Genomic DNA, 40,615 nt, shown 5'->3' on the forward strand with positions numbered 1-40,615 from the left:
CGTGTCCATTTTATTCAGCCCTGTAAGTTGCTTATGATGGATTGCCCAGACCCAACCACATTAACCACCCTTCCCTAATTTCCTTCGGGCGGCTCTCATACGCCATTTTCATTCCGTTGTTCCAGGCTGGGAGGTAGACCCAGTACTCACCTGCCCGCCCGGAAGTTGATTGCGGATCGGTCATCTCAACTACGGGTAGCTTTCCTTTTTCAATCATTCCCCTTACTGCTGCCGGTGTTTTGCCGATCAGTTTTGCAAACTCCTGGTACGGGACAGCATCACTAATACTGACAACTTGTTTGCTCATCTGCTAACCTCGTATCTAGATCTAACCAATGGGTTTCAAAGTTCTTTAATGGGCTTTGATGCACATTGACAACATCTAAAACCACATTAGAGAGTTTCGATAATATTAGAGGATCTTGATAACATGTCAACGCCCATAAGCGAAAAACTAGCGTTAGTTCGTGAGTCAGAGCGACTAAACCGGAAGCAATTCGCTGAAATAACAGGAGTTCCTTACAGTTCTCTAACTTATTATGAGAGCGGAAGAACTACGCCACCCACTGACGTAACGATGAAAATTCTCCAGCACCCCAGATTTAGCAAATACACGTTGTGGTTTATGACAGATCAGGTTGCTCCCGAAGCCGGTCAGATAGCACCGGCCCTCGCACACTTTGGGCAAGATGTAACAACATCGCAGCACTCAGACCAAAAGATTGGTTAACCATTCACCAGGCGCATCTTTATTACAAAATTTGTTTACTTGTTGCCAAATACAACAAGCACAACAAGTTTGTGAAATCTAAGCGCAAGGGAAAATTAACAGCAGCAAAGAAAACGCAACCTAGCACCATTCATTTGGGGGTCTTATGACAATTAAGAAACTCGATGATGGTCGATATGAAGTGGACGTCAGACCTGCAGGGCGCAACGGAAAGCGCATCCGCAGGAAGTTCGATAAGAAAAGTGAAGCTATCGCTTTTGAAAAACATACGCAGTACAACCACCACAACAAAGATTGGTTGGCTAAACCGACAGATAAGCGGCATCTGTCTGAATTAACAAAAGTCTGGTGGGATCTGAAAGGTAAGCATGAAGAACACGGAAAATCCAATTTGGGTAAGATTGAAATCTTTACCCGGATCACTGATGACCCTTGCGCGTTCCAGATAACCAAAGCGCTTATTAGCCAGTACAGCATGACTCGCAGAGGGCAAGGCATAAAACCGGCCAGTATTAACCGCGACCTTACCTGCCTGAGTGGTATGTTTACTGCGCTAATTGATGCAGAGTTGTTTTTTGGCGAACACCCTTTCAGAGGGATGAAAAAGCTCAAGGAGCAGAAACCAGAAACAGGTTATCTGACGCAGGAAGAAATAACATTGTTACTTGCCAATCTTGACGGGGACAACAAGAAAATCGCGATTCTCTGTTTAAGTACCGGCGCTCGATGGGGTGAAGCCGCGAAACTGAAAGCTGAGAACGTAATACAGAATCGGGTGACGTTCGTTAAAACAAAGACGAACAAACCGCGCACTGTCCCTATCTCTGAGGAAGTTGCTGTAATGATTGCGGGTAAAGGTTATCTGTTCCCTGATGCCTCATATCCGAAATTCAGGCGAACAATGAAAGATGTAAAACCGGATCTACCGGACGGGCAAGCAACTCACGCATTGCGTCACAGTTTTGCTACCCACTTTATGATTAACGGCGGGAGTATCATCACCTTGCAGAGAATACTGGGACATTCACGAATAGAGCAGACAATGGTCTATGCGCACTTTGCCCCGGAGTATCTTCAGGATGCTGTTTCACTCAATCCGCTGCGTGGTGGTGTTGACTCCCAGAGTGTCCACACTGTGTCCACAGTAGGGTAGTTTATTATGGCTTTCAGTGGTCTTGCGTGCCGCGCAAACCCGCATTGCACCGCTGAAAGCCTATGTTACCTACCCTGAAAAACGCCCTTACGCAGGCTTATTTTTTGCCTGCCGTTTAAACTCCCTGAATATCCCAATTCAAATCACTTTTATCAGGCGAAAAAAAACCGGGCATTACGCCCGGCTGATTAGGTGATTAAAGATTAATGTGCAGCTTCTGGCTTGTGCTTTTGCGCACTCTGGAAACCATAAGTCAGCTCATTTTTCTCTTTATCCAGCGCAACGGTCACCTGGCCACCATCCACCAGCGAACCGAACAGCAGTTCGTTAGCCAATGGTTTTTTCAGGTTATCCTGGACAACACGCGTCATTGGACGTGCGCCCATTGCGCGGTCGTAGCCTTTCTCTGCCAGCCAGTCACGTGCTTCCTGGCTCACTTCCAGAGAGACACCTTTCTGATCCAGCTGAACCTGAAGCTCGACGATAAACTTATCAACAACCTGATGAATCACCTCGGTAGAGAGATGATCAAACCAGATAATGTTGTCGAGGCGGTTACGGAATTCCGGCGTAAACACTTTTTTGATTTCGCCCATTGCATCAGTACTATTGTCCTGATGAATCAACCCAATCGATTTACGCTCAGTTTCACGCACACCGGCGTTGGTGGTCATGACCAGCACCACATTGCGGAAATCCGCTTTACGCCCGTTATTGTCGGTCAGCGTGCCGTTATCCATCACCTGCAACAGCAGGTTAAAGACATCCGGGTGTGCTTTTTCGATTTCATCCAGCAGCAGTACCGCATGCGGATGCTTAATAACAGCATCGGTCAGCAAACCGCCCTGGTCGAAACCGACATACCCCGGAGGCGCACCAATCAGGCGGCTGACGGTGTGGCGTTCCATATATTCGGACATATCAAAACGCAGCAGTTCAATGCCGAGTGCTTTGGACAACTGCACCGTGACTTCGGTCTTACCGACGCCAGTTGGTCCGGCAAACAGGAACGAACCGACCGGTTTATGCTCGTGTCCCAGACCGGCACGGCTCATTTTGATCGCTTCAGTCAGCGCCTCAATGGCTTTATCTTGTCCGAATACCAGCATTTTCAGACGGTTGCCCAGGTTTTTCAGCGTGTCGCGATCGCTCTGCGAAACGCTCTTCTCCGGGATCCGCGCAATGCGGGCCACAACGGACTCGATATCCGCCACGTTGACGGTTTTCTTGCGCTTGCTGACCGGCATCAGACGCGCACGCGCGCCCGCCTCATCAATCACGTCAATCGCTTTATCCGGCAGATGACGATCGTTAATGTATTTCACCGCCAGTTCGACCGCTGCACGCACCGCTTTGGCGGTATAGCGGACGTCATGGTGCGCTTCGTATTTCGGCTTCAGACCGTTGATTATCTGCACGGTCTCTTCTACCGATGGCTCAGTGACATCGATTTTCTGGAAACGACGCGCTAACGCACGATCTTTTTCAAAGATATTGCTGAATTCCTGATAGGTTGTGGACCCTATCACACGAATCTTCCCGCTGGAGAGCAACGGCTTGATAAGGTTAGCCGCATCCACCTGGCCGCCCGATGCCGCACCCGCACCGATAATGGTGTGGATCTCATCGATAAACAGAATGCTGTTAGTATCCTGTTCCAGCTGTTTCAACAGCGCCTTAAAGCGTTTTTCAAAATCACCGCGATATTTGGTGCCTGCCAGCAGCGAGCCGATATCCAGGGAGTAAAGAGTACAATCAGCCATAATTTCAGGCACATCACCCTGGACGATACGCCAGGCGAGACCTTCGGCAATGGCGGTTTTACCGACACCAGACTCTCCCACCAGCAGCGGGTTGTTTTTTCTGCGACGGCACAGTACCTGAATGGCGCGCTCCAGCTCTTTGTCCCGGCCAATGAGCGGATCAATTCCGCCCACTCGGGCAAGCTGGTTAAGGTTAGTCGTGAAGTTTTCCATACGGTCCTCCCCGCCAGCTTGCTCTTCGTTATTTGGCTGATTCCCAGAGTCAGAAGACTGGCTGGGTTCGTCTTTGCGCGTGCCATGAGAAATAAAATTCACCACATCAAGACGACTTACTTCATGCTTACGCAGCAGATAAGCCGCCTGAGATTCCTGCTCGCTGAAGATAGCGACCAGCACATTTGCGCCGGTAACTTCATTGCGCCCGGAGGACTGAACATGAAAGACCGCGCGTTGCAGTACACGCTGAAAACTCAACGTTGGCTGCGTGTCGCGTTCTTCCTCACTGGCAGGCAATACAGGTGTGGTCTGTTCAATGAAGGCTTCGAGTTCCTGACGGAGCGCCACCAGATCCACAGAACACGCTTCCAGCGCTTCGCGGGCCGATGGGTTACTGAGCAACGCCAGTAACAAGTGCTCGACGGTCATAAACTCATGTCGGTGCTCGCGCGCTCTGGCGAAAGCCATGTTTAAACTGAGTTCCAGTTCTTGATTGAGCATAGGCACCTCCCCCAATGTTTATGCCTGCATTCAGGCTTTTTCCAGCGTACACAGCAACGGATGCTCGTTCTCCCTCGCATATTTGTTCACCATCGCTACTTTGGTTTCAGCCACTTCGGCAGTGAACACACCGCAGATAGCTTTGCCTTGATAGTGAACTGCAAGCATCAGTTGCGTTGCACGTTCTACATCATAAGAAAAGAATTTTTGTAACACGTCAATAACAAACTCCATCGGAGTGTAATCATCATTGACTAATATCACTTTATACATAGATGGCGGTTTTAGCGCGTCGCGCAATTTATCTTCCGCCAGCAGATCGAAATCCAGCCAGTCGTTCGTCTTACCCATTGTCAGTCGTCATCTTCAGTTACGGTTTCCGGCAGAAAATCTTGCCGCTGACAAGCAGCCTATGCGCACAATCAATCTACCTCAAGTATTAGATAACTATCATCTATTAGTGCCATCCGCGACATCTGTCACATAACCGACAATAGCGTTAACTGCTTCAAATTTTGATGCATTTTTACCCTATTCCGTCTGTATGGCGCTTGACGCCCCGCCTGATTTCTCTAAATTGTAGTTTCGAGAGTTGGCGAGGTTTTGAACAGCCCCCACTCCGCCACCGGTTCATTCCATCTTACTTATATAAGATTTACGAAGGATGTCGAAGTATGGAAACGGGTACTGTTAAGTGGTTCAACAACGCCAAAGGGTTTGGTTTCATTTGCCCCGAAGGCGGCGGCGAAGATATTTTCGCCCATTACTCCACCATTCAGATGGATGGTTACAGAACGCTAAAAGCCGGACAGTCTGTCCAGTTTGATGTCCACCAGGGGCCAAAAGGCAATCATGCCAGTGTCATCGTGCCTGTCATTGAAGCAGAAGCTGTCGCATAGCTCTTCTGTCTCATTGTGTACATCCCGCAGTCAAAATGCCAGCCCTTGCGGCTGGCATTTTTATATCTGTGGCATTATTCCCGCGCCAGAGCATCTACCGGATCCAGACGTGCCGCATTCCGCGCCGGTAGCCAGCCAAACAACACCCCGGTTGCAGTCGAACACAGGAAAGCCGTCAACAGCGCGACGGGTGAAAATCCAATTTCCCAGCCCGGCAGAAATAGCTGTAGCGTAAAGGCGATCAGCATCGACAGGCTAATGCCCAACGCGCCGCCAACCAGACACACCAACACTGCTTCAATTAAGAACTGTTGCAGCACGTCACTGGCGCGAGCGCCAACCGCCATACGAATGCCAATCTCACGCGTTCGTTCGGTTACCGAAACCAGCATAATATTCATCACGCCAATCCCACCGACCACCAGCGAAATCACCGCCACCAGCGTCAGGAAGAGTTGTAATGTACGTGTGGTCTTTTCGGCGGTTTTCAAGATACCGTCCATATTCCAGGTGAAGAAATCCTTCTTACCGTGGCGCAACGTCAACAGTCGGGTCAGTTGCTGTTCGGCCTTGGCACTGTCAAAACCATCCTTCACCCGCACGGTGATCGAGTTCAGCCACGACTGTCCCATTATGCGCCCGGACATAGTGCTGTAAGGCAGCCAGACACGCAGGATCTTGCTACTGCCAAACATCGACTGTTTCTCTTCTGCAACACCAATCACCGTGGCAGGCATATTCCCCACCAGCACGACCTCGCCAACAACTTTCGCTTTGTTGGGGAACAACTGACGACGGGTATTGCTGTCGAGCACCACCACCTGAGCACGCCCCGCCAGTTGCTCGGCGTTAAAGGTGGTCCCTTCGCTAAATGTCATGCCGTAGACGTTGAAATAGTCGCCGCTAACGCCATTAGCACTGGCAGCAACATCGATGTTGCCATAGCGTAACCGCAGGTTCTTCGACACTGCAGGCGTTACTGAACTGACCCAGGGCTGCTTCTGTAGCGCCGTCAAATCGTCATACCTCAACGCCTGTTGATATTGCGGATCGTCGTCGCCGAAGTCTTTGCCAGGATAGATATCAATGGTGTTAGTACCAATAGCGCGAATATCTGCCAGTACCAGTTGTTTAGCCGCATCGCCTACCACCACGATCGACACCACCGAAGCAATACCGATGATGATCCCAAGCATGGTCAGTAGCGTTCGCATTTTATTCGCGGCCATTGCCAGCCAGGCCATGGTAAGCGCTTCACGAAAACCGCTGACAAATTGGCTCCAGCCGGATGCCGTTTTCACCGTTGGCTCCGCGATATCGCGTCCGCCAGAGGGTTTCTGTGGCGGTGGATTGCGCACAATCTCGCCGTCACGAATTTCAATGACCCGTTCGGCCTGCGCGGCGACCTGGCTGTCGTGAGTAACGATAATTACCGTATGCCCGCGATCGCGCAGCTGATGCAAAATCGCCATCACCTCTTCGCCGGAATGGCTATCCAGTGCACCGGTGGGTTCGTCGGCAAGAATAACCTGCCCCCCGTTCATCAGCGCACGCGCGATACTGACCCGCTGCTGCTGACCACCGGAAAGCTGGGAAGGTTGATAGTCAACCCGGTCACCCAACCCCAGCCGCTGGAGTAATTCCTGCGCACGCGCCAGGCGCTGCTTACGTTCAGTGCCAGCGTAGACCGCGGGTACCTCAACGTTTTGTGCGGCGGTTAAATGCGACAGCAGGTGATAGCGCTGGAAGATAAAACCAAAATGCTCACGACGGAGTTGCGCTAGCGCATCGCTATCCAGCGTAGAGACATCGCGTCCGGCAACGCGATACGTACCGCTGGTTGGCTTATCCAGACAGCCGAGAATGTTCATCAGCGTCGATTTACCCGAACCCGACGCCCCGACAATCGCCACCATTTCCCCGGCCTGAATGCTCAAGGATACGTCCTTCAACACCTCAACCTGGCCTTCACCTGACGGATAGCTGCGGCGGATATGGCTCAGCTCAAGCAATGCTGTCATTTTGCAGCTCCAGCGTTGCCCTCACCGGTAATGACTTCATCCCCCTCTTCCAGCCCTTTCACGATCTCCACATCGGTGTCATTACGCGCGCCGATAACCACTTCACGTTCGCGGGTTTCGCCGTTACGCAGCAGCCTGACGTTATAACGATTATTGCCAATAGGATCGCCCAGCGCCGACAGCGGGATGGTCAGGACATTTTTGACATCCGTGAGCTGGATATGGACCTGCGCGGTCATATCCAGACGCAGGATCCCTTTCGGGTTTGGAACTTCGAAGCGGGCATAGTAGAAAATCGCATCATTCACTTTCTCTGGCGTCGGAAGAACATCTTTGAGTTTACCTTCATAGCGTGTTTGCGGATCGCCCAGCACGGTAAACCAGGCCTTTTGCCCTGGATGCAGGTGAATTACATCAGCCTCAGAAACCTGCGCTTTTACCAGCATGGTGCTCATATCCGCCAGCGTCAGAATATTAGGGGCCTGCTGGGCGGCAATAACGGTTTGCCCTTGCAGCGTAGTAATTTGCGTTACTTCGCCAGCCATTGGCGCAACGATGCGGGTGTAATCAAGGTTGGTTTTTGCCGTATCGAGTGAGGCCTGATTACGTTTAATTTGCGCGTCAATTGTGCCAATTTGCGCCTGTTTGACCGCCATTTCGGTGGCCGCCGTGTCGAGATCCTGCTGTGAAACAGCCTGGGTTTTCGCCAGCTGTTGTTGGCGGGAAAGAGTAACCCGCGCCAGCTTCCACTCAGCTTCGGCTTGTAAACGCTGGGCGCGCAATTCCATCAGCGTTGCTTCAACCTCTTTGATTTGGTTTTGCGCCTGTTCAGGATCGATAACGCCGAGCAACTGATCCTTTTTTACTTTATCGCCAATCGCAACCGACAGCGTTTTTAACTGCCCGCTGACCTGCGCCCCGACGTCAACTTTACGCAGCGCATCCAGCTTACCGGTAGCCAACACGCTTTGCTGCAGATCGCCAGGACGAACAATTAATGTTTGATACTGAGGTAAAGGCGCATTAAGCGTTCGCCAAAGTGCAATTACCGCCACAATAAGGATGATGGCGAACAGAAAATAGCGTTTTTTGATTTTTCCCTTGAGCTTCATCAATGTCCCAATTCCCCCAATACGTCCACCAGAGTGGAGTGCTAAACATCAACGTTAAATAAATCGCCGTTGAAAAGCGCAAGAATAACAGAGTTATTGATGAATGGTTAAGATCCGCTGTGCTGAAATTAGTACAAGGGTATCAATCGGATTTATATTATGAGCCAGCTAACTGAAAGCACTTTTCATTCTTCAAAACCAGTTACAAGTTTTAGCCTCTTTTGTAGCCTGATGACCGGACATTGGCGCCCCGGACAATTTTGGCATCAGCGTAGCTTTCGTCGTAAGTTTTTGTTGCGCTCAGCGCTTATGCCGCGATTAACGCGTGAATGGATGACCGAGTTGGCGCAATGGCCTGACCTTGATAGCATACTTGCACGCCAGCCACGATTGCCGGTTCGTTTGCATCGCGCCTATCTCGCGAAAAATCTTGACCACAAAACGAAACTGGATGCCGTGCGTTATCATTACAATGCTATCCGTAGCTTTTTTTCAGCCACTGAATTTAAGAATTATTTAAGTGAAGATGGATTACAACTAGCACAAATTGAGGGAAAAAATAGCGAAGTATTTAGCGTAATAATGACTTCATTCATCATACTGGATAAAGAAGGTGAAAGCACCATTCTGGTACGCAATTGCACTGGCGAGACTTTAGCGGAAATGACGTTTACGCTGTGCAATTATGAAGGGAGCAGTACACTGTTTATTGGCGGGTTACAGGGAGGCAGCCGATTACTGCCACATGAAGAAATTCAAAAAGCGACCAAATCATGCCATGGGATTTTCCCAAAACGTATTGTGATGGAAGCCATTTGCTGTTTTGCGGAACAATTAAATATCGAACAAATTCTGGCTGTAAGCAATGAACAGCATATTTTTCGCAGCCCGCGCTACGACGATAAAAACAAGGTAATCCTTTCCGACTACAACACTTTTTGGGAGTCGGTTGGCGGTGAGTGCGACAGCAACGGGTACTATCATATTCCGCGCACGCTGGCGCGAAAAAGCGAGGCGGATATTGCGAGCAAAAAACGCGCAGAATACCGCCGCCGCTATCAGCTACTGGACAGCATCCATTCGCAGCTGTCGTCGATGTTTCGCCACTAATCCGCTCTGCCGCGTGCCAGCCACAGCACGCGGGAAAACATTTTTCGCAGCAGCGTTGGCACCGCATCAACGCCCCTCCGCCCGGCTTCCATCGCCACCTCGATCGCCAGATCCGGTTTTGACGACCGATGAATCGCCTTGGAGATTATTTTGCGCATATTCATAGGCACGTTCTCCGGAATTTGCGCCACCCGGTGAAAGACGTCAGCAAACCCCTGGCGATACATAAAGTGTTCCATATCCAGCGCGGGGAGCATGGTCAAATGCTCGCGCTCTTCCTCTCTGTCGTCATTCAATAAGCTACGTACCGTGGCGGCGTACTTTTTCCCGGCTTCATCTCCATCGACCAGCACATGCCACTCTATTCCCATCCGGCGGGCGAATTTAACCAGCGGCTTAAGACCGGACTGGGCAAATTCAATGACTTTAATCCCTTCCGCATCAAAGTGGTGTCCGCACTGGCGGGCCAGTTCGTTAATCACCCAGGTTTCCGTTTCACCTTCTACCAGCAGCCAGCAGCGGGCAAACAACGATGACGCACGATTAAAACGAATATGAAATGCGATTCGCCGACCATCTTCTGCACTGATCCCACCCGGCCCCAGCCGCCAGGCAGCGACGCGGGATGATTCACGTACCAGACGAACAACATGTTCAACAGGCGTAAGGGACAGCAGCTCACCGGAGTTGGTGGTCGCCACTCGCTGCAGAGGCAGTAAATTCAACAAGTGCCAGGCCACCGACAGCATGATGGGATGTAAACGCGTTTCTGGATCTTCCACCAGCAATAAAGGTCGGGCGTCTTTATCCAGCCTTAGCGTGCCTTTGGCCTGCAACAAGGTCGAAAACAGGCCCAACAGAATAACCCGGTGCGTACGTCCGCCGGGTTTATCAATCATGCGGTTAATAATGTCCAGATAGCGCCAGCTCCGTTGTTCGTTATTGGAGCGACGGCGCATCAGACGGTAGCGGGACTGGCCAGCCCCCTGCTCGGAAAAATAGTGCTCCAACAGCTGTACCATGGCCGATAAACCCTGACGGATCTGCCCGTCTGTCAGGTTTTGCGGCCGGGTAGCCAGCTCACGCGCCAGAAAATCCAGTTGGCGGGCGGTGACTTCGACATCCGCCGAATCTGGCACCGTACCGTTGCGGATCCGTCGCATAAATCGCGCGTCACGCAGACGCAGTACTGGCATCAGGCGCACGAGGTGTCGCGCCTGATCGTTAATGTCATCGAGAGGTAATGGATGGCCGTCGCCGTCAAGAAAACTGCGCAAGGTCAGAACGCTACCGTCATCCGCACACTCGCCTTCCAGGCGATAAAAAATGCGGTGATAGCCATCCTGGCACGGCGTCCAGCTGGCTTCCAGAGGACGATAGCGGCGCACCCGGTGACGACCTGGTTGGGATTCACGAAACGTCAGGATAATGTGCAGGTGGTGTTCCCGGCCCTGTATATCACCCGGCGGGAACCAGAAATCCTCGCGGACAAAATGATACAGGTCTGACTCCGGCGACAGCAGCAGGGTCAAGGCATCCAGCAGACTGGATTTACCCCACGCGTTCTCCCCAATCAGCACGTTGCTCTGCTCCAGCATCAACGACAGACGGTTAATACCACGAAATCCAACAATCTCAACGCGTTCGAGAATCATATAGCCTCCGGAAATGCTAACTTTTTCCTTCAAGTTATCAGGAGTATAACGGCAAGCGGGCGCTCAGGACACCCGGTATGATCAGGAGGTTAGTAGCAGAAATTGAAAAATATAAGAATATTCTTCTTATGTTTTCCTCGGAATATTATTTCAGAACTCAATCATCACCTTTTCCTAATTGAACTATGCTTCATTCATCCAATATTCATAAAGGAATAACAACATATTGCCTTAAATCAAATTTTTTCATCAATTTAACTGGCGAAGGGATGATGTTTTTTTCTAAAATACCCGCTCTTTCATCATCGTCCCTTTTTAGCGATGAATTACCGGGCAAGGAACTCGAACCCGGAACTTTTAATTGAGGTGGTTATGTTCAGGAAATTAGCAGCTGAATTCTTCGGTACGTTTTGGCTCGTCTTTGGCGGGTGCGGTAGCGCAATACTGGCCGCAGCATTCCCGGAGTTGGGTATTGGATTTGCCGGTGTGGCCCTGGCGTTTGGTCTGACGGTACTGACCATGGCTTTCGCCGTAGGACATATTTCCGGTGGACACTTTAACCCAGCGGTAACCTTCGGTTTATGGGCTGGCGGTCGCTTCCCGGCAAAAGACGTTATTGGTTACGTTATTGCTCAGGTTGTGGGCGGTATTGTTGCAGCTGCGGCACTGTATCTTATTGCCAGCGATAAAGCAGGTTTTGATGCAACGGCCAGTGGTTTTGCTTCGAACGGCTTTGGTGAACATTCACCAGGCGGTTATTCCATGCTTTCTGCCGTCGTCATTGAAATTATTCTGACCGCAGGTTTCTTATTAGTGATCCACGGCGCGACCGATAAACATGCTCCGGCAGGTTTTGCACCTATCGCAATTGGTCTGGCGTTAACACTGATTCACTTGATCAGTATTCCGGTCACCAACACTTCTGTAAACCCGGCACGTAGTACCGCAGTCGCCATCTTCCAGGGCGGTTGGGCACTGCAACAATTGTGGTTCTTCTGGGTTATGCCGATCATCGGTGGGGTACTCGGCGGTCTTATTTACCGCACTCTGCTGGAAAAACGCGATTAATCGCTAACAAAAAGACCTGACTATTGTCAGGTCTTTTTTCTCCACGCTATATTTCCTTTTATTTGCAACTTTACTCCCCTCTTTGCATTGAGTAGTGTGTATACCCGTTATACTTCAAGTTGCAGATGTGTTGACTGCGCTCGCTCCCCCCAGTCACGTACTTATGTACGCTCCCGGGGATTCACTCCCTTGCCGCCTTCCTGCAACTTGAATTATTTAGGTTATAGTGACGCATTTCGTCTTACTTCTCAGCAAGGATCTGATTTTCATGTTTTCAGGGCTGTTAATCATTCTGGTTCCCCTTATTGTGGGCTACCTTATTCCGCTCCGGCACAGGACTGCATTACAACTTATCAATCGCCTGTTAAGCTGGATCGTCTACCTTATTCTCTTTTTTATGGGTATTAGCCTGGCGTTTCTGGATAATCTCGCCAGCAACCTGTTAGCCATTCTTCATTATTCTGCGGTCAGCGTGACAGTCATTATGCTATGTAATATTGCGGCGCTGTTCTGGCTGGAGCGTTCGCTGCCCTGGAGACACAACCACAAGCAAGAAAAGCTCCCCTCGCGAATTGCAATGGCGCTTGAGTCGCTTCAGCTTTGCGGCGTCGTCGTCGTCGGTTTCCTGCTCGGCCTCACTGGGCTTCCCATTCTGCAGCATGCCACCGAAGCCAGCGAATATACGTTAATCTTTTTACTGTTCCTGGTGGGGATTCAACTACGCAACAGCGGCATGACCTTAAAGCAAATTGTGCTGAACCGTCGGGGGATGATCGTGGCCGTCGTCGTCGTCGCCAGTTCGATGCTGGCGGGGGTTATCAATGCCTTGATCCTCGGTCTACCGCTGAAAACCGCGCTGGCGATGGCATCAGGTTTTGGCTGGTATTCCCTATCCGGTATTCTGTTAACCGAATCATTCGGGCCCGTAATTGGTAGTGCCGCCTTCTTTAACGACCTGGCCCGTGAGCTGATCGCCATTATGTTGATTCCAGGAATGGTGGGCCGCAGCCGCTCTACCGCGCTGGGATTATGCGGCGCAACATCAATGGATTTCACCCTGCCCGTTTTACAACGCAGCGGCGGTCTGGAAATGGTCCCGGCAGCCATCGTCCACGGCTTTATTCTGAGTCTGTTAGTGCCTCTGCTGATGGCGTTTTTCTCCGCCTGACGCCGGGACAAATACCTCTCTGGCGGTAGTCAGCTACCGCCAAAATTGCGCTAAATCAATCTCCCTGCAAGTAGTAGCAGAAATCCCTTTTATCCCTTCGCGCACAGGCATAATCTTAAACATGTATATTAAATATAACTTTAAAAGGTGTGACCATGTTTTGTGTGCAATGTGAACAAACCATCCGTACTCCGGCAGGAAACGGCTGCTCTTACGCGCAGGGTATGTGCGGTAAAACGGCTGAAACCTCCGATTTGCAGGATCTGCTGATTGCTTCCCTACAAGGTCTGTCTGCATGGGCTGTTAAAGCACGTGAATACGGCATCATCGACCATGAGGTTGATAACTTTGCGCCGCGTGCGTTCTTCTCCACACTGACGAACGTTAACTTCGATTCCCCGCGTATTGTTGGCTATGCCCGTGAAGCTATCGCCATGCGCGACGCCCTGAAAGCGCAATGCCTGAACATCGACGCGAACGCAGCGGTCACCAACCCGATGGCCGATCTGCAACTGGTCAGCGACGATCTGGGTGACCTGCAACGTCAGGCCGCTGAATTTACCCCGAACAAAGACAAAGCAGCCATCGGCGAGAACATTCTCGGCCTGCGTCTGCTGTGTCTGTACGGCCTGAAAGGTGCGGCAGCTTACATGGAGCACGCACACGTTCTCGGTCAGTACGACAACGAAATCTACGCTCAGTACCACAAAATCATGGCATGGCTGGGTACCTGGCCTGCCGATATGAACGCTCTGCTGGAGTGTTCAATGGAAATCGGCCAGATGAACTTCAAAGTGATGAGCATTCTGGACGCCGGTGAAACCACCAAATACGGTCACCCAACCCCGACTCAGGTCAACGTAAAAGCGACCGAAGGTAAGTGCATCCTGATCTCCGGTCACGACCTGAAAGATCTGTACAACCTGCTGGAGCAGACCGAAGGTACTGGTGTTAACGTTTATACCCACGGTGAAATGCTGCCGGCGCACGGCTACCCGGAACTGCGTAAGTTCAAGCACCTGATCGGTAACTACGGCAGCGGTTGGCAGAACCAGCAGGTAGAGTTTGCCCGCTTCCCAGGTCCGATCGTCATGACCTCTAACTGCATCATCGACCCGACCGTTGGCGCGTACGACGACCGTATCTGGACCCGTAGCATCGTCGGTTGGCCGGGTGTCAGCCACCTCGAAGGCGACAACTTCGGTCCGGTTATCGCTCAGGCACAGCAGATGGCTGGCTTCCCGTACAGCGAAATCCCGCACCTGATCACCGTAGGTTTCGGTCGTCAGACCCTGCTGGGCGCTGCTGATACCCTGATCGACCTGGTGAGCCGCGAAAAACTGCGTCACATCTTCCTGGTCGGCGGTTGTGACGGTGCACGTGGTGAACGTAACTACTTCACCGACTTCGCCACCAGCGTGCCGGATGACTGCCTGATCCTGACCCTTGCTTGCGGTAAATACCGCTTCAACAAACTGGAGTTCGGCGATATCGAAGGTCTGCCGCGTCTGGTGGATGCTGGTCAGTGTAACGATGCTTACTCTGCCATCATCCTGGCAGTAACCCTGGCTGAGAAACTGGGCTGTGGCGTGAACGATCTGCCGCTGTCTCTGGTGCTCTCCTGGTTCGAACAGAAAGCGATTGTTATTCTGCTGACCCTGCTGTCTCTGGGCGTGAAAAACATCGTCACTGGCCCGACTGCGCCTGGTTTCTTCACACCGGATCTGCTGGCAGTTCTAAACGAGAAATTTGGTCTGCGTTCCGTGACCACCGTTGAAGAAGACATGAAGCAACTGCTGAGCGCGTAAGGAGTAAAGAATGACAATGCCAACTCATCAGTGCCCATGGCGGATGCAGGTTCACCACATCCATCAGGAAACGCCGGATGTATGGACAATTTCGTTGCTGTGCCACGATTATTATCCTTACCGCGCCGGGCAGTATGCACTGGTCAGCGTACGTAATTCAGCGGATACGCTGCGTGCTTACACCATTTCTTCAACGCCGGGCGTTAGCGAGTACATCACGTTGACCATCCGCCGGATTGACGATGGCGCAGGTTCACAGTGGCTAACCCGCGACGTGAAGCGCGGCGACTATATCTGGCTGTCGGATGCAATGGGTGAGTTCACCTGTGAAGATAAAGCGGAAGACAAGTTCCTGATGCTGGCCGCCGGCTGTGGTGTCACGCCAATCATGTCAATGCGTCGCTGGTTGGCAAAGTACCGCCCACAAGCGGATGTACAGGTAATCTTTAACGTTCGCTCGCCGCAAGATGTCATTTTTGCCGACGAGTGGCGCGAATATCCGGTGACATTAGTTGCTGAAAACAATGCCACAGAAGGTTTTGTTTCCGGCCGACTGACGACTGAACTGCTGAAAAGCGTACCGGATCTGACCTCGCGTACCGTGATGACCTGTGGCCCGGCACCGTATATGGATCTGGTCGAGAAAGAAGTCAAAGCGCTGGGCGTGACGCGCTTCTTTAAAGAGCAGTTCTTCACACCTGTTGCCGAAGCCGCCACCAGCGGTCTGAAGTTTACCAAGCTACAGCCGGCGAAAGAGTTCTACGCGCCGGTGGGCAGTACGCTGCTGGATGCGCTGGAAAGCAACAAGGTTCCGGTTGTCGCCGCATGCCGTGCAGGCGTTTGCGGCTGCTGCAAAACCAAAGTGGTTGACGGTAACTACACGGTCAGCAGCACCATGACGCTGACCGACGCAGAAATCGCTGAAGGTTATGTGCTGGCTTGTTCCTGTCATCCGCAGGGTGATTTAGTGCTGGCGTAATTGGCCGGTATCTGATGTGCAAAAGGCTGCCTGGCTGTACCGGGTGGCCTTTTTTTATGCTGTCAGGCGTTGCAAAATTCTGATGTTTTCACTCTCCCCGCAAATTATCGACCACACTTACCCTGCGCAGATTAAACATAATCCCCGACTAGTACGTCGAACTTTCTACAAGGATCCCCATGAAAAAAGTGGCTATTGTCGGCGTCGGTCCCACCGGGATTTATACGTTTCATGCCCTGGTTGAGCGCGGTGAACCGCTGGAAATAGAGCTTTACGAGCAAGCTGAAGAGGCGGGCGTTGGCATGCCTTATAACAGCGATAACAACGCAGACCACATGCTGGCAAATATAGCCAGCATTGAGATCCCACCGATTTATATCAACTATCTGACGTGGCTACAAAATCAAAGTGATGACTATCTGGCCCAGTTTCAGATTGAACGCACCTCTTTGCATGAGCGGCAATTTTTACCCCGCGTGATCCTCGGCGGCTATTATCGCGATCGTTTCTTAGCCATTGTCGATAAAGCGCAACAAGCCGGCTTCACGATTCGCGTACATGAAGCAAGCAAAGTCACCGACCTGCAAGCGACCCCGAATGGGGTTTCTTTGTGGATCAACCACGCTTCACAGCCCGTTGAGGTGGATTTCGCCGCTATCGCCACTGGTCATCTGTGGCCTGAAACGGATGCTCAGGCACGCAAATTTTTCCCCAGTCCGTGGACCGGTCTGATGGACGCGCAGATTGGTGCTTGCCGGGTAGGGATTCTGGGCACCTCGTTAAGTGCTATCGACGCCGCGATGGCTGTGGCCAGTCAGCATGGCACCTTCACTACCAATACCGACCATTCACTGCAATTCACACCTAAATCCGACAGTCAAAACCTGAAACTGACCCTGATGTCGCGCAGCGGGGTACTGCCTGAAGCGGATTTTTACTGCCCCCTTCCGTATGAATCGCTGAATATCGCGACGCCAGAAGCGATTGAAGATGCCATTGCCCATGGCCAAAACGGATTACTGGACCGCATCTTTCAGCTTATGGCGCAACAACTGCAAGACGCAGCGCCAGGCTGGTGCCAACAGGTGGCGCTTGCGACGCTTAACGCCGACACGTTCCCCGCAGTCTATTTCGCCGACAGGCTCAGACATGACCCTTTTGACTGGGCGAGACGTAACCTGGTAGAAGTTGAGCGCAACAAGCAAAAACAACATACCGTCACCTGGCGCTATACCTTGCTGCGCCTGCACGAGGTTATCGAGGAGATAGTCCCTCATCTTGATACCCGCGACGAAAAACGTTTCAGGTGCGGACTGGCGCGGGTATTTATTGATAACTATGCGGCAATCCCGTCAGAGTCAGTTCGCCGAATGCTGGCGCTGCACGAAGCCGGGCTGATTGAGATCCTCGCGCTTGGCACAGATTATGAGCGTATGAATGAACAGGAAATGACGGTAATTTCCCACCACGGTCAGCGCAGCGAATTTGATGTGTTTATTGACGCCCGAGGACAACGGGCATTGCAGAGCAAAGATATCCCATTCCCAACGCTACGCGATCAACTGCTGGCCTGTGGCGATGAGATCCCGGATGTCGGCGAAGATTACACGCTGCAAGCGCCGGAAAACGCCCGCAATCGCATCGCTTTTGGCGGGCTGCCGTGGTTGATGCACGATCGTCCGTTTATTCAGGGATTAGTGGTCAGCGCTGAAATAGGCGCCGCGATGGCAAGGGCATTGACGCAGCGAGCGCTGAGACGTCGGCACAAACTATGGAACAGTGACGACATAGATTAGCGACAGATTGAACGACGAGGCGGAGCAATGCTACGCTTTCCCGCCTCGGTATTGACTCTCAGATGGTAACTATCGCCAGGCTGAATTTCCGGCAACGGAGTAACGCCCCGCTCCCAAAAACGCCACGGCCAGCGCGCCGATGAAGAAATAAACCAGACTTTCAATCGCCCATGCACCGGTTTTATCCAGTGTCCAGGTTTCGCCCATCCCGACCATCAGCCATGCCACAACCATCGTAAACGCCAGCCCCAACGCCGCCGGACGCGTCAGGATGCCAAGAATAATCAGGCACGGTGCCACGACCTCTCCCAACAGAACGCCATACGCAATAAAGCCAGGGAAACCTTTCGCGATCAACATACCGCTGATGCCATCAATACCCGCAAAGAGTTTATGCAGCCCATGAAACAGCATCAGCCCACCGACGGCAAAGCGTAACAATAACTTGCCAAAATCTTCGTGAGTCAGCACTCGGTTAACTGAATTTAATAGTTTTATAACCATTTGAATTTATTCCTTGTTTCACCATGTCCAAAACAAACTACGCTTAATACAGGTTAAATGAAACCTGCCGGAAATAAGGGGGAAATGAGAAGCATAACTATTATCTTCATCTAAACTTGTAACCGGTATCACATTAGAGGAGAAGGAAAACCATGAAACAAACGGTTGCCGCTTTTATTGCTAAAACACTCGAACAGGCTGGCGTAAAACGCATTTGGGGTGTAACGGGTGACTCGCTAAATGGTCTGAGTGACAGTCTGAATCGTATGGGAACAATTGACTGGATGCCAACCCGTCATGAAGAGGTTGCAGCCTTCGCTGCGGGCGCTGAAGCGCAGTTGACGGGCGAACTGGCCGTCTGCGCAGGCTCGTGCGGGCCAGGCAACCTGCACCTGATCAACGGGCTATTTGATTGTCACCGTAACCACGTCCCGGTACTGGCAATCGCCGCGCATATTCCCTCCAGTGAAATAGGCAGCGGTTATTTTCAGGAGACCCACCCGCAAGAGTTGTTCCGCGAATGTAGCCACTATTGCGAGCTGGTTTCCAGCCCAGAACAGATCCCACAGGTGCTGGCAATTGCCATGCGTAAGGCGGTGCTCAACCGTGGCGTTTCCGTGGTGGTTTTACCCGGTGACGTGGCGCTAAAACCTGCACCTGAAAGCGCCACCACGCACTGGTATCATGCGCCGCTCCCGGTGGTGACTCCACAAGAAGAAGAGCTGAGAAAACTGGCGCAACTGCTGCGCTACTCCAGCAATATCGCCCTGATGTGCGGCAGCGGCTGTGCCGGTGCACATAAAGAACTGGTTGAGTTTGCGGCTAAAATCAAAGCGCCGATTGTTCACGCCCTGCGTGGTAAAGAGCATGTTGAGTACGATAACCCCTATGACGTGGGAATGACCGGGCTGATTGGCTTTTCATCCGGCTTCCATACCATGATGAATGCCGACACACTTATCCTGCTTGGCACCCAGTTCCCCTATCGCCCGTTCTACCCCACCGATGCCAAAATTATTCAGATTGATATCAATCCGGCGAGCATTGGCGCGCACAGTAAAGTTGATATGGCGCTGGTAGGCGATATTAAATCCACTCTCCGTGCCCTACTGCCGCTGGTGGAGGAAAAAACCGAGCGGCAGTTCCTGGACAAAGCGCTGGAGCACTATCGCGAGGCGCGCAAAGGGCTGGATGATTTAGCCAAACCCAGCGATAAAGCCATTCACCCACAATATCTGGCGCAGCAGATCAGCCACTTTGCCGCTGACGATGCCATCTTTACCTGCGACGTTGGCACGCCAACGGTGTGGGCAGCACGCTATCTGAAAATGAACGGCAAACGTCGCCTGCTCGGATCGTTTAACCACGGGTCGATGGCGAATGCCATGCCGCAGGCACTCGGCGCACAAGCCACAGAACCAGGACGCCAGGTTGTGGCAATGTGCGGTGACGGCGGCTTTAGCATGCTGATGGGAGACTTTCTGTCGGTTGTCCAGATGAAGCTGCCGGTGAAGATTATTGTCTTCAACAACAGCGTGCTGGGATTTGTCGCAATGGAGATGAAAGCGGGCGGTTATCTGACCGACGGCACCGAACTGCACGACACCAACTTCGCGCGGATTGCCGAAGCCTGCGGCATTACAGGCATTCGCGTGGAAAAATCCTCAGAGGTTGATGAAGCGCTACAAAGGGCGATGTCGATTGACGGCCCGGTGCTGGTCGATGTAGTCGTGGCGAAAGAAGAGCTGGCGATCCCGCCGCAGATCAAACTCGAACAGGCCAAAGGTTTTAGCCTGTATATGCTGCGCGCAATCATCAGCGGACGCGGTGATGAAGTGATCGAACTGGCGAAAACGAACTGGCTCAGGTAAAACATCCTTATTAAATCACACACAAAATCATTCATGAGGCATCTAGGCGGCTAGCCCGAAAATCCCCAGGAGCATGGGTATACTATGTGACTGGGGTTTAAGGGTGCGGCCAACGCCGAAGCAGCTTGAAGGATGAAGTGTAATAAGGAGACACCATGATTGATTTACGCAGTGATACCGTCACCCGGCCGAGTCGCGCCATGCTGGAAGAGATGATGGCAGCCCCGGTCGGGGATGACGTGTATGGAGACGACCCTACCGTTAACGCCCTCCAGCAATACGCCGCAGAGCTTTCTGGTAAAGAAGCCGCTATTTTCCTACCCACCGGCACTCAGGCAAACCTGGTGGCGCTGCTCAGCCATTGTCAGCGTGGCGAAGAGTACATTGCCGGTCAGGGCGCACATAACTATCTCTACGAAGCAGGTGGCGCAGCGGTGCTCGGTAGCATTCAACCGCAGCCTATCGACGCCGCACCGGATGGCTCCCTGCCGCTGGACAAAGTGGCTGCAAAAATCAAAGTGGACGATATCCATTTTGCCCGCACCCGCTTGCTCAGCCTGGAAAATACCCACAACGGCAAAGTGCTGCCGCGCGCGTATCTGAAAGACGCCTGGGAATTCACCCGCGAGCGTAATCTTGCCCTGCACGTCGACGGCGCACGTATTTTTAACGCCATCGTCGCCTACGGCTGTGAACTTAAAGATGTCACGCAATACTGTGATTCGTTCACCATTTGCCTCTCCAAAGGCCTCGGCACCCCCGTTGGTTCACTGCTGGTCGGCAGCCACGAGTACATCAAACGCGCTATTCGCTGGCGCAAAATGACCGGCGGCGGAATGCGTCAGGCCGGTATTCTGGCAGCAGCCGGACTGTATGCGCTGAAAAATAACGTGGCGCGTTTGCAGGAAGACCATGACAACGCCGCCTGGATGGCGGAGCAGCTGCGCGAAGCAGGGGCGGACGTCATGCGCCACGACACAAATATGCTGTTTGTTCGCGTTGGCGAAGAGCACGCTGCCGCGCTGGGCGAATATATGAAAGCGCAAGGCGTGCTGATTAACGCCTCCCCAATTGTGCGCCTGGTGATGCACCTGGACGTATCGCGTGAACAACTTGCTGAAGTCGTCGCCCACTGGCGCGCTTTTTTAACCCAATAAGGAGATGGGCGTGCCGCAACGGATTTTGGTTCTTGGCGCCAGTGGCTACATTGGTCAGCATTTGGTACAGGCGCTCAGTCAGCAAGGGCATCAGGTGTTGGCTGCGGCACGTCGCATTGAACGGCTGGAAAAGCAGCAACTGCCCAATGTCAGTTGCCACAAGGTCGATTTGAATTGGCCAGAAAACCTCACCCCGCTGCTGACGGGTGTTGATACGGTTTATTATCTGGTTCATGGTATGGGCGAAGGCGGTGATTTTATCGCCCACGAACGTCAGGTGGCGATGAACGTGCGCGATGCGCTGCGTAATACGCCAGTTAAACAGCTTATTTTCCTGAGCTCATTGCAGGCTCCACGGCATGAACAATCCGATCATCTGCGTGCACGACAGATAACCGCGGACACCTTGCGCGAGTCAGGCGTGCCAATGACGGAATTGCGCGCGGGCATTATCGTGGGAGCGGGTTCCGCTGCCTTTGAAGTCATGCGCGATATGGTTTACAACCTGCCGGTTCTCACCCCTCCACGCTGGGTACGCTCGCGTACCACGCCTATCGCGCTGGAGAATTTAATGTACTATCTGGTGGCATTGTTGGAAAATCCCACACCACATCACCGCGTCCTCGAAGCCGCCGGGCCGCAGGTGTTGAGCTATCAGGAACAGTTCGAGCATTTTATGGCGGTCAGCGGTAAACATCGCCTGCTCATCCCCATCCCCTTTCCTACCCGCTGGATTTCGGTCTGGTTTTTAAACGTTATTACGTCAGTGCCGCCAACCACGGCCAAAGCGCTGATCCAGGGCTTAAAACACGACCTGCTGGCCGATGACACTGAATTACGTGCGCTGATCCCACAAAAACTGATTGCCTTTGATGACGCGGTGCGCAGCACGTTGAAGGAAGAAGAGAAGCTGGTCAACTCCAGCGATTGGGGTTACGACGCACAGGCGTTTGCCCGCTGGCGTCCAGAATATGGCTATTTTGCTAAACAAGCTGGCTTTAGCGTTGAAACCTCCGCCAGCAAAAAGGCTCTGTGGCAGGTTGTGAATCGACTCGGCGGCAAAGAAGGCTATTTCTTTGGCAATATTCTATGGAAGACGCGCGCTGCGTTGGACCTGCTGGTCGGCCATAAGCTGGCAAAAGGTCGTCCCAAACACCCACTATTGCAAGTTGGCGATACCGTTGATAGCTGGAAAGTCATCATCGTTGAGCCGGAGAAACAGCTGACGCTGCTGTTTGGGATGAAAGCGCCGGGACTGGGTCGCCTGAGCTTCACACTGGAAGATAAAGGTGACCACCGACGCATTGATGTACGCGCGTGGTGGCATCCGCACGGTATGCCTGGCCTCTTCTACTGGCTGTTGATGATCCCCGCCCACCTGTTCATTTTCAGGGGGATGGCGAAGCGTATAGCCAAACTTGCAGAACAAATCACAGACTAATGATAAAAAGAGCCTGTATTCTTTCATGTTTCCCATTGCATACAGGCGTAATTCACGGAAGAATGCGCACGACGTTTTTTAAACACAGTGGATTGATATGAAGGTACTGGTTACCGGAGCCACCAGCGGCTTGGGCCGAAACGCGGTTGAGTTTTTATGCAGCAAAGGCGTCAGCGTCAGAGCCACCGGTCGCAACGAAGCGATGGGCAAGCTGCTGGAGAAAATGGGCGCAGAATTTGTGCATGCGGATTTGACCGAGCTGGTTTCTTCGCAGGCAAAAGTGATGCTTGCCGGCATTGACACGCTGTGGCACTGCTCCAGTTTCACCTCTCCATGGGGAACTCAGGAAGCTTTTGATCTGGCCAACGTTCGTGCTACCCGCCGTCTGGGCGAGTGGGCCGTAGCCTGGGGCGTACGTAACTTTATTCATATCTCCTCTCCGTCGCTGTATTTTGATTATCACCATCATCGCGATATCAAAGAAGACTTCCGTCCCCATCGCTTCGCCAATGAATTCGCCCGCAGCAAAGCGGCTGGAGAAGAGGTGATTGCGCTGCTCGCCCAGGCCAATCCGCAGACTCGCTTTACTGTCTTGCGCCCGCAAAGCTTGTTCGGACCTCACGATAAAGTCTTTATTCCCCGCCTCGCCCATATGATGTACCACTACGGCAGTATCCTGTTGCCGCACGGCGGGAGTGCGCTGGTGGATATGACCTATTACGAGAACGCAGTTCACGCGATGTGGCTGGCGAGTCAGGAAGCCTGCGATAAGCTGCCGTCGGGTCGTGCGTACAATATAACCAACGGTGAACATCGCACCCTGCGCAGTATTGTGCAGAAACTTATCGACGAGCTGAATATTGACTGCCGTATCCGCTCCGTGCCCTACCCGATGCTGGACATGATTGCCCGCAGCATGGAGCGCTTAGGCAATAAATCGGCGAAAGAGCCAAAGCTTACGCATTACGGCGTTTCGAAGCTAAATTTTGACTTTACGCTGGATACCAGCCGCGCTCAGGAAGAGTTAGGTTATCAGCCCGTTGTGACGCTGGATGAAGGGATTGAGCGTACCGCGGCCTGGCTGCGCGACCACGGTAAGCTGCCGCGTTAGGCTGATATCCATTGCAGGGTGGCGGCACAAGCGCCACAAATACCTGCCAAATTAACCGTAGGCCTGATAAGCGAAGCGCCATCAGGCATTGGTGTCTGCGTTAACCCTGCCCGTATTTCTCCAGTAACGCTTCGGCAATCGCCTGCGTTTCCGCGTCCGCCACGCCATTCCACAACGTCGGGCGGAAGTGCATCTGGAACGCCATAATCACCCGCTGCTGTTCACGCGGCGTCATCTCGGGTTTTACCTCATAGCCATAGCGTGACAGTAGATCGAACAATGACGCGGTTTCTACCGGCGAATGGGGCGCTCGTCCAGCGAGATAAAATGCCACACGCTGAGCATCCGGCCATGCGCCAATGCCCTGAACGGCCAGTGCTTGCCACGGAAACAGCGGACCGGGATCGTCCTTACGCTGCGGCGCAATGTCTGCATGAGCCACCACGTTTTGCGGTTTTATGTCGTAGCGGGCGATGATATCTTTCGCCAATGGGACTAACGCCTGAATCTGCGCGGGCTCAAACGGCGCAAAATACTTGCTGCCCGCTGATTTTTGCCAGCCGCGGTTTTCCAGCTCAATGCCAATTGAGGTATCGTTAATACGCGTAGCGCCGCGCCAGAAGCTAATCCCCGCATGCCAGGCCAGATCTTTTTCCGGCACCAGTTGCCAGATACGCGGCTTACCATGGTAAAGCGGCGGCACTGCTGGGATCAAATAGTGCGAACTGACGTTTTTATCGGTCAGCGTAGCCAGAGAAGAGTCAAAATCATCGGCCGTGTAATGGATAACCAGCACTTTAATGCGCGGATAAGCAGCCTGTGCCTGTCGGCGGGTATCTAACTGATACCCGTCTTTGTCGACAATCCCTTTTTCGCCAGCACATCCCACCAGCAACAGCGTAAATGCCAGCAGACACAACAGACGTTTCATCGGCGAGTTTTCACCGCGGTACCGCTGACGCTCACCATCAGCATGCTACCGTCTTTGCCTACGGTTTCGTAATCGATATCGATACCGACCACCGCATCAGCACCCAGCGCTTTCGCCTGTTCGCCCAGCTCCTGAAAAGCAATTTCACGCGCTTTACGCAGCTCTTTTTCATACGCGCCGGAGCGACCACCGACAATATCGCGAATGCCGGCGAAGAAATCGCGGAAGATATTCGCGCCTAAAATGGCTTCACCGGTAACAACACCGCAGTATTCCACGATGCTCTGTCCTTCCAGCGTAGGGGTTGTCGAAAACTGCATGGTTAATCTCCTTTTTGCGCTAAGAGCACGATCTCAAAAGCATTATCGAACCGATCCACTATCATTGAAAGGATATATTCTATCAACGTAGAACACTAATCGTAGAAAGCTAATAAGGAAATCATTATGCGCTACTCGAAACTCTCTCTGCTGGTTCCCTGTGCACTTCTTCTCAGCGCCTGTACTACCGTGACGCCGGTCTATAAAGATAACGGCACACGTAGTGGTTCATGCATAGAAGGTGGGCCAGACAGCGTGGCTCAACAATTCTATGATTACCGTATTCAGCATCGAAACAATGACATTACCGCCCTTCGTCCGTACCTGAGCGACAATCTGGCTAAACTGCTGACCGACGCCAGCCGCGATAATGCACACCGCGACCTGTTTAACAGCGATCCGTTCTCCAGTCGCGCTACGTTACCAGACAGCGCCAGTGTCGCCAGCGCATCGACTATTCCGAATAGTGATGCACGCAACATTCCGCTGCGCGTAGAGCTGAAACAGGGCGATCAGAGCTGGCGTGATGAAGTGCTGATGATTCGTGAAGGTCAGTGCTGGGTCGTTGATGATGTACGCTATCTGGGCGGCAGCGTACACGCGCCAGCCGGGACGTTGCGCCAGTCTGTCGAAAACCGCTAACCGCCCCATTCCCCCGCTTAAATCATAACCCCCATAAATTGTCTGGCATTCTGCATAGAATGCCGACAATTATTCTTACCCACTGGTGACCTCGCTATTTTGTGCTATGTTTAGAGAAGAATGCGGTTTGCATTTAACTTTTAACGCATAAATATTGCATAACTATTCTGTCAAAGGTAGTATCTGCGGCTTCAATAGCTATCAGACTGCCAGTATCGAGTGTCAATGAGTATTCAATTAAACGGCATTAACTGCTTCTACGGCGCACATCAGGCGCTGTTCGATATCACGCTGGATTGCCCTCAGGGTGAAACACTGGTGTTACTTGGCCCAAGTGGAGCCGGGAAAAGCTCGCTGCTGCGCGTACTCAACCTGCTTGAGATGCCGCGCTCGGGCACGCTCTCTATTGCGGGCAACCGTTTCGACTTCACGAAGACCCCGTCAGATAAAGCCATTCGGGATCTGCGTCAGAACGTGGGCATGGTCTTTCAGCAATATAATCTCTGGCCGCATCTCACGGTGGTGCAGAACCTGATTGAAGCGCCCTGCCGCGTACTGGGTCTGACAAAAGAGCAAGCGATGGCGCGCGCCGAGAAACTGCTGGAACGTCTGCGCCTCAAGCCTTACAGCGATCGTTACCCATTACATCTTTCCGGTGGCCAGCAACAGCGTGTAGCCATTGCCCGCGCGTTGATGATGGAGCCGCAGGTGCTGCTGTTTGATGAACCGACCGCCGCGCTTGACCCGGAAATTACCGCCCAAATCGTCAGCATCATTCGCGAACTGGCGGAAACCAATATTACTCAGGTGATCGTCACCCACGAAGTGGAAGTTGCACGTAAAACGGCCAGTCGTGTGGTGTATATGGAAAACGGTCACATCGTCGAGTTTGGGGATGCGAGCTGCTTTGCCAACCCGCAAACCGAAGCGTTTAAAAACTATCTTTCTCACTAAGATTCGGGACAATACAATGAAAAAAGTTCTGATTGCCGCGCTAATCGCAGGTTTTAGTCTTTCCGCTACCGCAGCCCAAACCATTCGTTTCGCCACCGAAGCGTCTTATCCTCCGTTTGAATCTATCGATGCGAATAACAAGATCGTAGGTTTTGACGTTGATCTGGCAAACGCGCTGTGTAAAGAGATTGACGCTACTTGTACCTTCACCAATCAGGCCTTCGACAGCCTGATTCCGAGCCTGAAATTCCGTCGTTTTGACGCGGTGATGGCCGGTATGGACATCACGCCTGAGCGTGAAAAACAGGTGCTGTTCACCACCCCTTACTACGACAACTCTGCGCTGTTTGTGGGCCAGCAGGGTAAATACACCAGCATCGACCAGCTGAAAGGTAAAAAAGTCGGCGTTCAAAACGGTACCACGCACCAGAAATTCATCATGGATAAACATCCGGAAGTGACCACTGTGCCGTATGACAGCTACCAGAATGCCAAACTCGATCTGCAAAACGGTCGTATTGACGGCGTCTTTGGTGATACCGCAGTAGTAACCGAGTGGCTGAAAGACAATCCTAAGCTTGCCGCGGTTGGTGACAAAGTCACGGATAAAGATTACTTCGGTACAGGTCTGGGCATCGCGGTACGCCAGGGCAATACCGAGCTGCAGCAGAAATTTAACGCTGCGCTGGAAAAAGTGAAGAAAGATGGGACTTACGAGACCATCTACAACAAATGGTTCCAGAAGTAATATTTGATGAATGAATTTTTTCCTTTAGCAAGCGCCGCCGGGATGACCGTCGGCCTTGCCGTTTGTGCGCTGATCATTGGCCTTGCACTCGCCATGTTTTTTGCCGTCTGGGAGTCAGTAAAATGGCGCCCGGTGGCATGGGCGGGCTCGGCCCTGGTCACCATCCTGCGCGGTCTGCCAGAAATCCTGGTGGTTCTGTTTATCTATTTCGGTTCCTCACAATTGCTGCTGACGCTGGCCGATGGCTTTACGATCAATCTCGGGTTTGTACAAATCCCGGTTCAGATGCAGATCGAAAACTTCGACGTCAGCCCGTTCCTGTGCGGTGTCATTGCACTGTCATTATTGTACGCCGCTTACGCGTCGCAAACGCTGCGTGGCGCGCTGAAGGCCGTGCCACTCGGACAATGGGAATCAGGTCAGGCGTTGGGTTTGTCTAAAGCCGCGATCTTCTTTCGTCTGGTGATGCCGCAGATGTGGCGTCATGCCTTACCGGGACTGGGTAACCAGTGGCTGGTATTGCTGAAAGATACCGCGCTGGTCAGCCTTATCAGCGTGAACGATCTGATGTTGCAAACCAAGAGTATTGCCACCCGCACCCAGGAGCCGTTTACCTGGTACATTGTGGCGGCCGCTATTTACCTGGTGATTACGCTGGTGAGTCAGTACATTCTCAAACGCATTGACCTGCGCGCGACACGTTTTGAGCGGAGACCAGGCTGATGCTTGATTATTTACCTGAATTGTTGAAAGGGCTGCATACCAGCCTGACGCTGACGGTCGCCTCCATCGTGGTTGCTCTGGTGCTGGCGCTAATCTTCACCGTCATCCTGACGCTGAAAACGCCGGTGCTGGTGTGGCTGGTACGCGCGTATATCACGCTGTTTACCGGTACACCGCTGCTGGTGCAAATCTTCCTGATCTACTACGGACCTGGACAGTTTCCGGCATTGCAAGAATATCCGGTACTGTGGCATCTGCTCTCTGAACCCTGGTTATGCGCCTTAATTGCGCTGTCGTTAAACAGTGCGGCCTACACTACGCAACTGTTCTACGGCGCTATTCGTGCAATCCCGGAAGGCCAGTGGCAGTCCTGCGGAGCGTTAGGGATGAGCAAAAAGGATACGCTGGCGATTTTGTTGCCGTATGCCTTTAAACGCGCCCTCTCCTCGTATTCCAACGAAGTGGTGCTGGTATTTAAAAGTACCTCACTGGCTTACACCATCACGCTGATGGAAGTCATGGGTTATAGCCAACTGCTGTACGGTCGTACTTATGACGTTATGGTCTTCGGTGCCGCGGGTGTGATTTACCTGATCGTCAACGGCTTGCTGACGCTGATGATGCGCTTAATCGAACGTAAAGCGCTGGCGTTTGAACACCGGAATTAAGCATATGCCTGATGGCGCTACGCTTATCAGGCCTACGGTTCATGCACCTTTTGTAGGCCGGATAAGGTGCTAGCACCGCCATCCAGCAAATGTGCATAAGTAAAAAACATAAAGACGGACAACAACCTAAATTGTCCGTCTTTTTTCATACCAATAAAAATACTTAATCATTTTTATTGCATATAAATTCATTAAATGGCATTGTTACTCCACGCCGCAGACACGGTAATAATCATAAGATTGACAGACGGGAGTTCCACCATGAAAAAGTTAGTACTGGCCGCATTACTTGCTACTTTCGCCGCTGGCGCCTCAGCAGCTGATAAAATTAGTTTCGGTGTATCAGCCACATATCCGCCATTTGAATCACTGGACGCAAGCAATAAAATTGTCGGTTTTGACATCGACCTGGCAACGGCGCTGTGCAAACAAATGCAGGCAGAATGTACTTTCACCAATCACGCTTTCGACAGCCTGATCCCCGCGCTGAAATTCAAGAAATATGATGCGGTAATTTCCGGAATGGATATCACACCTGAGCGTAGCAAGCAGGTTGCATTTACTCAGCCTTACTATGCCAACTCCGCGCTGGTGATTGCGAAAAAAGACACCTATAAAACCTTTGCCGACCTGAAAGGTAAGCGCATCGGTATGGAAAACGGCACCACCCATCAGAAATACCTGCAGGATAAACATCCTGAGGTGAAAACCGTGGCCTACGACAGCTATCAGAATGCGATTATTGACCTGAAAAATGGCCGTATTGATGGTGTATTTGGTGATACTGCTGTGGTTAACGAATGGCTAAAAACCAACCCACAGTTAGGCGTAGCCACTGACAAAGTTACCGATCCGCAATACTTCGGTACTGGTCTTGGCATCGCGGTTCGCCCGGATAACAAAGCCCTGCTGGAAAAACTGAACAGCGCGCTGGCGGCAATCAAAGCTGACGGCACCTACCAGAAAATCAGCGATCAGTGGTTCCCGCAGTAACATCCCCAATCTGAAAAGCCGCGCTCTGCGGCTTTTTTTATCTCTTCGCCTGCGCTTTCAGTCAGTTCTTACGCCATAAACGCTTTCCTGGCATACACTTGTTAAAACGAAAAAAAGTGAGGCAAACGGATGATAGCGTTCCCTGCCAGTTTACTGATCCTCAATGGAAAAAGTGCTGATAATCTCCCCCTGCGTGATGCCATCGCGAAGCTTCGTGATGAAGGCGTGGAAATCCATGTTCGCGTGACCTGGGAAAAAGGCGATGCCCAACGCTACGTTGATGAAGCTCGTCAGCTAGGCGTTGAAACGGTAATAGCCGGCGGCGGCGACGGCACAATAAACGAAGTTTCGACGGCGCTTATCCAGTCGCAGGGCGGCAATATTCCGGCGCTGGGTATTTTACCGTTGGGAACGGCGAATGACTTTGCCACCAGCGTTGGTATACCCGACGACCTTGATAAGGCGTTAAAGCTGGCTATTGCCGCAAATGCGACTGAGATCGACATGGTACAGGTCAACGATAAAACCTGTTTTATCAACATGGCGACTGGCGGATTTGGCACGCGTATCACCACCGAAACACCGGAAAAACTCAAGGCCGCACTGGGCGGTGTATCGTATTTTATTCACGGATTAATGTGCATGGATACGCTCAAGCCCGACATCTGTGACATTCGTGGGGAAGATTTTCACTGGCAGGGTAAGGCGCTGGTGATTGGTATCGGTAACGGTCGCCAGGCTGGTGGTGGGCAACAGCTTTGCCCAACGGCGCTAATCAACGACGGTCTGCTGCAACTGCGCATTTTTACCGGCGAGGAACTACTGCCAGGGCTGCTTTCGGCATTAACGCAATCCGAAGACAACCCTAATATTATTGACGGCGCATCGTCGTGGTTTGATATCCGCGCCCCGCACGAAATTACCTTTAATCTCGATGGCGAACCGCTCAGCGGACAAGAGTTTCATATTGAAATCTTGCCCGCTGCGCTACGTTGCAGACTCCCGCCGGGTTGTCCACTGTTGCGCTAACCCGACGACAATCCGAGGGATCAGGCAATAGTGACTTTGCTGTCCAGATAAACGTCCTGTACGGCGTTAATCAACTTAACGCCGTCGGCCATGGTTTTCTTGAACGCTTTACGCCCCAGAATCAGCCCCATGCCGCCCGCACGTTTGTTAATCACCGCTGTACGCACTGCATCGCTCAGGTCGGTGTCGCCGCCGGCCGCCCCGCCAGAGTTAATTAATCCGGCGCGCCCCATATAACAGTTCGCCAGTTGATAACGCACCAGGTCAATTGGATTCTCACTGGTCAACTTGGTGTAAACGCGATCGTCGGTGTAGCCAAAATTAACCGCTTTATACCCGCCGTTATTTTCCGCCATTTTTTGCTTAACGATATCCGCTCCGATAGTGGCAGCCAGATGGTTAGCCTGCCCGGTAAGATCGGCGGAAACATGGTAATCCACGCCATCTTTTTTAAACGCGGAGTTACGCAGATACGCCCACAGCACGGTAACCATACCCAACTCATGGGCGCGCTCAAACGCTGCTGAAATCTCCTCAATCTGGCGGCGAGATTCCTCAGAACCGAAATATATGGTTGCCCCTACCGCAACCGCACCCATATTGAACGCCTGCTCTACGCTGGCATACAGCGTCTGGTCAAAGGTATTCGGATAGCTGAGCGTTTCATTGTGGTTAATTTTAACGAGGAACGGGATGCGGTGCGCGTAGCGGCGGGAGACAGAAGCCAGCACACCGTAAGTCGATGCCACGCAGTTGCACCCTGCTTCGATAGCCAACTCCACAATATTCTTCGGATCAAAGTACAGCGGGTTAGCGGCAAACGAAGCCCCAGCAGAATGCTCTACCCCCTGATCCACCGGTAGGATCGACAGATACCCTGTCCCGGCAAGTCGCCCCGTGTTATACAGCGTCTGCATATTACGCAGAACGGCAGGCGGCCGATTGTTATCCACCATTACGCGATCGACGTAATCATGTCCAGGCAGGTAAAGTTGGTCAGAAGGAATGGTCATACAACGATGCTGTAAAAGGCTGTCGGCATCTTTGCCAAGCAACTGCGCAATATCAGTCATAGCTATGCTCCCGTAAGTTCCGGTTTAAAACCGGAATATGGATTGTCCTGACCCGCCTTTTTGCGGGCAGCATTAAGCCTGGTACCGACTGCGCTTTTTTTCCATCTTTAGCGCACTTTTCAGCAACTTCTGCTGGCTCGATTCAGGAAAAAATAATGTTAAGACGGTCAAAGTTTAATCTAAAAGGTATTTTAAAGGTATTATTGAATGGTACTATCAGCGCGTACCTTATCTGTCATGAAGGATTTAAAGATGAAAACTACAGTTAAGCTGTCGTTCATGATGTTTGTAGAGTGGTTTATCTGGGGCGCCTGGTTTGTACCACTGTGGCTGTGGCTGAGTAAAAGTGGCTTTAGTGCCGGAGAGATAGGCTGGTCCTACGCCTGCACCGCCATTGCGGCGATCCTGTCGCCCATTCTGGTCGGTTCAATCACTGATCGCTTTTTCTCCGCGCAAAAAGTACTGGCGGTGTTGATGTTCGTCGGCGCTATTCTGATGTACTTCGCCGCCCAGCAAACCACCTTCAGCGGATTCTTCCCGCTGTTACTGGCCTATTCGTTGACCTATATGCCGACGATTGCGCTGACCAACAGTATTGCTTTTGCCAACGTACCGGATGTTGAACGTGATTTCCCGCGCATCCGCGTGATGGGCACCATTGGCTGGATTGCCTCCGGTTTGGCCTGCGGTTTCTTACCGCAAATGCTTGGCTATAACGACATCTCACCCACCAATATTCCCCTGCTTATCACTGCCGGAAGCTCCGCATTGTTAGGTGTTTTTGCCTTCTTTTTACCGGATACGCCGCCAAAAAGTACCGGCAAAATGGATTTCAAAGTTATGCTGGGTCTGGATGCGCTGATCCTGCTGCGCGATAAGAACTTCCTCGTCTTCTTCTTTTGCTCTTTCCTGTTTGCGATGCCACTGGCGTTCTATTACATCTTCGCCAACGGCTATCTGACAGAAGTCGGAATGAAAAACGCCACCGGCTGGATGACGCTGGGCCAGTTCTCTGAAATCTTCTTCATGCTGGCGCTACCGTTTTTCACCAAACGCTTTGGTATTAAAAAGGTGTTGTTGCTTGGTCTTATTACTGCGGCGATCCGCTACGGATTTTTCGTTTACGGCGGTGCGGAAGAATATTTCACTTACGCCCTGCTGTTTCTCGGCATTCTGCTGCACGGCGTCAGTTACGACTTCTATTACGTCACGGCTTACATCTATGTCGATAAAAAAGCGCCGGTCCAAATGCGCACCGCAGCGCAAGGGCTTATCACCCTCTGCTGTCAGGGATTCGGCAGCCTGCTCGGGTACCGTCTGGGCGGCGTGATGATGGAAAAAATGTTTGCTTATCAGGAGCCCGTTAATGGTCTCACCTTTAACTGGGCTGGCATGTGGGGATTTGGCGCGGTCATGATTGCCATCATTGCCGTGTTGTTCATGATTTTCTTTCGCGAATCAGACAAAGAAATCACCGCCATTAAGGTGGACGATCGCGATATAGCGTTGAAACAAGGGGAAGTAAAATGAAAGCAGAACGTATTCTCGGTGCTCTTTATGGGCAGGCGTTAGGGGATGCGATGGGCATGCCGTCGGAACTGTGGCCAAGAACCCGGGTAAAAGCACACTTCGGTTGGATCGACCGTTTTTTGCCCGGCCCTGCGGAAAATAATGCCGCCTGCTATTTTAACCAGGCGGAGTTCACTGATGACACGTCCATGGCACTGTGTCTGGCAGATGCCCTGCTTGAGTGCGACGGCGAAATTGTGCCTGACGTTATTGGTCGCAATATTCTGGCCTGGGCCGAGCAGTTTGATGCTTTTAATAAAAACGTGCTCGGCCCGACCTCGAAAATTGCGTTAAAAGCCATTCGTGACGGTAAACCGGTCGCCGAACTGGAAAACAACGGCGTGACCAACGGTGCGGCAATGCGCGTTTCCCCGCTGGGATGCCTGCTGCCCGCTCGCAATCTTGATGCCTTTATCGATGATGTGGCATTGGCCTCCAGCCCGACGCATAAATCGGATCTGGCTATCGCGGGTGCTGTTGTCGTCGCGTGGGCGGTATCGCGCGCCATCGACGGAGGGACATGGCCGGAGATTGTCGACGCGCTACCTGCCATTGCCCTGCATGCGCAGCAAAAACGAATCACTACTTTTAGCGCATCGCTTTGTGCACGCCTTGAACTGGCGCTGAAAATCGTGCGTAACGCCGATGGCGTAGAGTCCGCCAGCGAGCAGCTGTATCAGGTTGTAGGTGCCGGAACCAGCACCATTGAGTCCGTGCCTTGCGCCATCGCCATGGTTGAACTGGCGCAGACCGATCCAAACCGCTGCGCCATTCTGTGCGCGAACCTCGGCGGCGATACCGACACCATCGGGGCGATGGCAACCGCCATTTGTGGTGCATTACACGGCGTGAGCGCGATCAACCCAGCATTGAAGCAGGAGTTGGATGCGGTTAATCAGTTGGACTTTACCCGCTACGCCAGTGGGTTAATGCGACTGCGTGAGCAGCGGGAGGCGCTATGAGCAACACGCATCTGCAACAACTTCTCTCGCAGTTACGTACACGGCGGCCAGTAACGGTGGTGGGTGCGGCGGTGATTGATGTCATTGCCGATGCGTATGCCCTCCCCTGGCGCGGCTGTGACATCGAGCTCAAGCAGCAAAGTGTTAACGTTGGCGGCTGCGCACTCAATATCGCCGTCACGCTTAAGCGTTTAGGTATCGATGCCTGCAATGCTCTACCGCTGGGTCAGGGAGTGTGGGCCGACATTATCCGCAACCGGATGGCAAAAGAGGGACTGCACAGCCGGATCGACAATGCCGAAGGCGATAACGGCTGGTGTCTGGCGCTGGTGGAGCCGGATGGCGAGCGTACCTTTATGTCTTTTAGCGGCGTTGAGAATCAGTGGAATGCCGCCTGGCTGGCACAGCTGGATATCCCGCGTCATAGCCTGGTGTATCTTTCGGGTTATCAGCTAGCGTCCCCGTGCGGTGAATTGCTGGTGCAGTGGCTGGAAGGTCTGGAAGAGGTGACACCGTTTATCGATTTTGGCCCGCGCATCGGCGACATTCCTGAGCCTTTACTGGCACGAATTATGGCCTGCCGTCCGCTGGTGTCACTTAATCGTCAGGAGGCGGAAATTGCTGCCGAGCGGTTTGCATTGAGTCAGGATGTGGAAGGTTTTGGCGCAGAATGGGTGCAGCGTTTCACCGCACCGGTGGTCGTGCGTCACGATAAAGACGGCGCATGGTATTTCAGCGCACAGACATCCGGCTGCGTACCGGCATTTGCAACGGCGGTCGTTGATACCATTGGCGCAGGTGACAGCCACGCTGGCGGCATGCTGGCTGGGCTGGCGGCTGGCTGGACGCTGGCCGACTCAGTGCTGTTAGGTAACGCGGTGGCGTCCTGGGTAGTTGGGCATCGCGGCGGCGATTGCGCCCCGTCGCGCGAGGAACTACTCCTCGCACACAAAGACGTATAGATCGCTACGACAGTAACTGATGCTGTATTCAATAGGCCGTTGCTGCTGGTCAAGCGCTACCTGCTTGATCACCAGTACCGGCACTTTGCTATCCATTTGAATGTGCGCCTGGAACTCTGCATCCGGCATTCTGGCGCTAACGCGTGAGCGCGTACGCTGTGGGAAAATATGCTGGCTACGAAAATAGTCATACAGCGAAACACCAATGGCATCCACGTCATGAATTAGATGTGCGGGTACCCAGGACTCTTCAATAGAAACGGCATCTTCATCAACGTAGCGAATACGCTTGAGCAGGAAGACCTCACTCCCCACGGCGACAGCCAACTGCTGGGCCACCTCTTCCGGACAAGGCACAATGCGCTTGTTGACCCACAACGTATCCGGTTTTTTACCGCGCAACACCACCTGCTGAGAAAAACCGCGCGCTTCTTTGAGCGAGTACTCGAAGATATTGTTGATTTGCGTTCCGTAACCGCGGGCACGTGTTACTACACCTTCTTCTTCCAGGGCCTGCATCGCCTTGCGTACCGTAATCCGAGAAACGCCGGTCAACTGGCTGAGGTCGCGCTCGCCGGGCAGGATATTGCCGTGCTCCAGGATCCCACTGCGCACAGCATTCTTTACCGTCTGCGCAAATTTCATATACAGCGGCGTGTTATCCGCCGCTGAAATACGTTCATTCAGTTGTGCGATAAGCTGGGTATGCGCTTGTTCCATTTATCTTTTTCCTGGCCGCCGTTTCTGCAGCCAGTATACCCATTACCACCACGCGTGGAAATGATGGACCGGACCAATTCCCTGGCCAACTTCCAGCGTGTCGGCCTGCGCCAGCGCCGCTGAAAGCCACAGTTTGGCTTCCTGTACGGTATCGGCCCAGTTGTTATGGCGCGGACGCAGGGCTGCCAACGCCGCCGATAGCGTACAACCGGTGCCATGGGTATTTTTGGTCATCACCCTTGGTGCGGTAAAACGCTGCTCACCATCGCGAGTAAAGAGCCAGTCGGGGCTTTGTGCATCATCCAGATGACCGCCCTTCATCAACACCGCCTCGCAGCCCAACGCCCGTAGCGCCCTTCCCTGCTCTAACATCTCCTGCTCAGTCTGCGCATGCGATGCCCCGAGCAGTGCAGCAGCTTCGGGTAAATTAGGAGTGATAATCGAAACCTGCGGCAGCAAACGGGTACGCAGCGTTTCTACCGCCGAGGGCGACAGCAACGGATCGCCGCTTTTCGCCAACATCACCGTGTCCAGCACCACATTTTGTACCCGATGGCGACGTAAACGTTCGGCGACAGCTTCGACAATGTCCGTCTCCGCCAACATACCGATTTTAGTCGTATCAATACGCACATCACTCAACACCGAATCCAGCTGCGCGGCGACAAAATCAGGTTCAATACGATACACCGACTGCACCCCGCGCGTATTTTGCGCCACCAACGCCGTGATAACCGAACAGCCGTAAGCGCCCAGCGCCGAGAAGGTTTTTAAATCAGCCTGAATACCCGCGCCACCGCTTGGGTCGGTTCCGGCGATCGTTAATGCGTTAATCCGTTTCATGCTTGCTCCTGGGCGTTCAGGTTATAGAGGGCGTCGAGAAATGCCGGGACAAAGCTACCCGGTCCGTTTGATTGCTCGGTGGCTATTTGCCCGGCCTGTTTCATCCAACTACAGGCGGAGGCGACGTTATCAAGTCGGTCACCACGCAAGGCACAACTGGCCGCAACAACCGCTGAAAGAGCGCATCCAGTGCCCACCACGCGAGTCATCAACGGGTCACCGCCGTCAACGCGGACGGTACGCTGACCATCGGTGACGTAATCCACTTCGCCGGTAACCACGACAATAGTCCCAACCTGACGAGCCAGCGCCTGCGCTGCCGGAAGCGCAGCAACAGCCGTATCGGTTGTATCCACGCCGCGTCCACCACCGTTCATGCCGGCCAGAGCAAGTATTTCCGAAGCGTTGCCACGAATAGCAGCAGGCTGTAGTGACAATAATTCCAGGCAGAAGTGACGGCGAAACTCAAGCGCACCTACGGCAACGGGATCGAGCGTCCACGGGGTTTTAGCATGATGAGTCTGCTTAACTGCGGCACGCATCGCCGCGGCCCGTTCCCGAGTTAAGGTGCCGACATTAACCAGCAATGCACTGGCAATAGCGGCGAATTGGCTGGCTTCCTCAGGCTCGATCACCATCGCAGGCGATGCGCCCAGCGCCAGTAATGTATTGGCAGTAAAACTTTGCACGACCTCATTGGTCATACAGTGTGTGAGCGGGGATAAGGTTCTAAATTGGTGCAAAGTGTGAGCCGCGAGTGCGCGGCTGTGCAGGTCAGGCTGCATGGTTCAGCTCCTGCCCGCGCGAAGAAGGGACACGAGCAGTGTCAGACTTCCCTACGCTGGCATTATCCAGATCAGGTGGTACGGGTATTTCTCAGCCTTCACCAGAAGGGCACCCCGAGTCGTTGAAACACAAACGTAATATGCTGGTTTCAGTAACAGGATACTGCCTGTGCTTAACGATGTAAATTGGCGCACTCCCCACTCCCGCAGTGAAACTACTGGTCAAGGTTGCTGCAATTCTGTACTTTCATTTACACTTTTTACGAAATGACTGGAGTGATCACAAAATAGTGCTTGTCAGACATCCGGTATGCCAGGAATGATACATGACTGATTTTGATGACCCGAAGAGGTAGAGAGGATGGGTATGAAGAATAAAATGTTGCTGGGTGCACTTCTGCTTGCAAGCAGCGTCGTCTGGGCCGCACCAGCTGCAACAGCTGCCCCCACCGGTATCGATAAGTATGAACTGAGCAGCTTTATTGCTGACTTCACCCATTTCAAACCCGGTGACAAGGTTCCACCACTGTATCTCACCGAAGAATACACCATTAAACAGTGGAATCTGCGCAATCTGCCCGCGCCGACGGCAGGCACCCACTGGACCTACATGGGCGGCGCGTATGTGCTGGTCAATGATGCCGATGCGAAGATCATTAAAGCCTACGATGGCGAGATTTTTTATCATCGGTGAAAAAAAACGCACTCGCTCTGATGAGGGAGTGCGTAAAATACCATAGCATGATCAATCATAATCGATAACAATTTTTACACGGCTTAGTACCTGCCCGGCTTTAAATATCTTATTTCCATAAGGAGTATATTTATATTTCAGCGGTATAATCGTATTTCTGGCCACGTTTTCTTTTAAATCTCCCCATGCTATCAGACCATAACGGTTATTGCTTAAATTCACTACAGAACCATCTTTTATTAACTCAAAGCCAATATTTCCCGCGCTATCACTATTCGTATATTCATTAGGCAAAACATTACCTACAGCATTATCAGAAACGAATCTGTAATGAACAGATCTTGTGGCATAGGCCACAGTTTGGTCACAATCAATTTTTACTTCGGCATCAGCATCATGCGCAAGCCCTTTACTTACATCTCCGTAACTTATGCTGCTAACTTTAACGGTAGTATCATTAAAAGAACATGTGGTTGGAGTGTAATTAAACTTAACTCTTATATTTTGTTTTAAATTATAAGAATTCGATCCAGGACTTTCATTAAAACGCACATGATCTTTAAGAGTCACTGTATCCCCTATGTTTTTTGTTTCAGATGAAACAGGTTTATTTTTCGTTAATCTGTATTTAATTGCATAGGTTACCTTAGAATTAAGATCATCTCTTGGGAAATTAAAATAATAACGAGCAAAACCATAAAGACTATTCTCAACGCTATAAGAACCGAGTAAACTATTAACAGACAGCTGAACTTCAACATATACACCATCATTATTTCCAGTTGTTAATATCTGATAGTATTCAGAGGTGCCAGATTCTTGACTTCTGGCTGTTAACTTATAAAGTGAGCCTGGGTTAGACATTCCAAAATCACAATGATAGGTACTATTTCCTCCCGTAAAATTAAGAGGAATGTCTTCTGTTGATTGAAATGAATTAAGAGAGGCATCATTCAAATCCAACTCAATCACGTCACTTTCAGCTGTTGCACCAGTAGTACTTGGATTAAAATCCAAAAATTTAAATGAAACCGGAAAACAATTGCAGAATACTGAACTTGACATCATAACCAAAATTAATCCCAGGATAAATCTCATATCTCCTCCTCACCGACAAATATAAATTTTACTTTCATCAATCGTTTTACCAAAGGAGATTGAGCATGAAAGTCCCTGTTGTTTATCCACTGCGACTTTAATTTCCGGCGGCGCACTGTCGGTACGAATAAAGAGCTGGCTTCCCTGACCTACCACACCGATATTGTGTCCATGAATATCCTCTACTTCGTAACCAAACGTCAGCGGTGAACCATCAGGACGCAACGCCCGGATATACCAGGGTTTGCGTTGGTCGGTATCAAACCTTGTCAGCACTACCGCTCCGCGGTACGGGGCGGCGCTGCGGCGGTTGCCTTGCAGGTCGGTTTCACTATTGGTGTTAGACACATCCAGCGTCAGGTGGTTTTCACGATACGGCGTTAAACCGTCGTAGACCACCACGCCATTACGGTTGGTGGTACGGTATTTCTGCCCGTTCACATACGCTCCTTCCAGACCCGGCGCATGCATCACGGCAAACGTTTCCGACAGTCGGTTGGCTAAATTCACGCCACCAGACCAGGCCACAAGGCCACCCGAAATGCTGCCGCCAGCTTGCGTATATTTAGACGACTGGCTGTAGCTGCCGTTAAGCGTAGCAACTGGCGCATTCCACGTCAGATTGCCGCCCGCTGTTGTCTCGCTGTCCTGCCGTTGATGACTGAGATTCACCCCATAGTTAAACTGATCGCGACTGCCTGCGGTACCGGAAAGCCCGGTATTGTTAGACGCAAAACCATCATCATCAAAAGTCGTTGAGTTAGGGAAGGTGCGAATAAGCAGGTCATTTCTTCCCAAGCTGACTCGCTGATTAAAATTTCGCGGATCTGGGCCGATT

General features: G+C 52.1%; 40 protein-coding genes and 1 riboswitch (1 of these 41 only partly in view). Of the genes, 24 read left to right on the forward strand and 16 right to left on the reverse strand.

Annotation, left to right across the window (positions count from 1 at the left end):
- Together OGX94_RS18490 and OGX94_RS18495 are read right to left on the reverse strand one after the other, a co-directional pair.
- Positions 1–9: the 5' end (the start) of a hypothetical protein gene (locus OGX94_RS18490; protein ID WP_200080770.1), read on the reverse strand. It extends 339 nt beyond the left edge of the window; only the first 9 of its 348 coding nucleotides appear in the window; it begins with the start codon at positions 7–9; its stop codon lies off the left edge, out of view.
- A 22-nt stretch (positions 10–31) separates the two neighbouring features.
- On the reverse strand, positions 32–307 hold the full coding sequence (locus OGX94_RS18495; protein WP_000043870.1) for a regulatory phage cox family protein: 276 nt from the start codon (positions 305–307) through the stop codon (positions 32–34).
- Between the two features lie 123 nt (positions 308–430).
- Between OGX94_RS18495 and OGX94_RS18500 the strand changes: the two genes are divergently transcribed.
- Both OGX94_RS18500 and OGX94_RS18505 read left to right on the forward strand, forming a co-directional pair.
- Entirely contained in the window at positions 431–730 is a 300-nt protein-coding gene (locus tag OGX94_RS18500; protein WP_000106734.1) for a helix-turn-helix domain-containing protein, read from the forward strand.
- Positions 731–875: 145 nt separating this feature from the next.
- Complete coding sequence (locus OGX94_RS18505; protein ID WP_180566261.1) at positions 876–1,883, forward strand: phage integrase; 1,008 nt, start codon at positions 876–878, stop codon at positions 1,881–1,883.
- 203 nt (positions 1,884–2,086) lie between these two features.
- Here the strand turns inward: OGX94_RS18505 and clpA are convergent, their stop codons facing one another.
- Together clpA and clpS are read right to left on the reverse strand one after the other, a co-directional pair.
- The gene (gene clpA / locus OGX94_RS18510; protein ID WP_003036804.1) at positions 2,087–4,363 is read right to left on the reverse strand and encodes an ATP-dependent Clp protease ATP-binding subunit ClpA; all 2,277 of its coding nucleotides are present in this window, start codon (positions 4,361–4,363) and stop codon (positions 2,087–2,089) included.
- 30 nt (positions 4,364–4,393) lie between these two features.
- Positions 4,394–4,714: an ATP-dependent Clp protease adapter ClpS gene (gene clpS, locus OGX94_RS18515; protein ID WP_003036810.1), complete on the reverse strand. Its 321-nt coding sequence runs from the start codon at positions 4,712–4,714 to the stop codon at positions 4,394–4,396.
- A gap of 323 nt (positions 4,715–5,037) precedes the next feature.
- Between clpS and cspD the strand changes: the two genes are divergently transcribed.
- A complete protein-coding gene (gene cspD / locus OGX94_RS18520) occupies positions 5,038–5,262 on the forward strand; it encodes a cold shock-like protein CspD (RefSeq protein WP_003036813.1) in 225 nt (74 codons plus the stop codon).
- Between the two features lie 74 nt (positions 5,263–5,336).
- Here cspD and macB read toward each other — a convergent pair whose 3' ends face one another.
- Together macB and macA are read right to left on the reverse strand one after the other, a co-directional pair.
- Positions 5,337–7,283: a macrolide ABC transporter ATP-binding protein/permease MacB gene (macB, locus tag OGX94_RS18525; protein ID WP_257661825.1), complete on the reverse strand. Its 1,947-nt coding sequence runs from the start codon at positions 7,281–7,283 to the stop codon at positions 5,337–5,339.
- Positions 7,280–8,395, reverse strand: coding sequence for a macrolide transporter subunit MacA (macA, locus tag OGX94_RS18530; RefSeq protein ID WP_148361767.1), 1,116 nt, complete (start codon positions 8,393–8,395; stop codon positions 7,280–7,282). The genes macB and macA overlap by 4 nt, the downstream gene beginning before the upstream one ends.
- A gap of 159 nt (positions 8,396–8,554) precedes the next feature.
- Between macA and OGX94_RS18535 the strand changes: the two genes are divergently transcribed.
- Positions 8,555–9,505 (forward strand): VirK/YbjX family protein, encoded by a 951-nt coding sequence (locus tag OGX94_RS18535; protein WP_003834290.1) that lies wholly within the window; start codon positions 8,555–8,557, stop codon positions 9,503–9,505.
- Here the strand turns inward: OGX94_RS18535 and OGX94_RS18540 are convergent.
- Positions 9,502–11,160: an ATP-dependent endonuclease gene (locus tag OGX94_RS18540; protein ID WP_003834292.1), complete on the reverse strand. Its 1,659-nt coding sequence runs from the start codon at positions 11,158–11,160 to the stop codon at positions 9,502–9,504. The genes OGX94_RS18535 and OGX94_RS18540 overlap by 4 nt on opposite strands.
- A gap of 372 nt (positions 11,161–11,532) precedes the next feature.
- Here OGX94_RS18540 and aqpZ point away from each other — a divergent pair, with 372 nt between their 5' ends.
- The 5 genes from aqpZ (at position 11,533) to OGX94_RS18565 (ending at position 17,979) form a co-directional block, all read left to right on the forward strand.
- The gene (gene aqpZ, locus OGX94_RS18545) at positions 11,533–12,228 is read left to right on the forward strand and encodes an aquaporin Z (RefSeq protein WP_286569729.1); all 696 of its coding nucleotides are present in this window, start codon (positions 11,533–11,535) and stop codon (positions 12,226–12,228) included.
- 268 nt (positions 12,229–12,496) lie between these two features.
- Entirely contained in the window at positions 12,497–13,396 is a 900-nt protein-coding gene (locus OGX94_RS18550) for a LysO family transporter (RefSeq protein ID WP_149335161.1), read from the forward strand.
- A 155-nt stretch (positions 13,397–13,551) separates the two neighbouring features.
- Positions 13,552–15,204 carry a hydroxylamine reductase gene (gene hcp / locus OGX94_RS18555; protein WP_008785224.1) on the forward strand — a complete coding sequence of 551 codons (1,653 nt, stop codon included), beginning with the start codon at positions 13,552–13,554 and terminating at the stop codon, positions 15,202–15,204.
- A gap of 10 nt (positions 15,205–15,214) precedes the next feature.
- Positions 15,215–16,183 (forward strand): NADH oxidoreductase, encoded by a 969-nt coding sequence (hcr, locus tag OGX94_RS18560; RefSeq protein WP_003834299.1) that lies wholly within the window; start codon positions 15,215–15,217, stop codon positions 16,181–16,183.
- 179 nt (positions 16,184–16,362) lie between these two features.
- Positions 16,363–17,979: an FAD-NAD(P)-binding protein gene (locus tag OGX94_RS18565; protein WP_257661824.1), complete on the forward strand. Its 1,617-nt coding sequence runs from the start codon at positions 16,363–16,365 to the stop codon at positions 17,977–17,979.
- A gap of 69 nt (positions 17,980–18,048) precedes the next feature.
- Here the strand turns inward: OGX94_RS18565 and OGX94_RS18570 are convergent, their stop codons facing one another.
- On the reverse strand, positions 18,049–18,483 hold the full coding sequence (locus OGX94_RS18570; protein ID WP_003834302.1) for a DoxX family protein: 435 nt from the start codon (positions 18,481–18,483) through the stop codon (positions 18,049–18,051).
- Positions 18,484–18,635: 152 nt separating this feature from the next.
- Between OGX94_RS18570 and poxB the strand changes: the two genes are divergently transcribed.
- From poxB to OGX94_RS18590, 4 genes are all read left to right on the forward strand, one after another.
- Complete coding sequence (gene poxB / locus OGX94_RS18575; protein ID WP_032943955.1) at positions 18,636–20,354, forward strand: ubiquinone-dependent pyruvate dehydrogenase; 1,719 nt, start codon at positions 18,636–18,638, stop codon at positions 20,352–20,354.
- A 155-nt stretch (positions 20,355–20,509) separates the two neighbouring features.
- Positions 20,510–21,511 (forward strand): low-specificity L-threonine aldolase, encoded by a 1,002-nt coding sequence (gene ltaE / locus OGX94_RS18580; protein WP_126317706.1) that lies wholly within the window; start codon positions 20,510–20,512, stop codon positions 21,509–21,511.
- Between the two features lie 10 nt (positions 21,512–21,521).
- Positions 21,522–22,952 (forward strand): SDR family oxidoreductase, encoded by a 1,431-nt coding sequence (locus OGX94_RS18585; protein WP_257661822.1) that lies wholly within the window; start codon positions 21,522–21,524, stop codon positions 22,950–22,952.
- 97 nt (positions 22,953–23,049) lie between these two features.
- Complete coding sequence (locus OGX94_RS18590; protein WP_003834312.1) at positions 23,050–24,063, forward strand: 3-beta-hydroxysteroid dehydrogenase; 1,014 nt, start codon at positions 23,050–23,052, stop codon at positions 24,061–24,063.
- 100 nt (positions 24,064–24,163) lie between these two features.
- On the opposite strand, the gene OGX94_RS18595 is transcribed toward OGX94_RS18590, so the two are convergent.
- Positions 24,164–24,994, reverse strand: a complete 831-nt coding sequence (locus tag OGX94_RS18595) for an N-acetylmuramoyl-L-alanine amidase (protein ID WP_286569733.1) — start codon at positions 24,992–24,994, stop codon at positions 24,164–24,166.
- The gene (locus tag OGX94_RS18600) at positions 24,991–25,314 is read right to left on the reverse strand and encodes a heavy metal-binding domain-containing protein (protein WP_001160725.1); all 324 of its coding nucleotides are present in this window, start codon (positions 25,312–25,314) and stop codon (positions 24,991–24,993) included. Before OGX94_RS18600 ends, OGX94_RS18595 begins: the two co-directional genes overlap by 4 nt.
- Before the next feature lie 126 nt (positions 25,315–25,440).
- Here OGX94_RS18600 and OGX94_RS18605 point away from each other — a divergent pair, with 126 nt between their 5' ends.
- From OGX94_RS18605 to yegS, 7 genes are all read left to right on the forward strand, one after another.
- Positions 25,441–25,956: a lipoprotein gene (locus tag OGX94_RS18605; RefSeq protein WP_003834409.1), complete on the forward strand. Its 516-nt coding sequence runs from the start codon at positions 25,441–25,443 to the stop codon at positions 25,954–25,956.
- 225 nt (positions 25,957–26,181) lie between these two features.
- Positions 26,182–26,910, forward strand: a complete 729-nt coding sequence (artP, locus tag OGX94_RS18610) for an arginine ABC transporter ATP-binding protein ArtP (protein WP_003027295.1) — start codon at positions 26,182–26,184, stop codon at positions 26,908–26,910.
- Between the two features lie 16 nt (positions 26,911–26,926).
- Entirely contained in the window at positions 26,927–27,658 is a 732-nt protein-coding gene (artI, locus tag OGX94_RS18615) for an arginine ABC transporter substrate-binding protein ArtI (protein WP_003027298.1), read from the forward strand.
- A gap of 6 nt (positions 27,659–27,664) precedes the next feature.
- Positions 27,665–28,381 (forward strand): arginine ABC transporter permease ArtQ, encoded by a 717-nt coding sequence (gene artQ, locus OGX94_RS18620; protein WP_003027301.1) that lies wholly within the window; start codon positions 27,665–27,667, stop codon positions 28,379–28,381.
- Positions 28,381–29,049, forward strand: a complete 669-nt coding sequence (gene artM / locus OGX94_RS18625) for an arginine ABC transporter permease ArtM (protein WP_003834415.1) — start codon at positions 28,381–28,383, stop codon at positions 29,047–29,049. The genes artQ and artM overlap by 1 nt, the downstream gene beginning before the upstream one ends.
- A gap of 261 nt (positions 29,050–29,310) precedes the next feature.
- Positions 29,311–30,042: an arginine ABC transporter substrate-binding protein ArtJ gene (artJ, locus tag OGX94_RS18630; protein ID WP_003027308.1), complete on the forward strand. Its 732-nt coding sequence runs from the start codon at positions 29,311–29,313 to the stop codon at positions 30,040–30,042.
- A 129-nt stretch (positions 30,043–30,171) separates the two neighbouring features.
- Positions 30,172–31,071, forward strand: coding sequence for a lipid kinase YegS (gene yegS, locus OGX94_RS18635; protein WP_257661820.1), 900 nt, complete (start codon positions 30,172–30,174; stop codon positions 31,069–31,071).
- Between the two features lie 20 nt (positions 31,072–31,091).
- On the opposite strand, the gene fbaB is transcribed toward yegS, so the two are convergent.
- Positions 31,092–32,144 carry a class I fructose-bisphosphate aldolase gene (fbaB, locus tag OGX94_RS18640; RefSeq protein ID WP_003834421.1) on the reverse strand — a complete coding sequence of 351 codons (1,053 nt, stop codon included), beginning with the start codon at positions 32,142–32,144 and terminating at the stop codon, positions 31,092–31,094.
- A gap of 252 nt (positions 32,145–32,396) precedes the next feature.
- Here fbaB and OGX94_RS18645 point away from each other — a divergent pair, with 252 nt between their 5' ends.
- Genes OGX94_RS18645 through OGX94_RS18655 form a run of 3 tightly spaced genes read left to right on the forward strand, consistent with a single transcriptional unit; the run spans position 32,397 to position 35,637 of the window.
- A complete protein-coding gene (locus OGX94_RS18645) occupies positions 32,397–33,674 on the forward strand; it encodes a nucleoside permease (protein ID WP_197385700.1) in 1,278 nt (425 codons plus the stop codon).
- Positions 33,671–34,675 carry an ADP-ribosylglycohydrolase family protein gene (locus tag OGX94_RS18650; protein ID WP_193134211.1) on the forward strand — a complete coding sequence of 335 codons (1,005 nt, stop codon included), beginning with the start codon at positions 33,671–33,673 and terminating at the stop codon, positions 34,673–34,675. Before OGX94_RS18645 ends, OGX94_RS18650 begins: the two co-directional genes overlap by 4 nt.
- A complete protein-coding gene (locus OGX94_RS18655) occupies positions 34,672–35,637 on the forward strand; it encodes a PfkB family carbohydrate kinase (RefSeq protein WP_197385699.1) in 966 nt (321 codons plus the stop codon). Before OGX94_RS18650 ends, OGX94_RS18655 begins: the two co-directional genes overlap by 4 nt.
- On the opposite strand, the gene OGX94_RS18660 is transcribed toward OGX94_RS18655, so the two are convergent.
- From OGX94_RS18660 to thiM, 3 genes are read right to left on the reverse strand one after another with little or no spacing between them, the layout of a single operon-like run.
- On the reverse strand, positions 35,611–36,357 hold the full coding sequence (locus OGX94_RS18660; RefSeq protein WP_003834430.1) for a GntR family transcriptional regulator: 747 nt from the start codon (positions 36,355–36,357) through the stop codon (positions 35,611–35,613). The two genes, OGX94_RS18655 and OGX94_RS18660, sit on opposite strands and share 27 nt — an antisense overlap.
- A gap of 42 nt (positions 36,358–36,399) precedes the next feature.
- Positions 36,400–37,200 carry a bifunctional hydroxymethylpyrimidine kinase/phosphomethylpyrimidine kinase gene (gene thiD, locus OGX94_RS18665; protein ID WP_191222364.1) on the reverse strand — a complete coding sequence of 267 codons (801 nt, stop codon included), beginning with the start codon at positions 37,198–37,200 and terminating at the stop codon, positions 36,400–36,402.
- Complete coding sequence (thiM, locus tag OGX94_RS18670; protein ID WP_164562597.1) at positions 37,197–37,985, reverse strand: hydroxyethylthiazole kinase; 789 nt, start codon at positions 37,983–37,985, stop codon at positions 37,197–37,199. Before thiM ends, thiD begins: the two co-directional genes overlap by 4 nt.
- Before the next feature lie 31 nt (positions 37,986–38,016).
- A riboswitch (TPP riboswitch) is annotated at positions 38,017–38,112 on the reverse strand.
- Between the two features lie 234 nt (positions 38,113–38,346).
- On the opposite strand from thiM, the gene OGX94_RS18675 reads away from it, so the two are divergent.
- Positions 38,347–38,679: an RcnB family protein gene (locus OGX94_RS18675; protein ID WP_003834436.1), complete on the forward strand. Its 333-nt coding sequence runs from the start codon at positions 38,347–38,349 to the stop codon at positions 38,677–38,679.
- Between the two features lie 51 nt (positions 38,680–38,730).
- Here the strand turns inward: OGX94_RS18675 and OGX94_RS18680 are convergent, their stop codons facing one another.
- Both OGX94_RS18680 and OGX94_RS18685 read right to left on the reverse strand, forming a co-directional pair.
- The gene (locus OGX94_RS18680; protein ID WP_125112579.1) at positions 38,731–39,777 is read right to left on the reverse strand and encodes a fimbrial protein; all 1,047 of its coding nucleotides are present in this window, start codon (positions 39,775–39,777) and stop codon (positions 38,731–38,733) included.
- Between the two features lie 9 nt (positions 39,778–39,786).
- Positions 39,787–40,615: fimbria/pilus outer membrane usher protein (locus tag OGX94_RS18685; RefSeq protein ID WP_286569738.1), on the reverse strand; the 829-nt coding region annotated here is incomplete at its 5' end.

This window comes from Citrobacter sp. Cpo037 (genome assembly GCF_030332945.1).
Classification (GTDB): domain Bacteria; phylum Pseudomonadota; class Gammaproteobacteria; order Enterobacterales; family Enterobacteriaceae; genus Citrobacter; species Citrobacter portucalensis.

Coding starts and splice junctions, on each gene's coding strand:
- fbaB (WP_003834421.1), bottom strand. CDS start 32,144: ATGACTGATATTGCGCAGTTGCTTGGCAAAGATGCCGACAGCCTTTTA.
- aqpZ (WP_286569729.1), top strand. CDS start 11,533: ATGTTCAGGAAATTAGCAGCTGAATTCTTCGGTACGTTTTGGCTCGTC.
- OGX94_RS18550 (WP_149335161.1), top strand. CDS start 12,497: ATGTTTTCAGGGCTGTTAATCATTCTGGTTCCCCTTATTGTGGGCTAC.
- clpS (WP_003036810.1), bottom strand. CDS start 4,714: ATGGGTAAGACGAACGACTGGCTGGATTTCGATCTGCTGGCGGAAGAT.
- OGX94_RS18595 (WP_286569733.1), bottom strand. CDS start 24,994: ATGAAACGTCTGTTGTGTCTGCTGGCATTTACGCTGTTGCTGGTGGGA.
- clpA (WP_003036804.1), bottom strand. CDS start 4,363: ATGCTCAATCAAGAACTGGAACTCAGTTTAAACATGGCTTTCGCCAGA.
- OGX94_RS18540 (WP_003834292.1), bottom strand. CDS start 11,160: ATGATTCTCGAACGCGTTGAGATTGTTGGATTTCGTGGTATTAACCGT.
- macA (WP_148361767.1), bottom strand. CDS start 8,395: ATGAAGCTCAAGGGAAAAATCAAAAAACGCTATTTTCTGTTCGCCATC.
- cspD (WP_003036813.1), top strand. CDS start 5,038: ATGGAAACGGGTACTGTTAAGTGGTTCAACAACGCCAAAGGGTTTGGT.
- OGX94_RS18495 (WP_000043870.1), bottom strand. CDS start 307: ATGAGCAAACAAGTTGTCAGTATTAGTGATGCTGTCCCGTACCAGGAG.
- thiD (WP_191222364.1), bottom strand. CDS start 37,200: ATGAAACGGATTAACGCATTAACGATCGCCGGAACCGACCCAAGCGGT.
- OGX94_RS18660 (WP_003834430.1), bottom strand. CDS start 36,357: ATGGAACAAGCGCATACCCAGCTTATCGCACAACTGAATGAACGTATT.
- poxB (WP_032943955.1), top strand. CDS start 18,636: ATGAAACAAACGGTTGCCGCTTTTATTGCTAAAACACTCGAACAGGCT.
- hcr (WP_003834299.1), top strand. CDS start 15,215: ATGACAATGCCAACTCATCAGTGCCCATGGCGGATGCAGGTTCACCAC.
- OGX94_RS18680 (WP_125112579.1), bottom strand. CDS start 39,777: ATGAGATTTATCCTGGGATTAATTTTGGTTATGATGTCAAGTTCAGTA.
- OGX94_RS18590 (WP_003834312.1), top strand. CDS start 23,050: ATGAAGGTACTGGTTACCGGAGCCACCAGCGGCTTGGGCCGAAACGCG.
- OGX94_RS18645 (WP_197385700.1), top strand. CDS start 32,397: ATGAAAACTACAGTTAAGCTGTCGTTCATGATGTTTGTAGAGTGGTTT.
- OGX94_RS18500 (WP_000106734.1), top strand. CDS start 431: ATGTCAACGCCCATAAGCGAAAAACTAGCGTTAGTTCGTGAGTCAGAG.
- hcp (WP_008785224.1), top strand. CDS start 13,552: ATGTTTTGTGTGCAATGTGAACAAACCATCCGTACTCCGGCAGGAAAC.
- OGX94_RS18650 (WP_193134211.1), top strand. CDS start 33,671: ATGAAAGCAGAACGTATTCTCGGTGCTCTTTATGGGCAGGCGTTAGGG.
- artQ (WP_003027301.1), top strand. CDS start 27,665: ATGAATGAATTTTTTCCTTTAGCAAGCGCCGCCGGGATGACCGTCGGC.
- OGX94_RS18565 (WP_257661824.1), top strand. CDS start 16,363: ATGAAAAAAGTGGCTATTGTCGGCGTCGGTCCCACCGGGATTTATACG.
- yegS (WP_257661820.1), top strand. CDS start 30,172: ATGATAGCGTTCCCTGCCAGTTTACTGATCCTCAATGGAAAAAGTGCT.
- OGX94_RS18570 (WP_003834302.1), bottom strand. CDS start 18,483: ATGGTTATAAAACTATTAAATTCAGTTAACCGAGTGCTGACTCACGAA.
- OGX94_RS18605 (WP_003834409.1), top strand. CDS start 25,441: ATGCGCTACTCGAAACTCTCTCTGCTGGTTCCCTGTGCACTTCTTCTC.
- OGX94_RS18655 (WP_197385699.1), top strand. CDS start 34,672: ATGAGCAACACGCATCTGCAACAACTTCTCTCGCAGTTACGTACACGG.
- artJ (WP_003027308.1), top strand. CDS start 29,311: ATGAAAAAGTTAGTACTGGCCGCATTACTTGCTACTTTCGCCGCTGGC.
- artM (WP_003834415.1), top strand. CDS start 28,381: ATGCTTGATTATTTACCTGAATTGTTGAAAGGGCTGCATACCAGCCTG.
- OGX94_RS18535 (WP_003834290.1), top strand. CDS start 8,555: ATGAGCCAGCTAACTGAAAGCACTTTTCATTCTTCAAAACCAGTTACA.
- ltaE (WP_126317706.1), top strand. CDS start 20,510: ATGATTGATTTACGCAGTGATACCGTCACCCGGCCGAGTCGCGCCATG.
- OGX94_RS18675 (WP_003834436.1), top strand. CDS start 38,347: ATGGGTATGAAGAATAAAATGTTGCTGGGTGCACTTCTGCTTGCAAGC.
- OGX94_RS18505 (WP_180566261.1), top strand. CDS start 876: ATGACAATTAAGAAACTCGATGATGGTCGATATGAAGTGGACGTCAGA.
- thiM (WP_164562597.1), bottom strand. CDS start 37,985: ATGCAGCCTGACCTGCACAGCCGCGCACTCGCGGCTCACACTTTGCAC.
- artI (WP_003027298.1), top strand. CDS start 26,927: ATGAAAAAAGTTCTGATTGCCGCGCTAATCGCAGGTTTTAGTCTTTCC.
- artP (WP_003027295.1), top strand. CDS start 26,182: ATGAGTATTCAATTAAACGGCATTAACTGCTTCTACGGCGCACATCAG.
- OGX94_RS18600 (WP_001160725.1), bottom strand. CDS start 25,314: ATGCAGTTTTCGACAACCCCTACGCTGGAAGGACAGAGCATCGTGGAA.
- macB (WP_257661825.1), bottom strand. CDS start 7,283: ATGACAGCATTGCTTGAGCTGAGCCATATCCGCCGCAGCTATCCGTCA.